This is a genomic window from Acinetobacter sp. BHS4 (genome assembly GCF_018454425.1).
GTDB lineage: Bacteria > Pseudomonadota > Gammaproteobacteria > Pseudomonadales > Moraxellaceae > Acinetobacter > Acinetobacter pittii.
Genome location: NZ_CP075323.1, coordinates 691,463 through 749,133, shown reverse-complemented (window position 1 = coordinate 749,133; position 57,671 = coordinate 691,463). Strand labels below are relative to the sequence as shown.

The following is a 57,671-nucleotide window of genomic DNA, read 5'->3' as shown; positions in this document are numbered from 1 at the left end:
CTCATCTTCCCCATTTTTTCCAACCATATTTTTAAATCAAAAATCAATTTATATCCTTGATTAATCAATGCGCAATTCTCTATCATTTTATTTAATCCTTATCTATTTTATATTTTACAACCATCTAAATTATTTATAATTTTTTAAAAAAATTATTGTACGACTCCTCTCTCCCATCATAGAAAAACAAGTCATCAATTTTTTCTAACAAGTAAAAATCACCTATTATTTCTTTAAGCCCATTAAAAACAAAACCTTTTAAATTAGATTTTAACCCTAATGATAATTTTTCAATTAATAAAGAGTGTTTTTCACAATATGAAAATATTTTAATTAAAGAATGAATTTCTTCCTTACAAGGTATATCTACAGTAAGAGTAAGCAAAAAAGCTTTCATATAAAATAAAGTGTTCTTTTCAATTTCAGGAAAGCTAACATATCCAGAAAAAACTCGCCTATTAACTCCACTTTGATTATAAATAATATCATTTTCATTACCATTAGCATGAAAAATAATATCTTTATTTAATTTAATATAACCCACGTAATTATAGGCTATAATATTAATTTCATCTTCATCCATATTAAACTCCTACAATCCATTAATATAAAATAATTTTAACCTCCATCCTTAATGTAAACTCTATTAAGTAATGGAGAGACACCCAACTTCTCCTCTACCACACAATTCCAAACATCATCTTCTTTTAATTTATCAAGAATATAAATGGATACTATCTCATTTCCAGCTTTGTAAAGCTCTTCACTAATAATTTTTTCTCTTTCATTAGTAAAAACTATATCTTGAAAAATTTCTTTATTAGTTCCATTTACTTTAATTTTAATCATTGTATTTCCCTCTATAAAAGAATTTTCTTCATTAATACCAACTATTACACCTTTCACACAATAAGTTTCTATATTGCCATTTTTGATATTTTCCCACCATTCAGCTGTTGCAAATAAACCATTGTCACCTTTAAGCCCCATAGTTGTTCCCTTATCCAACGTAGTTTGCTGTATATATTTGATGTAATTTTCATCCATCAATACTGAAGAAGATGACCTTAAATCAAAAACCATCTTATACCCTTGCTCAAGTAGATTTATATCTTCTATTTTTATCATTTTAATATTCTCCTATTCTTACTTATTATGCTGATTTTACATCACTTATCATTTTCAAATTTACACCTAACACATATTTATTATAAAAAAAATAGGACTTAATAAATATAAGTCCTATTTCTATAAAAACTGTTTACTTAATCCTTCACTTCAGCCAACAATGTTTCAGCTGCAAGTTTTCCTAAATTATTAGAAGCAAGCGGACTATCACCAGTTAGCAAGTTACGGTCTCTATGACATTGACCTGTAATGCCCTTATTTAAAATTTCCACACCAAGTTTTTCAAGGTTTTCACCCACTAGCCAAGGTAAAGCTCCAGGCATATAACCGATATCAATATTTGCTCCCTTATCTAATGAATCAGGGAATACACAAATTTGATAGCCTTTAAAAATATAGTTTTCTGGCTGTTCATCTACAGCCGCAGCAAGTAATGAAGCTGGACCATGACATAACGTAATAATAAATTTATCTTGGTCAACCGCCCATTTAAGAACTTTTTTCACCTCAAGGCTATGTGGAATTTTAGCTAATACGCCATGCCCACCCGGAATAAATACAGCCGCATATGGTGAGTTTTCACCGACTGCATTTTCTAAAATGTCAGCTAATTTTAGCGGATTTTTTAATTTATCTGCATATTTCTGAAAGGTGTCTAACACCACTTGTTCTTGCTTTGGCATCGCCCACATTTCAAGTTTGGCTGGATTTCCTGAAAGTGTCGCAATATCAATTTCGAAGCCAGCATTATCTAAATGAAACATCGGTAAAAGCATTTCTACAGGATGATTACCTGTTGAGAAGAACTTACCGTTTTGCATCTGGATATAACGCTCATCAGTTGCAATCATTAAAACTTTTTTATTGCCTGCATAGGGAGTTGAATAAGTCGTGCCATCATAATCTGTTTTAGGAGCAGTATATTGGCTTAGGGAATAAGGTGATGGAAAAAAGGCATTATCTTCAGCCAAATCTGGAGTAGGATTTTTATCATCAATATTTGCGGTATTCATTGTTACTATCCTTTTTCATCAGTATGGAAAGAAATAATAAGGTAAGAACCAATTGTTATTTCTTACTCAATTTATAGGTGAAGTTATAGAACTGGTGCAATCTGCCAATAGAATTTGGCAATTTTTATAGAGAAATAGGCAGAATCTAGAATTATAAAATTCAGTTTAGGCGAACCTGTCGTTCACCTAAACTTCAATGATTATAGCGTTACGCATTCATTTCTAAAACGATCTTTCCAATATGATCACCTTGCTCCATACATGCATGAGCACTTTGTACATCTGAAAAAGCATACGTTTTATAGATTTGCGGTAAACATTTACCTTGTGCCAATAATGGCCACACATGCTCATGCAAAGATTGGGCAATTTGTGCTTTTTCTTGGCTATTACGTGCTCGCATCGTTGAACCCGTAATTGTGGCACGTTTTAAAATCAGTTTTTGTAAATCAAATTCTTTTGCGATTCGTCCACCCATAAAACCAATAATGACCAATCGGCCATCACGTTTTAATAGATTTAGGTTTTTTGTGAAATAAGAACCACCTACAATATCTAAAATGACATCAACACCTTGATCTTGAGTGTGCTTCAAAACTTCCTGCTCAAAATCTTGGGTTTTATAGTTAATTGCTGTGGTGAAACTAGAGAGTGCTTCAACTTTATCTTCACTACCAACCGTAGCAAAAGTTTTAATCCCTAAAGCTTGGCAAATCGCTAAAGCTGTGGTTCCAATACCACTTGCCCCACCGTGAATCAATGCAGTTTCATGTTTCTTTAAACGGCCAATATCAAATAGGTTTGCCCAAACCGTAAAAAATGTTTCCGGAATCGCAGCAGCTTGTGTAAAAGATAAATTTTCAGGAATTGGTAATACTTGAGTGGCCGTTACCGCACAATATTCTGCATAACCGCCGCCATTTGTTAGCGCACAAACTTTATCACCAACCTTGAATTGATCCACTTGGTCACCTACAGCAACCACAACACCAGCGACTTCAAGTCCCGGTATTTGAGTAACACCTTTAGGCATTGGATATAATCCCATACGCTGCAAAACGTCAGGACGGTTAATTCCAGCAGCCTTTACCTCAATCAAGACTTCATCTGCCTGAGGTGCTGGAAGACTAGCATCTTGAACTTTTAGAACCTCAGGTCCACCAGGAGCCGTAATTTCAATAATTTTCATGGTTGTTGGAAGGGTCATAAAATGCTCCATGTTTGATTTATATTTCAAAATTACTAATCTACGTTAAATAATTGAGGACTTGGGTGGAACGCCAAACAGTCGTTTAAATTCTCGGCTAAATTGTGAAGCACTGACATAACCCACTTCATAGGCTGCTTCTGCGACTCCCATTTTATTGTTCATGATCAACTCACGTGCTTTATGTAACCGAGTAATTTTGATGTACTGTAAGGGAGAATAATTCGTCACCTTTTTAAAAGTCTGATGAAAAAGCGATATGCTCATGCCCGCTTGTTTCGCCAAATCTTGAACCGTTAAGTTATGATAATAATCACGCTGAATAATTTCACAAATGGTGTAAATCACACCATTGCGGCTTACCATAGCCGATAAACTCTCGACTAGATTGCCGCCTGAAGCCTGCACCACACGATAAACCAATTCTCTTTTAACTTGCTCACCCAATATAAATGTATCTTGTTTAGAACGAAGTAAATTGAGTAATCGTAGAGCAACCTCCGAAATAGTCACATTCATGTCAATCACTCTAAGCCCACAGCTTAATTTTAAATCTTCTGAATGAGCATCTTCAGTAACCACTTGTTGCTGTTTATCCATTTTAGTAATGAGATCAGCCATCATTTGTGGTTCAAATTTTATGGCTATCGCCAGCATGGGTTCATTATTTTCAACAACAGTATCGCAATCAAACGGTATAGCAATAGAAATAAATAAGCACTGCCCTTGTTTAAATGGGAAGATTTCTTTACCAATATACCCTCGCTTTAATCCCTGTATCACTAAAACAATTGAAGGCTCTTGCAGCACAGCAATAGGTGGTGTGGAATGATCTACACGCATTAAAGTGATATTAGAAATAAAAGTAGGATAGAGGCCTTCTGCTGGAGCCAAGTGCAAAAAAGCATCGACCAAATGTTCTGTAAGATGATTTTGCGGCATAGTTTTATTGTGAGAGGTAATCTAATAATCAATATAACAATGAACCCAAAATGAAAACATCTGTCTTACGTTTACTTTGTATAAATAGGCAATTCAAATCAATTTTTAGGCATAAAAAAACCTAGAGCATTCTAGGTTTTTTCACTTTATCAGGCTATTTAAGCCGATAAATTAAAGAACATGGCTGCAATTAAAATAATTACACCGAGGACAATTCGGTACCAAGCAAATACACGTAAAGTGTGACGTTCTACAAACAGTACCAATGCTTTTACAACAAACAGCGCAGCAATAAAAGCAGCAACGAAACCTACGCCAATATTAACCATATTGTCTGAGGTGAGTACGTCAGCATTTTTAATCAAGTCAAAAGTCGCAGCGCCCAACATGGTTGGCATAGCAAGGAAGAAAGAGAATTCTGTAGCAGCTTTACGTGATAAGCCCGCAAACATTCCACCTACGATTGTTGCGCCTGAACGTGAAGTTCCTGGAATCATCGCCACACACTGAGCAAGACCCACTAAAAGCGCTTGCTTAAAAGTAATTTTAGTTGCATCGAGTGTCTTATGTTCAAATTGTCTAGATTCAACCCAGAAAATGATCAGGGCACCGACAATTAAGGCAATCGCAACCACAATTGGGCTAAATAGAACACTTTTAATAAAGTCGACAGCTAGAACACCAATAATGACTGCTGGAAAGAATGCAATAAGCACACTAATCGCAAAATGACGTGACTCCACATCACCACTAAAGAATCCCTTAATCAAGTTAATTATTTTTTGTCGGTATAACCAGCACACTGCCAAAATAGCACCTAACTGGATTACGACCTCAAATACACGACCGCCGTCTGAGTGGAAATCGATAATATGACCAAATAAAATTAAATGACCTGTACTCGAGATTGGTAAAAATTCAGTTAAGCCTTCGACAAAGCCTAAAAACAGTGCTTTTATAACTTCAAAATTTTCCATAACTTGCTCAAAGAAAGTTAATCATTAGAACGACCTAAAATTTGTTTAATCGCAATTGGTAAGTCTCAAATTAGACTTATCACATGTCCAATATCAGATCATTTCTAACGTTTGTGGTTATTGCCCCTAGTTAAAGGCAGTTTATTTAAAGTGCGATAATGTATCACATCATGATGACAAACTTGGGTTAACTATCGTAAAAAGATAAAACTTGGTTAAGAACTGCCAAGGTTTTTCTTGTTATAGATAAAGCTTTTTACCTTTACTTACTCTACAAAATGATCTTAAAAAGTCCTTAAAAAAACATGATATTATTCTGAACAAATGCAGCTCATATCAAAAATTCTATCTGAATGAAAAATACCAAAATTAATGCACGCCATCTCATTATCGATTTATTTCTTTCCTCGGCCTACCCTCAACTCACCATTAAACAAATATTAATTGCCGCTAAACTTTTTAATATGAGTGACAATGGTATTCGTGTTGCGACAACTCGGCTATTAAATGAAGGCATGATAGAAAGCGTAGAACGCGGCATTTATCAACTTTCACCATCAACCAAAGAATGGGCAAAAGTCATTTTGAATCGTAAAAATGGCATTAAGCAGACTAAAGAATGGCAACATCAATATCTGGCAGTCTTCACTGGAACTTTAGGTCGTATTGATCGGACCGCTTTAAAAAAAAGAGAACGCACTTTAAGTCAATTTGGTTTTAGAGAACTCGAAACTGGCATTTATATACGTCCAGATAATTTAGCGTATAGCTTTGAAAAAACATGTGAAGAGCTTATTTTAGCGGGGCTTGAAAATGAAGCTAAAATTTCTATTATTCAAAAATTTGACTCAAAAACAGTTTCGTTAATTCCTTCTTTGTGGGATACCCAACAACTTGAAAAAAACTATGAGATGTATAGTCAAGATATTCAAGAATGGCTTTTGAATTATAAAAATTTATCCTTAAATGAGGCCGCTACCCAAGCTTTGTTATTAGGCCGTGAAACGATTACCTTACTCATGAATGATCCTCTACTACCCTCTCCATTTGTTAACGAGTATGCCCGCAATCAGTTTGCTCAAAATGTACAACAGCTCGATTCGATTGGACAAAAGCTATGGCAGAAACTTTATGAAAATGAATTAGCCCACTAACGGGCGATTTATTTTTTTACAAACAAATATTTCACTTTTTAAAATTTTATAATTATATTTGTAATATTTGACATGAATACCAAAAATCTGTTTTGGGAGAATAAAAATGAATGCACAAGTGAGTGTGACCGATCTATTTAGCAGAGAAGAAATACAGGAACTAACACAACCCTCAGATATATACGGTGCTTGGGCTGTTGCTAGTACGTGGGCCGTTATTGGCGGAACATTTGCTAGCTTAATCATGATGTGGGATTACTTACCTAACTGGGGAAAATTACTTGCTTGTATGCTAGCTTTGGCCATATTGGCGGGTCGCCAGTTATGCCTAGCAATTTTGATGCATGATGCATCTCATAAGAGCTTATTCAAAAATAAAAAAATAAATGACTTTGTAGGCGAATGGCTATGCGCCCGTCCAATCTGGAATGATCTACAAAAATATCGCGTACATCATGTTCGTCATCATGCAAAAACCTCTACTCCAGATGACCCAGATCTTTCTTTAGTTTCTGGTTTTCCTGTAAGCAAAAAATCGCTTACTCGTAAATTTTTACGCGACTTAACGGGTATGACGGGATTAAAGTTTAGCTTTGGCCGAGTATTAATGGATCTAGATCTAATGAAATGGACCGTTGCAAATGATCAAGTCTGGTTAGATCGAAGCAATAAAGATTTCGTTGACTATGCCAAAAGTCTTATAAAAAACAGTAGCGGCGCCATTGCTACCAATGTTGCTCTTTATTGTGTTTTAAAAGCTTTTGGTCAACAACGATTTTATTGGTTATGGCCCCTAGCTTATTTAACACCCTTTCCTTTATTTTTAAGAATTCGCTCAATGGCCGAACATGCAGGTATGCAAACGAGTAATACAGCTTTAACCAATACACGAACAACACGTGCAGGTTGGATTGCTAGAAGTTTTGTGGCGCCTATTCATGTCAATTACCATATGGAACATCATTTAATGGCATCGGTGCCCTACTTCAAATTGCCGCGTATGCATCGTTTATTGGGAGAGCGTGGCCATGTTCCGGCACCACCTAGCTATTTTAAAGTGATTGAATCACTCTCATCTAAGCCAGAACAATCTACTTAATTAATTCATATGATAAATGAAAGGCCATGAAGTTAAATTTCTGGTCCTTTAATTTGAATCCGCTATTTTATGCTGGGTTTGGAAATATTTAGGCGTCATCCCCATCCAGCGCTTAAACGCACGAGTGAAGTGAGAAGTCTCGGCATAACCTAGCATTAAAGCGACTTTTTCGATCGACATGTTATTTTGAGCTAAAAGTTTCAGGGCATGCTCTTTTTTTAGTGAGTCTACCAAGAGGGTAAAACTAGTATGATCAAGAGCTAAATAACGTTGCAAAGTTCGCTCCGACATACTCATGATATGAGCCACTTGCCCAACTTTTAATGCGTCAATATTCCCATTTAAAAGCAATTTTTCGGCAACTTGTTTGACTTGACCTTTCCAACCACTTTTTAAGTTTAATTTCTCTATATCCCGCTTACATTGCGCATTTAACAACGGCGCTAGCATTGGGTCTGCTGTTAATACAGGCTGTGCTAAATACTCTTTTGGGAATATCCAACGATTAAACTTTTGATTAAATAAACAAGTCACAGCCAGTTGATGACTGATTTGGTTAAAACCTATCGGCTCTGGCATTTGTAATTCAACTTTTCCCAAATGAGAAAGCCCTGTTAATTTTTTCGCAATTTGAACAAAACCGACTAACAAAAAAATGTTGGCATTTGAGCTCAGCTGAAATACATTGACGGGCTGATGAATGGACCAATATGCATCATTATTTTCTTGTTTTAATTCTGGTTTAAAAACCTTACAACGTGAACCAATGAATTGTTCAAGTATTTTCAGCGCTTCTCTTAAATTTGGAGAAACCATGGCAGCCATTCCGACTGAACCATAACATGAAGCTGTCATATTTAAAGCTAAATATCCTGCCAGTGCTGGCTCTTTGCATAACTCAATCGCCCGTTCAATAAGCTGATTTAAGGTGTTGAACTCAACATACCAGTAAGGCTTTTCTAATTGGTCTAAGGTTATTCCACTTCCATCTAAAAGCTGCTCACCAGAGACACCCCACTGCTTAATAGTCTCGACGATTAAATTAATATAAGTTCCGGGTAATTCTGGATTCATAAACAACCCAATGAGCAAAATAAAATGGCGCGAAATGGTAAAAACTGTCAGTTCATGAACTATGCCATGCTTTTAAATTGATGCATAGTTATTCAAAACAAAATCCGCTGAATTGCAAGACAGCACAATTTCTGAAAAGAATACAGGTCCTACCTTATGAACATTCTGATTGTCCATGCTCATCCAGAACCACAGTCTTTCACCACTGCTCTAAAAAATACAGCTAAGCAAACCTTAGAAAAATTGGGGCACAGTGTAGAAATTTCAGATTTATATGCGATGCAATTTAACCCTATTGCATCTAAAGAGGATTTCTTAGAGCTTAATCAGCCTGACTATTTTAACTATGCACTAGAACAAAGAAATGCCAGCAAAAATCAACTTCTAGCTCCAGATATTCAAGCAGAAATTGAAAAGGTAAAAAAAGCAGATCTAGTCATTTTAAATTTCCCACTTTATTGGACATCTGTGCCAGCAATTTTAAAAGGTTGGATTGATCGCGTATTTGTCTCAGGGCTTTTTTATGGAGGCAAGCGGTTTTACAACCACGGCGGCATGGTAGGTAAAAAAGCGATGTTGTGTTTAACACTCGGTGGTAGAACACACATGTTTGGAGAAAACTCTATTCATGGTCCAATTGAAAATTATTTATCCCCAATTCAACGTGGTACTTTGGCATATGCTGGTTTTGAAGTCTTACCTCCATTCATTGCTTACCATGTACCGTATATTAGCCAAGAAGCACGACAGAACCTTCTTGAAGACTATGTAATCTACCTTACTCCTCTTGACCAGCTAGATTCATTAAAATTTCCCAAACTTGAGCAATTTGATGAAAAACTCTATCCACTCTAATACTCTGTTTTAGCTCTTAAAATTGAATAACCGAATTTAGATCATTATTTTCGGTTTTTTATTACACATAACTTTCAAATATAGAATCCAAATTCGCTCAAAAAATAGATCAAATGGTAAAAAAATTAAGGTAAACTTTTTCATAAAATGAATAATATAAAATTGAATCAATAATATACAGATGTAGAGAAACTAGACTTATCAACTAAAAATGACAACCAATAGTCATTTCATAGTCACTTAATTCATATTTTTACAAAAAAATCTTTGACCATTTTTCTTGGATTTGTGACAAAAATGTCATAAAAACAAAGGCCACCACTAATAGATAAAAAATATAAATATCAATAAATTAAATTAATTTAACAATACAAATATTCCTTCATATTTCATCCATTATTGACACTATTTGTATAAAAAGTGAGTACTGTTCAGTTCATATAACAGATTTACTCTTATTGTAATTATGCTATTTTTGTTACATGGAGTTATCAAAGCTTCTATTACTTGTAATTAGGAGCTTTGAAGGCAACACAGTTTAAACGGTTTAACTCTGTTACTTTTAAAAAAATGTCTTGAAGTTCAAGGAAAGATTAAAATGAAATTAAAACATCTGAGCACTGCAATGATTTTAGCAACGCTGCCTGCAACTGGGGTTTTTGCAGCAGCATTGGATCGCTCTGGACAATCTATCTCTGCATTTTTGCAGCCTGGTAATTACTTTGAAGCTGGAATTTCTGTTTTAGACCCAGATGTAGCTGGTAAGGAAGCCGGTACAATCAAAACAGGTCGTAATATTGGTGATATGGGAGAAGATTATTACTTCCCAAGCGCAGCCTTAAAACTACAACTTACTGATAAATTCTCTTTTGGTTTACTATACGATCAACCATTTGGAGCCGATGCACAATATTCTGGTAATAATGCTTTTGTAGCAAGCCCATCAGATCCAATTCTTGGCACTTTACCAATTACAACAGGTGCTTTAGGCGGAACTCAAGGTGCTACTTCTGTTGAGGTTGACACCCAAAATATTTCGATGATCTTTGGATTCCAACCCACTGAAAATTTTAACTTTTATGGTGGCGGTGTATACCAAACGATTAAAGGAAATGTTCATTTAAGAGGTTCTGCATATAGCCTATATAATGGCTATGACGCTTCAATTCCTGAAGATGGAGCAGCTGGCTGGTTAGCTGGGGCCGCTTTCCAAATTCCAGAAATTGCACTTAAGGCATCGATTACATACCGCTCAGAAATTGACCATAAAATTAATGCAGATGAAACAATTGCACTTGCAGATTCAATTACAGCCAATGCTGGAGCACTTGGATCAACTATTGGACAATTAGTTGCAGCTGGTCAGTTAACTCCTGCCCAAGCTGGAGCGATTCAACAAACAATTGGCAAGGCTATTGCTGCTAACCAATTAGAAGGCAAGACTACAATTACTACACCTCAGTCTGTAAACCTTGATTTCCAGACAGGGATTATGGCAAACACAGTCGCATTTGCGAATGTACGCTGGGTAAATTGGAAAGATTTCGCAATTCGTCCATATAAATTTGGCAAAGTATCAGAAGCTGTAGGTCCAATAGCAACTCCTAGCCGACCAAATGGCTTTAATCTAGTTGAATATTCTGATGACCAGTGGTCTGTGAATGCCGGTGTAGGTCGTAAACTTAACGACAAGTGGGCGGGTAACGTTTCGGTAGGTTGGGACTCTGGCGCAGGTAATCCTGTAACAACTTTAGGTCCAACTGAAGGTTACTGGAACGTAGGCTTAGGTGTTCAATACAGCCCTACTCCACAAACGTTTATTGCTGGCGGTGTAAAATATTTCTGGTTGGGTGATGCAAAAGCTCAAACTGGTGCCCAAGCTGGTAGCGATGACTACTATGTTGCAGAATTCTCTGACAACAACGCTATCGCTTATGGTTTAAAACTTGGTTATAAATTCTAAGTTTAAAAAATTATGTATATAAAAAAGGCGCTTAAAGCGCCTTTTTTATTATTTATTTTTAAGCTGGGATTGTACGCTGTGAAACTGAACGGATTGCTTCTTTTAATGCATCATATCCGTGGATAGCTGGAAACTGAGGAAATTCGGCAATCACATTTGCAGGTGCATCAAATAAGAAACCGTGGTCAGCCTCTCCAAGCATCGTTGTATCGTTATAAGAATCACCTGCAGCGATTACACGGAAATTCAAGCCATGCAGTGCTTTAACAGACTCACGTTTTTGATCTGGTTGACGTAGTTTATAAGCGGTAATCATGCCTTCTTCATCTGTCTCTAACTTATGACAGAAAATTGTTGGCCAACCCAATTGTTTCATTAAAGGATGCGCAAATTCATAGAAGGTATCTGATAAGATCACGAGTTGGAAGTGCGTACTCACCCATTCAACAAACTCTTTTGCCCCCGGTAATGGCCCCATCTCAGCAATGACTTCTTGAATATCATTTAAGCCTAAACCGTGTTGTTTTAAAATATTAAGGCGCTGAGTCATTAAAACATCATAATCCGGAATATCACGAGTTGTTGCTTCGAGTTCTTTAATCCCTGTTTTTTTAGCGAAATTGATCCAGATTTCAGGAACTAAAACTCCTTCAAGATCTAGGCATACGATTTCCATGAATGCTTCCAACGTTGGTTAAAAATTGCTGTATCATACCATTAAGATTTTCAGTTTTGCGTTGTTATTGATCAAATCAATTTTATTCATAAGGATCGAAATTAAAGTGCTAAGCACTTTATTAACTATCCTTTAGAATATTTTTCATAACTCAATGCGCCCAAGCCTTTTGCCAGGAACACACATGACCGTTATTCCGACTATTGATATCGTAGATGCTCTTGCTGCTGAATATGCAACCAAAAGCCCTCGAGAAATTTTAGAACTTGCCTTAAGCCAACAAGGTGAAATTGCAATTTCGTTTTCGGGAGCAGAAGATGTTGTGTTAATTGATATTGCTTCACGCTTAGGCAAACCTTTCCGTGTATTTAGTCTCGACACAGGCCGCCTGCATGCCGAAACTTATCAATTTATTGAAACTGTCCGTAAACACTACAATATCAATATCGAAATTTGTTTCCCTGAATCTGAAGCTGTTCAAAACATGGTAAACGAAAAAGGTTTATTCAGCTTTTTTACAGATGGGCATCAAGAATGTTGCGGTATTCGAAAAGTTCAGCCTTTGCGTAAAAAACTTGCGACTTTAGATGGCTGGATTACGGGTCAACGTAAAGATCAAAGTCCTGGTACGCGTACAGAGATTCCTGTAGTACAAGCTGATGCAGGTTTCTCTGGCCCAGGTAAGCAACTCATTAAATATAATCCTCTAGCGAACTGGACAAGTGCTGAGGTATGGAGCTACATCCGTATGATGGAAATTCCATATAACCCTCTTCACGAGCGTGGTTTTGTTTCTATTGGATGTGAACCATGTACGCGACCTGTATTACCAAATCAACATGAGCGTGAAGGACGCTGGTGGTGGGAAGAAGCCACTCAAAAAGAGTGTGGCTTACATGCTGGTAATATGAAAAAGTAATTGGATATCAAAAAACCACTGGCAAATCAGTGGTTTTTTTTATGTCACGTTCCGTACACAAAGTCATATTTTCTCTACTCTAAACGCTATATACTTAATTTTACGGTTCTATAATTCTAATAAGAGCTCATATAAGGGCTTCTTAGAAAAATGCATGAGGCACAATGATTTATGCGTCCATTACACCCAATTGATTTCATTTTTCTGTCACTCGAAAAAAGACAGCAACCCATGCATGTCGGTGGATTATTTTTATTTGAAATTCCTGAAAATGCACCAGAAACCTTTGTACATGATTTAGTAGAAGATATTAAACGCTCAAAGAGCATTCCTATTCCGCCCTTCAATAACCGTTTAAGTGGTTTATTTTGGGATGAAGATGAAGAGTTCGATATCGATCATCACTTTCGCCACATTGCTTTGCCTCATCCTGGCCGTATTCGTGAACTTCTGGTGTATATTTCACAGCAGCATAGCTCACTAATTGATCGCGCAAAGCCACTTTGGACTTGTGACATTATTGAAGGAATCGAAGGCAATCGTTTTGCCATGTATTTTAAAATCCATCATGCCATGGTAGATGGTGTTGCGGGTATGCGTTTGATCGAGAAATCTCTATCAAAAACACCAGAAGAGAAACATGTTGTTCCTTTATGGTGTGTTGAGAGCAAAAGAGCTAAGCGTCTAAAAGTACCAACTCCAAGTACTAGTAAAATTAAGAGTATTTTAGGCGGTATTAAATCTCAACTCGACATAGCTCCAAAAGTTATGCACGAGCTATCTCAAACAATATTCAAGGAAATGGGTAAAAATCCTGATTATGTTTCTACTTTTCAGGCACCAGTTTCTATTTTGAACCAAAGAGTTAGTGCTTCACGTCGTTTTGCGGCCCAATCATTTGAATTAAGCCGCCTTAGAAAAATTTCAAAAGCATTAGGCGTAACGATTAATGATGTTGTGCTGGCTGTATGTTCAGGCGCTTTACGTGAATATTTGATTAGCCAAAACAGCTTACCAAAAAAGCCACTGATTGCCATGGTTCCAGCTTCATTACGTACAGATGATTCTGACATGAGTAACCGAATTACCATGATTTTGGCAAATTTAGGGACGCATAAAGATCAACCGTTAGAACGCCTAGAAATCATTCGTCGTAGCATGCAAAATTCAAAGCAACGCTTTAGCCGTATGACAGCGAATGAAATTTTAAACTATAGTGCGGTAGTTTATGGTCCGGCAGGATTAAACATCATGTCAGGAATGCTTCCTAAGCGTCAGGCGTTCAATTTAGTGATTTCCAATGTACCAGGACCACGTGAGCCACTTTATTGGAATGGCGCGAAATTAGATGCGCTCTACCCTGCTTCGATTGTCATGGATGGACAAGCTCTAAACATTACCATGACCAGTTATTTAGATAAGCTTGAAGTTGGCTTAACAGCTTGTCGAAATGCTTTGCCAAAAATGCAAAACCTTTTGACTCATTTAGAAGATGAGATTCAACGTTTTGAAGAAATTATTGCAGAGAAACAGCTGAAACATCATTCAGCAAGTTAGAAAATTAAGGGGCTTTGAATTGGCCCCTTATTTTTTGATTGTGCGGCACTGGTTAAGCAACTGATGACATACTGAACGAATCATTGCAGTTGTGATTGGTACTTCTTTACCTTGGTCATTCAACATATAGCAGCTATTTACTGGCGTGCTTTCTAAAACATGTTTAAGACCGTTGCTAATTAAGTTTTCACTTACATTCATGGGTTATACCTCTTATTGTTTGCTAAGACGTTTAATAGGGAGAACGTCTAGGGCTACTGTATGTAAGTAGTATTTAAAATTCATGAATGAAAGTAAAATTTCAGTTGTAACAAGGATTAAGCGATATCTTGTTACAACTTTAGCTTAAAATGATATCGTATTGCTCTTGCGTATATAAATTTTCGACCTGAAATTTAATAACACGGTTAATAAAATGCTCTAAATCGGCTACTGCTGGTGCTTCTGCTGTTAATAATCGGTCAATCACAGAAGGATGGGCAACAACAGTAAAGCCACTCGTTGACTCAAATGCGCGGGTATAACGTAATATCTCACGAAATATTTCGTAACACACTGTCTCCGCTGTTTTGACAAAACCACGCCCTTGGCATGTTGGACATGATTCACATAACAAGTGTTCTAATGATTCACGAGTTCGTTTACGCGTCATTTCGACCAGACCAAGTTCTGACACTTGAGTAATTTTGGTCTTCGCGTGATCTCGCTCAAGCATTTTCTCAAACTGACGCATCACCTCTTCACGGTGAGTTGCTTCTTGCATGTCAATAAAATCAATAATGAGAATACCCCCCAAATTACGCAGTCTAAGTTGACGCGCGATAACTTGAGTCGCCTCCATATTGGTTTTAAAAACCGTATCTTCAAGACTACGACCACCTACATATGAACCTGTATTAACGTCAATCGTTGTCATGGCTTCAGTCTGGTCGATCATCAGATAACCGCCCGACTTCAAAGCTACGCGAGTTTGTAAGGCTTTTTGAATGTCTTCTTCAACATTATAAAGATCAAATAGTGGTCGCTCACCAGGATAATGGATGAGACGGCTCTTCATATTCGGGACAAATTCATCTACAAACTCAAGCAGTTTTGCGTGAATCTCTCGCGAATCTACATAAATCTTTGCAGTTTCTTCGCTTGCTAAGTCGCGAATAATACGTTGAGGTAATGGAAGTTCTTCAAAAATTAAAGAAGGAACAGCAACGTCAGTCTGCTTACGCTGAATGTACTCCCACAATTTGCTCAGATAGCACATGTCCTGTGCAATTTCTGCCTCATCCACACCTTCTGCAGCCGTACGGACGATCACGCTACCAGGTAAATTATGCTCAGATTGAATACCTTCAATAATATTACGCAGACGATCTCGCTCTTCTTCAGACTCAATACGCTGCGAAACACCAATATGATTACCATACGGCATTAATACCAAATAGCGAGAAGGGATTGAAAGATCTGTACTTAGACGTGCACCTTTTGTGCCCAACATATCTTTCATTACTTGGACAGTAAGGGTTTGCCCAGGATGTAATAGCTCAAAGACATTCGGGGTAGGCTGCGAACGAGGCCAAACCATATCATTGATATGTAAAAAGGCTGTTCGAGACAAACCAATATCAACAAAGGCAGCTTGCATGCCCGGAAGCACTCGCACAACTTTACCCTTGTAGATATTGCCGACTAGACCGCGTTTAACTGTACGCTCGACATACAGTTCATTAACAGTTCCATTTTCGATTAATGCCACCCGACACTCCATAGGCGTGACATTAATAAGTAGTTCTTCTGACATACATAAACTCAAAGCATTATAAAATTTTTTATTAAAGAGTCAGAGAAGCTGTTAACTTTAACGTTGTCTAGTGTTCATCGACAATGCTATTCAATGAAGAATGATAACAACCCCTTATGTCTTTACTCTTTTGAATAACTGTGCAAATTCGTATAAAGGAAGTCCTACCACATTACTATAACTTCCTTGAATTTGGGGAATATATTGCGAGGCAATTCCTTGAATTGCATATCCACCCGCTTTTCCAACAGGCTCACCCGTGGTCCAATAATCTTCCATATCCTGTGTAGTCAGGTGCTGAAACTCAACTTGAGTTTGCACTACCTGACTTAACATTTGTTGTTGAGTCGCAACGCACAGTCCAGAAAACACATCATGCCAACGTCCAGATAATTGTTTCCAGATTTCAAAGGCATGATTTTTCGATTCAGGCTTACCAATAATTTGACCATCAAGTCCCAGACTTGTATCAGCAGCAATAACAATTGCTTCCGGAAAAAGCTTCAATACAGTTTGAGCTTTTTCTCTAGCCAATCGTTCAACATAATGATGAACCAGCTCATTTTCATGAACAGACTCATCAATGTCAGGACTATAGATTTCAAAATCTAAACCTAGCTGTTGTAAGAGCTCCTTCCGACGAGGAGAGCTAGATGCTAAAACTATATGCGCCATTTTGCCAAACAATAATAGACGACTGGCCACGTGATGATACTTGTCATCAAAGGTTGCCAATGTCTAGCAATCGAAAAATGAATTCCACCCATCGTCTGTGTTACCCACATAAATGCTAAATGGGCAATAATGACCAGCGTTGCTATCGTCCATAAATTAACAAAAGTTAAAATACGGCGTTCCCGAATTAAAAAACGGGTAAGAAAAGTCACAATTACAAAACTTAAGGCATTGAGCCCTAAAGGCGCATCAAGCAGTAAGTCTGTAAAAATCCCCATCCCAAATGCAAACCAGACCCCACACCATGTTGGCTGACATACTACCCAAAATAGCATGATCATCAACATGAATAGTGGCCGCCATCCTGAAATATCATAAGATAGCGGATAAACCATGAGTACAGAACCCACAATAACGGAGAGAATAATTCCCCATAATGGATCTTTACGCTTTTCTCCTTTAAGTTTAGCGATCGGCATACGGCTGCTCCTTCGCTAATGATTCAGAGAAAAGTACAACTACATGATGGCCTGTTGCTAATTGTGCTGATGGTGTTACATCAATTTCAGCAAACTCACCTGAATTATGGCGTTTTATTTTAGCAACTGTACCCACTGCGTAACCTGCTGGGAAATGTTCACCCAAGCCTGAGCTAAACACTTTATCACCCACCTGAATATTCGCACTGGTCGGGACATATTCCATTTTTAAACGGCCCAAATCACCTGTACCAGAAACAATCGCCCGCATTCCTGTACGCTCTAAACGAACAGAGAGTGAATGTTCTTTATCTGATAACAACATCACACGTGAGCTATGAGGATATACATTAATAATCTGCCCCATAATCCCCTTATCATCCAAAACTGTTTGACCGACCTTTAGATGGTCTGTAGAGCCTCGGTTAATAATGATGATATGACGTAATGGGTCTGCATCTGTCCCAATCACTTCGGCAATTTCCATACGACCATCAATAATTAATGGTGTATCAAGAAGTCCTCGTAAACGGGTATTTTCAGCTGACAGTTCAGAAAGTTTCTGTAAGCGGACTTGAGCTTGTAAAAGCTCAGCCTGCATCGCGGTATTTTCACGACGCAGTTGTGCTTCAGATTTTGTTTGTTGATTCAGCCATTCTCTCGACAGTACCGGATAACTAGCCAATGCATAAATTGGGTTATATGCAGCGTACAAGACATCCCTTGCTGGCTGAATTACATAAGGCATGCGCCAATCAAAGAACAGCACAACCAAACATGTAATGACCGCAATAATGAACGAGCGGAAAGATGGCGGCTGTCTTGAAAAAATATTCGGTTGCACCGCCTAATCCTTAAACTTAACCGACGAAAAGCATGTCGTGGTTCGGGTTGTCGAAGAATTCTAATACTTTACCACCACCACGGGTTACGCAAGTAAGAGGATCTTCAGCAACAACAACTGGTAAACCAGTTTCTTGAGCTAATAACTTGTCAAGGTTACGAAGTAGCGCACCACCACCTGTCAACACAATACCGCGCTCAGCAATATCAGAAGAAAGTTCAGGAGGAGTTTGCTCAAGAGCAGATTTCACAGCGCTTACAATGCTTTGTAACGGATCAGAAATGGCTTGAGTAATTTCGTCAGAAGTTACGGTAATTGCACGAGGCACACCTTCTGCAAGGTTACGGCCACGTACTTCGATTTCTAATGTTGTACCATCAGAAACAGCCATACCTACTTCTTTTTTAATAATTTCAGCAGTGGTTTCACCAATCACACAACCGTGAGCTTTACGAACATAATTGATGATTTGCTCATCAAAAACATCGCCGCCGATGCGTAAAGAGTCAGCATAGACGCAACCTTGCAATGAAATAATTGCAATTTCTGTTGTACCGCCACCAACATCCACAACCATAGAACCACATGCTTGTTCAACTGGCATACCTGCGCCAATTGCTGCTGCCATAGGCTCTTCAATCAAACGAACATCACGGGCACCAGCATTAAATACTGCTTCGCGAATCGCACGACGCTCGACCAAAGTTGATTTACATGGTACACATACAACTACACGAGGTGCAGGTGGGAACAAACGTTTTTCGTGAACTTTACCAATAAACTGATTCAACATGGTTTCAGTCACTTCAAAATCCGCAATTACACCGTCTTTCATTGGACGAATTGCAGAAATATTCGCAGGCGTACGGCCCAGCATTTGCTTAGCATCTAGACCTACAGCAGCAACAATTTTTTGTGAACCACTGTGACGAATTGCCACAACTGTTGGTTCATTTAATATAATGCCGCGGCCTGGTGCATAAATAAGTGTATTTGCTGTACCTAAATCAATGGCTAGATCCGGCGAAAACAAGCCAATTAGTCGTTTTAGAATCACGGTTCGTTCTCAGTTAAACTTTCATGTGGATGCAAGGTGGCAACTTTAAACTAAATGTGATGATTTGAACAAGTCAATCGCTTATTATAACGCACGATATTTTGAAAATTTTTAATACTGATTAGGTGATGTTATGTCTACATCGGATGCACAGCATTCAGCAGATTTAAATGCACAAACAGTTTCAGCAATCGCCAATCTTGCTCGATTGTCGCTCAATGATACGCAATCTGCTGAATATGCTCAAAGTCTAAATAAAATTTTAGGCATGATGGAAACCTTAAAAGGCATTGATACGGAAGGCGTAGAACCTTTGAAAAGTCCTTTTGACAATCCTCAACCTTTACGTGCTGATGTGGTAACTGAAAGCAATCATCGAGATGAATACCAAGCAGTTGCGCCTGCAACTCAAGATGGTTTGTATCTTGTTCCTCGCGTGATTGAATAACTTTTACTCAATTAACCCATCTTCCCTATTTTGAATGTAAAGAAATTTTACTCATGACTGATTTACATCGCTTATCAATTCGTGAACTTGCTGAGGGCTTAAGCCAAGCGAAGTTTTCATCTCGCGAACTGACTGAACACTATTTAAAACGTATTGCTAAAATTGACCCACTGGTAAAAAGCTACGTGACGGTTACGCCTGAACAAGCTCTTGCTGAAGCTGACGCTGCCGATGCAGCATTAAAAGCAGGTAATGCAACAGCTTTAACGGGTATTCCTCTTGCTCATAAAGATATCTTTTGTACCAAAGGCATTAAAACAACTGCCGGTTCAAAAATACTAGACAACTTCATCTCACCTTACGATGCAACTGTTGTTGAAAAAACTAAAGCAGCTGGTCTGGTCACTTTAGGTAAAGTGAACATGGATGAGTTTGCGATGGGCTCAACTTCTGAAAGCTCCTATGTTGGCGCAACAAGTAACCCATGGGCACTCGACCACGTTCCTGGTGGCTCATCAGGTGGTTCTGCTGCGGCTGTAGCGGCTGATTTAGCTCCTTTTGCTACAGGTACTGATACAGGCGGCTCAATTCGCCAACCTGCGTCATTCTGTGGCTTAACGGGCTTAAAACCAACCTATGGTCGTGTATCTCGTTTCGGGATCATTGCTTATGCATCCTCTTTAGACCAAGCGGGTCCAATGGCTCGTTCTGCCGAAGACTGTGCTTACCTCATGAATGTAATTGCAGGTCACGATGCAAAAGACTCAACTTCGGTTAAAAAGGAAGTTGATGACTACGTTGCAAATTTAAATGGCACACCTGTAAAAGGTTTACGCATTGGTATTCCTAAACAGTACTTTAACGTTGCAGGTTTAGATGCAGACGTAAAAGCACGTGTTGAAGAGTCTTTGAAAAAGCTTGAAGAAATGGGTGCAACACTTGTTGAGGTCGATCTCAACATGACTGAAGCCTATGTACCAACTTATTACCTCATTGCTCCAGCAGAAGCATCATCTAACTTGTCACGTTACGATGGTGTTCGTTACGGCTACCGCTGTGAAAACCCAGCCGATTTGATGGATCTTTATAAGCGCTCACGTTCAGAAGGTTTCGGTCCAGAAGTTCAACGCCGTATTCTCATTGGTACATACGCGCTTTCTGCGGGTTATTACGATGCTTACTATGTGAAAGCACAAAAAGTACGTCGTTTAATTCAACAAGACTTCTTAAAAGCATTTGAGAATGTGGATGTGATTGCGGCTCCTGCTGCACCAACAACTGCATATAAAATTGGTGCGAACTTAAGTCCAACTGAAATGTATTTAGGCGATATCTATACACTTGCAGTGAACTTGGCAGGCTTACCAGCGATTAATGCTCCTGTTGGTTTTGATAAAGATAGCTTGCCTGTTGGCTTACAGTTGATTGGTAACTATTGGTCAGAATCACAATTATTGTCGATTGTCCATCAATACCAACAAAACACCGATTTCCATACTCAACGTGCGGCAATTGCTGAGGAGAATGCATAATGGCTGAAGCTCAAAAGTTGAAATTGATTGACGGTTGGGAAGTCGTTATTGGTATCGAGATTCACACTCAGCTTGCAACCAATTCTAAAATTTTCTCTGGTTCATCAACTGAATTTGGTCAAGACCCAAACACACAAGCAAGCCTTGTCGACTTGGCTATGCCGGGTGTACTCCCTGTTTTGAATGAAAAAGTGGTTGATCTTGCTATCCGCTTTGGTTTGGGTATTGATGCATACATCGACCAAGCATCTGTGTTTGCACGTAAAAACTACTTCTACCCTGACTCGCCAAAAGGCTACCAAATTAGCCAAATGGATAACCCAATTGTTGGCTTAGGCCACATTGATATCCAGCTTGAAGATGGCACAACAAAACGCATTGGCGTAACTCGTGCTCACCTTGAAGAAGATGCGGGTAAGTCTGTGCACGACCAATTTGAAGGTATGTCTGGCATTGACTTAAACCGTGCTGGTACGCCTTTGCTTGAAATCGTTTCTGAACCAGACATGCGTTCGGTTGAAGAAGCAGTTGCCTACATCAAAGCAATTCACACACTAGTACGTTGGTTAGGTATTTCTGACGGTAACATGGCTGAAGGTTCATTCCGTGCGGACTGTAACGTATCTTTACGTCGTCCGGGACAGCCGTTTGGTACACGCTGTGAGCTTAAAAACCTCAACTCATTCCGTTTCATTGAGCAAGCGATCAATGTTGAAATTGAACGCCAAATGGAAATTTTGGAATACGGCGGAAGTATCGACCAAGAAACTCGTTTGTTCGATCCAAACAAAATGGAAACGCGCTCTATGCGTTCTAAAGAAGAAGCGAATGACTACCGCTACTTCCCCGATCCAGATTTGTTACCTGTGATTATTGCTGATGAGCAAATTGAAGCTGCTCGCGCTGCACTTCCAGAGCTCCCTGCTGCTCGCCGTGCACGCTTTATCGCAGACTTTGGTATAACTGAGTACGATGCTCACGTACTTACGCTCTCACGCGAAATGGCAGACTTCTATGAAGCTGTTGTGGCTGCTGCTGGCGGTGCGAAGCAAGGTAAAGTATCAGCAAACTGGGTAATGGGTGAATTCTCAGGTGCGTTAAACAAAGCTGGCCTAGACTTAGCAGACTCTCCTGTTTCTGCTGAACAACTTGGCGGCATGATTGCACGTATTGTGGACAACACGATTAATGGCAAAATCGCTAAGCAAGTGTTTGGCTTTATGTGGGAATCGGAAGGTAAATCAGCCGATGACATCATTAGCGAAAAAGGCTTAAAGCAAGAGACCGACACTGGTGCAATTGAAGCAATCATTAAAGAAGTGCTTGCTGCCAATGAAAAAATGGTTGAAGAGTACAAGTCTGGTAAAGAGAAAGCCTTTAATGGTCTTGTCGGTCAAGTCATGAAAGCAGCAAAAGGTAAAGCTAACCCTGCGCAAGTGAATGAGTTGATGAAGAAGTTGATTGGTTAACTTATTCATATTTAATTGATTGAATGATATAAAGACCTCACTTAATGTGGGGTTTTTTTATGCTTAAGCAAGACGAAATTGAAAAATATTTCAAGACACTTATCAAACAAATAAATAAAAATAATCATATTAATCAAACAAATATGGATACTTACAAAATATTTTTAGATAAAACTAATCCAGATTTAGTGATAAGATCCATCCAAAAAGTTGGTTTCTTTAGGCCATCAAAATATAATTTCGACATCAAAGTAATATCAATGTTCTTCCAAGAAACCATAAATCACACTAATTTTAAAAAATTTTCCCAATATTTAATAAGCATTCAAAATTTATTTCTGACCTCAAAAAAAGCAAAAAACTGTTTTAATCAAATAAAAGAGTTCATCCTATCTGAAAGAAATTTAATTAAATATTTTTTTGCAAAATCGGATGATATTTTTTACGAATATGAGAACAATAAAGAACCTGAATTAATTTTAGAATGTATTTCATTTTTAATTATAGAGATCAAGAACAATCAACATACCAATGGAATTAATGCGAGTTTAATGAATATTATTAATGACAAAGATTATACAACCTTAATCAGTCTTTCAAAAATTATAGTGAGCTTCAAAAAAATTGAAATAAAAATTGATTTTTTTGAATATTTTTTGGAAAAAGTAAATAATAAAAATTATAAATTAACAAATGAATCTTTTGAAAAAAATATATCAATGTCTTATATCCAATATGATCAACAACGCTATGCTATCCATCACGAAACAATAAAAATTAATCAAAAAAATGAGACATTTGAGGAAACAATTAACAAAATTTTAAATGAATCAAACATCAATTTATTTGCTGAAATTAGACTACTCCCTTTCCCTAGAGTTTGCCCTAAAATAATTACTACCCCTATTTTACTAAAACTATTTACAACGGATTTCATTTATCTTGAAGAAAAATCTCTACTAAACTTCTTCTTTATTGATAATTTTATTTCCGCAAATTACATAAATAAACCTATTTATAAAAATTTCACTATATTAGACATTATAAAAATACAAAGAATTTTTAAATTTATAAGCAAAATATATAGAATATATCTCAAAAAAAAATAAAATAAAATTCAATAAAAATAAAATAAAATTAGCATCAATAATACCTATTTCTAGCATAGCTTTCTTGGATGATTTACTACAAAAAACACTAAATAGTAATAATAAAAACTATTTAGAACTAGTTAAAGATATTATATCAACTGATTTCTATAAACTTAACGACCATTTTGACATTCAATACAATCCAATTCTGTCTTTAGGTAATGATTTCATTATATCGCCAACAATATTAGCAAAGTCCAATCTTATTAGAAGCATATTAATAAAAATAAACAACAACCTATCTATTAGTTCTAATGGAGACAAAATGATACAAAGCTTAGAAAAAAAATTAATAAATTTAGGATTTTCCATTGCTACTGAAGTTAAGTTAGGAGCTTATGAAATAGATATTATTGCAAAAAAAGGAAACAATGTTTTTATTTTTGAATGTAAAAATTCATATCACCCAGTTAATGAGTTTGAACTAAGAAATAGCTTTTCACACATACAAAAAGCTTCAAATCAGTTAAATAATTTAGAAAAAATGATAAAAAATAAATCTACTAGACAAAGTTTATCTAAAAAAATAGGATTCTCATTATATAAAGCAAATTTTCATTATGCAATTATCCTATCAAATAGAATGTTCAATGGATATATCTACAACAACTATAGATGTATAAACTCTTATATTTTAAACAACTTATTAGATAAAGGCCTAGTCACCATAAACTCAAACAAGTATAGTTTATGGAAAAATTCAAGTTTTCATGAAAATGATCTTATTGACTTTATAAATGGAAAATTTATATCTGATTATGAATTCTTAGCACATGAAAACTTTGTAAAATTAAAAGTCAAAGATATTACAATATCATGTCAACGATTCGGATTCTCACTAGAAGAAGTAGCAGAACATATAGAAAAAAATTATAATAAAATATAGTACTCATTTTAATAATTACACAATATAAATAGTTTTCTTTAATATACGAGCTCTATGTGTTTCACTATCTAATGGTGAAACATATTTTAAAATTAATTAAGATAGCTACCTATCTCTCACCACACCCAACTTATTCAAAATCTCAGGCGTCAAAAACAACATCACCAATTTATTTAAATCAATATAATGCAATGTACCTTGCAACGGTTGTTTAACTGCTGGGTCTTTAACAATACCTTCAACCATGCTTTGACCTTGCTAAAAAGCATCTCCAACCGTCTTAACTCCTACCTCTGAATCACGGTTTTGGACAAAATTAATTGATTAATTTCATTAGTCAACTCAAGAAAAAGCCTCGATTTATCGGGGCTTTTTTACATTCTTATGAAACACCCTTCGACTAAAGAATGTGCTTTTTTCTAAAGAATTACTCAGTGATTATGCTAATTTAAATTAAAAATTGAAATCACTTATATTTTAAAAAGAGAGATAAATCATGTCTAAAAAGATTTTAATGTTAGTCGGTGACTATGCCGAAGACTATGAAACTATGGTTCCTTTTCAGTTTTTAATTGGTTTAGGTTATACCGTGCATGCTGTTTGCCCAAATAAAAAGAATGGTGACCATATTGCGACAGCTATTCATGATTTTGAAGGCGAACAAACTTATAGCGAAAAACGTGGCCACAACTTTGCGATTAACTATGATTTTGATGCCGTTAATACCGAAGACTATGTAGGTTTAGTTATTCCGGGTGGTCGTGCACCAGAGTATTTGCGCATGAATGATCGTGTTATCGAAATTGTGCGTGAGTTTGATCGAGTGAAAAAACCAATAGCAGCCGTATGCCATGGCGCTCAATTACTCGCAGCGGCAGATATATTACAAGGCCGCCTCTGCTCAGCTTATCCAGCATGTGCTGCCGAAGTAAAATTGGCAGGTGGGCAATATGCAGACATTGCTGTGACTGAAGCAGTTACAGATGGTCATTTGGTGACTGCCCCAGCTTGGCCTGCACATCCAGCTTGGTTAGCTCAATTTGTGAAAGTTTTAGGGGCTACAATTACGATCTAAAGAGATCTCTTTATCCCAAATACAATAAAGCCTGCTCTTAGATAGCAGGCTTTATTACTAAAATAGAAAACTAGATTTTTATCTTGTAATCCCTAATTTATTCCAAATTTCTGGTGTTAAAAACGTCGTCACTAATTTATTTAAATCGATATAACGCAATGTACCTTGTAACTGCTGTTTAACAGCTGGGTCCTTAACAATATCTTCACCCGCACTTTGACCTAACTGTTGAAATGCCTCCCCAACAGCCTTCACACCTTCTGCTTGAATTACAGCTTTGGTCTGAGCAGAACATTGCTCCACAATCACACGTTGTAAAACCTGAGCCAGTTTTTGGTCTAGCTGATCTTTTTGCTCAGGCGTTACATTACTAAATGCTTTTAAATCGGGATGAGCCGCTAAAGCTGTAAATGTCCATTGAAGTACAGTAGTTTTGTCTGAAGCCGTTGTAGCCTTAACCAGACAGTCACTGAGCTGATCAACTGTTGGACCAGCCATCGTAATTTGAGTAGTCCCCAATACAGCACCAGCCACACATATTGAACGGCTCAGGTGTGAAAACTTACGGCGAACAATAGCGTAAAGATGATGTGACATAGGTCTGGCTCCAATAAACAATCTGTTCTTTTTATCACAGAGTCACTAAAGTTACCTGTTATGACTCTGTAACCGCAAAATACCTATTTCACCACAGACTCTATTCGATCAAGTTCCCACACCCCACCTGCTGCCAAGCCTTTACACATACCCGTCCACATATCCTTAGTATGTACAAAACTCTTACCATCCCACACCCATTCTTCACTTGCCCAGCAGTCTCCAATGCCTCTTCCCTTTTGAGCACTACTGATAATACCGCTATCAAAATCTGAAGCGGAATCAGACACAAATGTTGCCTTACCATTTAAAGACTCATCTAACACCCAAGCACCATATCCTTCGTTATAGGCACCTCTCCAGCACAACGTAGTCGCCAGAACTTTCTTATTGGTTAGTTTATATAGCTCAATTTTCTGTGGTTCAGCTCCATCGCTATTACCGCCATAAACGCCTTCACAAAAGCCATCTTCTTTCTGATTCGGTTTAGCAGCCATCAAACTACGATGTATGGCTTGGTACTTTTTATTTTTTGGCTGTAAAGTTAAATAAGGTTTGTTTGAAGTCTTAATACGTTTAACAAGTAGTTTTGGCTCAGGCATAAGCACTTTGGTTTCATTGGTGCTGCCCTTTTTAACCAAAGCACCAACAGTTCCGACACGCTTCTGAAAATCATCCATTTTTAATAACACAGCAGTCATTCCAGCATCGGAAATTTTCCATTCATGCTGTGTATTTTTAAAAACAATTTCGGTCTTCTGTTTGGATTGCTGTAGTACAGCATTGACTTGCGAGCTGTTCAGTTTACCCATAAGTGGTAACTCAGTACCATCTACAGTCACAGCGCCTAAGTTTTTGCCATTTATATAAAAATGAATATTCTTAAGCTGGTTTGCTGGCATGCTTTGTTCATAGTCTGACAAAGCAAATTCAATCTGCACAGGTTGTTTTGGGCCTGCTTTACGTGTTAATAAAATTGAAGCTGGATTGTCACCATTTTCTTCACTTTGATAGCCTGCGGCTTTACATGTACCCGTATTGCTACACGAGATTTCCCACTCTTGGTGTGAAAATGAAATACCTTTGATTTCTTGAGCAAAACCATAAGAACCAATGACTGATAAACAACAAATTGAAAGGACTTTCTTCATTTTTCATGTCTCTGCTGGTCTGTTTTATTATGAAGTTAACAATAGTGTTAAATTTTGGGTTACCGTCTAGTTTAAAAGAATATGCTAGATTTATATAAAATTTAAATTGATTACTTTCTAAAAATGAAAAAACTGAATTTTTTATTATTTACTGCATTTACCAGTCTAACTTCACTTGCTTATGCAGAAATAAAAAGCTTTACACCCCATTTCCCCAAATTTTATAGCTCTGCTGAGACCCGCAAAGCAGATAATCAGTTCTACACTCTAGGAGAGGCAAAGTTTTTAAACGGCGTTACCATTCCGTTTTATGGTGTTACTGCACAGAACCCAATGGAGAATGGTTTACTTAAAGACTTTGAAACCTGTACACCTAAAAGCTGCAATTTTAATTTTAAACTCGAGGCTCAACACGCCAAACAACTCAAGCTTCTTGCATTACCTGAAACAGGTTTAGTACTTGTTCCCAAAAATTGGCACGACGTGCAAGCAAATGCAGGTGCAAATGGAACTGGTTTTGCTCTAATAATGAGTCCAGATCACAAGCAAGCAATAGAACTCTATGATTCTTCATTTTGCGTCGGTTGCGGACTACCAAATGCAACACTTTATTTTCCCGAGCTATTAAAAGAAAGTCTGGAAAATGAATTTGGCGGATTTAAAGACCCTAAAAAACTCATCAATATTGTTCACCCTTCTAAGAAAGTGGCTTTTTTTAGTTATCAAATTCCACAAGTGAACAATAAAACGCATGGTATTGCTAAATATTATGATGAAGACACTTTTAACTATAAAGAAATTCAAATCACCTTAGATAAATCGCAGCAGTCTTTAGTTGGCCCTATCCTTAATTTTTATAATGCAATGCACTAATCCAATACTTAATAAGAAAACCCGCTTTCGCGGGTTTTTATTTTATTTGTGTAATATCGATTCAAAAGCTTTTAAACGCTTATAAATTGAAAGCAGTTCAATAATTGTTTTCCATGAACTAATTAAGTATTGGAAGGATTCCCGTACACGCCCAAATACATTTGCAATTTGTTGAATTAAACCTAATGTGAGTTTACCAGCAGCAATTGATGGGAAAAGAACAACCAAGTTATATAAAACATCAAGTTGGCCATACCAAATAGCTGTCATATTAAAATAGGCATAATGGAAATAAAGTCTGAAATAATTTTTACGTACATTACTAAATAACTCACGCAAGGTAGCAGGTTTTGCACGATCAGCATGGTCTTCACCATAAACTAATTCTTTACGATAAGCCGCTTCTACTTTCTGATTGTTAAATTGCAAACCTGGCAACTTAATCCCTACTACCATTAATAGAACTGTACCGAAAATTGACCACACTATTGCGGCCCATACTAAAGAGTGATTTAACTCACCAACAATTGGTAAAACGGGAACATGTTTAGACAGTTGAAATAGAATAGGTAAAAAGGCAATCAATGTAATAACCGCTTTTACTAACTCTACCCCTAAATCTTCCAAAATTGTTGCAAAGCGCATAGTGTCTTCTTGCACACGTTGCGAAGCACCTTCAACATGACGTAGTTTTTCCCAATGCTCTGTGTAGTATTCATTCATTGCTGTACGCCAGCGGAATACATAATGGCTTGTAAAAAAGGCATTAATCACAGCAAGAGTCACCGCAACCATAGCAATATAAAGAAAGACCATTGTCTCACTATATAGTGCTGAGAGATCTCCTCCTCCACTCGAAAGCATTTTTTGGATTAAATCCCAAAATGGTACATACCATGCATTAATCGCAACGCTAGCCTGAACAGCAAACCAAATATTGAACAAAATAAATGCAGAGCCCCAGACTGACCAACGCTGCCATGGATTATTAGAAATAATTTTCCAAAAGCCAGCAAAAAGCGCAGTAGAGATTAAAAACCAAAGATAGAACCATAAAAAAGCAGGCGACCAAAAACGGCTTACACCAATAGGCAATTCAGCCTCTGCATAACCCTGCGGAAAGCCTAAATACTCTCCCCAGTGATCTCCACCTGTATACCAGAGCACCATATTGAGCGCGATCCAAATGACCGCAGATATAAAGAAATACCTTGGTGATGGAAAAAATGATTTGAACATTGAGCGTGGATATCCCTATATTTCTTCAAATTTACAATGAAAGGAATACTAAAACCTAAACCTTAAAATTGTGAAGGGTAAAGTTTAGAGAATTGTCAGTTTTTCCTGTTCCATTGAAGGATTTGATCGTTTTTTTGTAAATTAATCCCTTTTTGGCAATTTAATCCATTTAAATTACCTTGTATATGACTCTTGATAGAGCCATATACAGCTTTTATAACACAGTGATATGAGAGATTAAATCTCTTCTTTACGAACAATATAGCCTTCCAATTGCATTGCTTGAATAAGCAAATCTAGGTCTGAGGCACTTTTTAATTCGACATCAACGCTCACAGCGCTTTCTTTGGCACGGCTTGTTGCCGCAAAGCGTTCATGACGTAACTCATAAATATTACCACCTTGCTCAGCAATAATGGCTGTTAAACGAGCTAAAGCACCTGGATTGTCCGGTAATTCAACACGAATACGAACCATACGGCCTGTACGGGTTAAATGGCGTTGTAATACAGAGACCATAACACGTGTATCAATATTGCCACCCGACAGCACCACACCTAATTTATGACCTAAAAACAGATCAGGACGCGACATAATTGCAGCAATACCTGTCGCACCTGCTCCTTCACATACTGTTTTTTCAATATTAAGTAATAGTGCAATCGCTTCTTCAATCATGTCTTCAGTGACAACGACAATGTCATCAACATATTCTTTAGCAACTTGGGTCGTAAGCTCACCTGGAGTTTTTACCGCAATGCCCTCAGCAACAGTAGAGCCCATTGAAACCGCATGTTGATAATTACAAAGTAGTTTTGCCATACTTGGGTATACAACTGATTGCACCCCAATAATTTTAATTTTTGGATTGATCGCTTTAGCAGCAATTGCAATACCAGAAATTAAACCACCACCACCAATTGGCACAACCAAAATATCCAGATCAGGCACAGCCGCAAGCATTTCAAGTGCAATGGTGCCTTGACCCGCAATAATTTCAGCATCATCAAATGGGTGGATAATCGTTAAAGATTCTTCTTGTGCAACACGATGCATTTCAGCAGCAGCTTCTGAAAAGTCCTGCCCATGCAAAATAACGCGCGCACCATACTCACGTACTCGTTGCACCTTAACATTTGGTGTAGATTTCGGCATTACAATAGTTGCAGTCACACCTGTCCGCTGAGCATGGTAGGCTACACCTTGTGCGTGATTGCCTGCCGAAGCTGCAATAACACCATGTTGCTTTTCTTGCTCAGATAAACACAACAGTTTATTCAGAGCACCCCGCTCTTTAAATGAAGCTGTAAATTGTAAGTTTTCAAATTTCAACCACATCTCAGCCCCTAAGGTTTTAGAAATGGTCTCTGAGAAAACAAAGGGAGTTTTTACAACTAAACCCTCCAAACGCTCTGCGGCAGCATGAACATCATCTAATGTTGGAAAGCCATTTTTAACCTGTTGCTGTATCATTTATCCAGTCAGCCTCAATACACTACAAATCAATTATTTTTAAAAAACGGCAACAATATTTCATATTAACCATTAGAGTTTTCAGCATATCCAACATGTCTCTAATATACAAAAAATTTTATTCCAAAAATTGAAGGTTTAGACTTCCATAAAAAAAGCCCTATGTGGGCTTTTTTTATAATTTTCAGAATATTAACGTTTATTTATTGGCTTTGAGCACTCAAGCCTTCCGTAGACATATTTTGTTCAGCTATTTTTTCATCAATAGCAAACTGAATATCAGAAAGCTTGGCATTAGCTGCATCTATACCAGATTTCATAGTAGCTTCACGGCCTTTGACATCAAAAATATGTGCTTTTTCTCTTAAATCTGGCTGAATAACAACATCTGCATATTGCAATTCTTCTGCTGCCAAACGCCCTTGCATGATATTAATATTCTGATTAAATAGTCCCCAGACATTCGAAGTTTCTGTGTAAATAGGTTGAGCTAGAATATCAACTGCAATAATGACATCAGCACCTAAATCACGAGCCACTTCAACTGGCACAGGACTCACCAACCCACCATCTACATATTCAGATTTACCAATTTTAGTCGGCACAAACATACTCGGAATCGAAGCAGAGGCTCTTACGGCTTGACCGGTATTGCCGTAGTTAAATACGGTCTTAGTGCCATGCTTTAGTTCAGTTGCCACCACATACATTGGAATCTTCATTTTTTCGAGTGGCATGTTATTTACTTGCTGGTTAACGTAGTTCTCTACTTTTTTACCATCAAAAAAACCTTTTAATCCGATACTAATATCACGGACGTCACCAGCTTTCATTTTTAAAGCAGTATCACGCAGCTCAGCAGGTGTTTTACCACTCGCATAAATTGCCCCAACAATACTACCGGCACTCGTACCTACAATAAAATCCGGGCGAATACCATGTTGTTCTAAAACTTCAATCACCCCAATATGAGCATAACCTCGTGCTCCACCGCTACCCAATACAAGCGCAACAACAGGACGTTTTTGCATTTTTTTAATTCTTGCAAAAGGTTGATCGACAGGACGAGCATAAGCTTCTGTCATTTGCGGTTTTAGAGCAGCAGACAAGTGTGTGGTGGTCTGACATCCCGCCAACACCATAGAGAGTCCGAGAACCCACAATTTAAGCTGTTTCATGGCCCATCTTCGTACTATGAGGTTTAAGTTCGGATTGCAATTTTAGTTGCTACTTTCGTGAAAAGCTGTAGTGAATTTATTTAATTTGTCATGTTTAAAATTTAGACTCAAGTATTTTATTTATCGCCTATATGAAAAAGGCCCCTTATGTATAAGAGGCCTTTTGAAACTTACCAGATATCTGAATCAACTTTTTTCTTCAATTCCGGATACTTGTCAATTTTAAACTCAGGCTCTTTAATGCCTCGTTTTAATTGCTCGCGGTAATCTTTTAACAAAGTACGTGCCATTGGCGTTAATAGTAAAATTGCAATCAAGTTAATGGTTGCCATGATACCCATAAACAAGTCAGCCATTGACCAAACGAGTGGAACACTACCGATTGCACCGAAGTACACCATCACCAATACGAAAATTCGGAAGATAAACATGACTTTCGGATTGTTATTAATAAACTGTACATTACCTTCTGCATAAGCATAGTTACCTAATACAGCTGAATAACAGAATAAGAATAATAGAACCGCTAGGAAATCAGATCCCCAATGCCCAACTTGAGTTTCTAAGGCACGTTGTGTTAATTCAACACCAACAAAACCTGCGTCTTGGTAAACGCCAGAAACTAAGATGATGATTGCGGTACTTGTACATACAATGAACGTATCTACGAATACACCAAGCATTTGTACTAAGCCTTGGTTTACAGGATGTTTTACATCAGATGCAGCAGCCGCGTTTGGCGCAGAACCCATACCTGCTTCGTTTGAGAACAAACCACGTTTAATACCTTGCATCATTGCCATTGACACTGCCGCACCGAAGAAACCACCTGCCGCAGCATTGAAGTGGAAAGCTTCAGTCACAATCAGCTTTAAAATATCAGGTAAAATTGCATAGTTACTAATTGCAATATAGAGAGCAACGGCTAGATAAAGACCCGCTTTTAAAGGTACAAACATCTCTGCAAATTTAGCGATACGTTTAATACCACCAAAAATTGCCAATGCAACCATCACGACAAGTGCAAGGCCAACCCATGAAATTTCTAGATCAACACCACCTAAATGAGCAATAAGATTAGCTTTGTCCCAACCCCAAGCATGTGAAGAAGCATTAGCAATCGCATTAATTTGGACTGAGTTGAATACGAAGCCGTAGGTAAAGATGAGTGCTAGTGCGAAAACCACACCAAAGGTTTTACTACGTAAACCTTGGGTAATATAGTAAGCTGGTCCACCGCGGAATTGTTTAGACTTGCTATCTCTAACTTTAAAAAGCTGAGCAAGTGTTGACTCAATAAAAGCAGAGCTCATACCAAGTACAGCAGTTACCCACATCCAGAACACAGCGCCAGGGCCACCAATTGCAATCGCAATTGCCACACCTGCAATGTTACCCACCCCAACACGGCTCGCAAGACCCGTTACAAAAGCTTGAAAAGGTGTAAGTCCATGCTCATCTTCGCCTTCTGTACGACTGCTTTTCATGACACGGATACTTTGCAAGAACATGCGGATCTGCACTGCCCCTGTTAAGACCGTATAAAAAATACCGACAGCCAGCAAGAAAATAACCAGAAAATCCCATAAAGGATCATTAAAAAATTGTACCCACGACATCAGTGTGGCATTGAGTTGTTCATTCATACTCGGTCCGCTTACGTTCTTGCTAATGTGCTAATAGCACAAGCCAAAATACTGCAATAAACAAAAAAGCCCCTCAAAATAGGGACTTCTTCAGTACATTTAAGGAAAAACTTTTAATGTCACTTGAATAGCAATTAACGTCACAAGTTTAAGCAACATAATGCCCAGCACTAAGCCTTTGAAGGTCGCATGAGAGAAAGCACCCTTCAGATAAAATGAATTCATCGCACCACTGAACATATTCCCATTTGGGTGAACAGAATGCATCGACTCGGCTACAAACTTGGAAACTAACAAATGACCACCGCTAAATCAGCTCGTTTAATGATTCCCATCAATTAATCGAGTTATAAAAATCTGGATTTAAGCCAATAAGCATATTTACATATACTTGAGAGCGAATGTCTAAAATGGATATGAATTTCAAAGACTGTAACGAGCCATCGCCATAACGCGGCTATCTGCGCCCTTTTCCCTCTGATTGGAGAAGAGTGCATTTAGATCTGTACCAAGCTGTTGTATTTCTTGTGGCTCAGTAGTTGCGTGAGTTACGTTCATTTTCATGGTTGCAATGGTAATCGCCAATCCTTGTTTCATGAACTGCTTGTTGATGAGCGGTAAACTCATGTAAAGCTCCTTATTCCTCGTGTATTTCTCCATTTCTACATCCAAATCCTTTTTGTAAAGGGATTTTGTATGCAGCCATTTCTTTCCTAACATGAGTATGGAGAAATCATACCTGCGTAAAAAAGTCGGTATTATGCAGAAATTTAAAATTTTGTGTATGTTTTTCATTAAAAATTTATGTTATTTCCGATTATTTTTTATCCAAAATCATCTGTTTTGTACTGTTTTTAAACATATTATACCTTTTTTTCAATTGAGTGATTTTTAATCCAACTGATGCTATAAATTTATTTTTATAGTCAAAAACATCATACTTTTTTGTCTATTTAGATCTAAAGTGGCATATTCACATTAGAGTTAATTAGACATTATATCCAAACTAAACACATCATCATATCTTTAAGGATATCCCTTTTCTAATATTTTTTGCTTATAAATGAAGTACTTTCAAAACATGAAATTAAACTTCAAAAAAGTATAAAGTATTTAAGAAAAGATATAGGAGTACGCATGAATCTGGAACAAGTTCGTCTCGTTGATGAAGCTATTACTTCTCGACATTCTGTCCGCGCTTTTTTAAATACTCCAATTGAGCCAGAAGTCATTAAAGATATATTACGAGTCGCAAGTCGAGCACCTTCTGGAACAAACACTCAACCATGGAAAGTCTATGTGGTCACAGGCAAAAAGCGTGATGAAATGGTTGAACGTGTCTGTGCTGCACAAATTGAAGTTTCAAAAAATCCTGAACTAGCAGAACAATATAAAGAAACTTTTGCCTATTACCCTGAAAAATGGATATCCCCTTTTATTGACCGCCGCCGCGAGAATGGTTGGGGACTCTACGGTTTACTCGAAATCAAAAAGGGCGAAAAAGAAAAAATGGCTGAACAGCAGCTACGTAATTTTAAATTGTTTGATGCACCAGTCGGCCTTTTCTTTACCGTAAATAAAACGATGGGAATCGGCTCTAAAATGGATATCGCAATGATGATCCAAAACGTGATGGTCGCTGCCAAGGCACGTGGTTTAGATACATGCCCACAAGCAGCTTGGAATCATTTTCACCCTATTGTTTTAGATATAGTAGGTGCATCAGATGACGAAGAACTGGTATGTGCAATTGCATTAGGTCATGCCGATCCTAACCACATTGTAAATACCTTTATTACACCTAGAGAACCTGTTGAAAATTTCACAGTTTTTCTAGACGAATAAGCTATAAGTGGCCATTCTCTAAAAGCTATGAGAATGGCTTGGTTTTGACCTGTTGTGTCGCTTTCAATACGACAATAAAACCACTTAGTGTAAATAACACCATCATTACGCCCATATTGAGCGATGCGGACCAAATCAGGAAGTTAAGAAGCACGCCACCTAAAAGGCCACAAGCGAATTGCATACTTCCCATAATTGCACTTGCTGTCCCAGCGCGAGCACCTTGTTTGGACATTGCTAACGCCATAGCATTTGGGCCTGTTAAACCAATACCCGAAATAGCTAAAAATAACCCTACCATAACAAGCCATAAAGGCGCTGCAGGGATTAAACCAGCAATAAATACAATGATGGCTCCAGTCACTTGCACAAGGGAACCCGATTTTAAGCGTTTGGTAATTTCAACACGTGTTGTTAAATGCTTGTTTAAAGAAGACATCAACATAATGCCAAAAGCATTTAGTCCAAACACGTAAGCAAACTCTTGCTGATTAAGTCCGTACTGATCCATAAACACGGCAGGTGCTGAGCTGATATAGCAAAATAATGCAGCCCCCGTTAAACAGCCTGCAAACATAGGTAAGCGGAAACTCGCATCTTTGAAAATAGCTCCATATAAAGTCACCACTTGATAGAGTGATAGCTTAAGCCTTTTATCATTTGCCAAAGTTTCCTTAAAAAAGAAATGTACGCACAGCCAACACAGCGCACCCACAATTGAAAGCGCAATAAAAATAGCCTGCCACGGAAACCAAATTAAAATCCATGCTCCGATCATAGGAGCCAAAATTGGTGCAAGTCCCATGACAATCATCATGCTTGAGAAAGCTTGTGCAGAACCTTGAACGTCCAATTTATCGCGTATTGCTGCACGAGCCATGACTACGCCAACACAACCACCTAAAGCTTGTAAAATACGGGCCGCAATCAAGCTCCATTCATTAGTAGCCATTACACAAAATAAGCTTGCGACTGCATAAAGCGCGAGACCAAAGTAAAGTGGTTTCTTTCTACCGATACGATCGCTTAAAGGACCATAAACCAACTGCCCAATGGCTAAACCAAAAAAATAAGCTGGTAGTGTATTTGCCACCATTTGCGTACTTACCCCAAAATCATGGGCCATTTGTGGTAACGCAGGTAAGTACATATCAATGGATAACGGCCCTAAAGCCGTAAGTAAAGCGAGCAACATAATCCAGCCAATAGAGTATTGACGCTGGGCTGTTTGTTCAGACATAACGATATTTCATTTTTCACTCATTTGCATACAGACAAGCTTACACTGTCTATCGTATGATTTGTGCAACATTGGTGTAGAAATACACAAATCCTTTATCACTCAGGTTGATCAGCAAGGACTTCATTTGAAATCTTGGTTTAAACGCCTAAAAAGAGCGACTTATAACACAACATTTATGTATAACGTGCGAATGCTGATAGCCTTTTCAGGAACTGCTTTCGTGCCTTATTTTTTAGGCTATCAATTAGCAACTATTCCACTCACTTTAGGTGTAGTCGCAGCAGGTTTGAGTGATATTGATGATCGCTTTTCCGTGCGAATCATGAACCTAATCTATACTTATATTGGGTTCTTCGTTACCGCAGCTTCTGTACAACTACTTTTCCCCTACCCAATGGCTTTTGCTTTAGGGTTGATTGCTTCATGTATTGGCTGGATTTTACTAGGTTCGTTAGGACGTCGTTACGCCACCATTTCTTATGGCTGTTTGGTTGTTTCGGTCTATACCATGTTGGGTGTTCACCTTTTCGATCACTGGTATATTCAACCGGCTCTTTTAGTTGCAGGTGCTGCTTGGTATGGCCTCATTGCTACTATTAGCTTTTTACTATTTCCGGTTCGCCAACTTCAAGATAAACTCGCAGCGTCTTATGCATCTCTAGGTGATTTTCTATTTGCAAAATCAAATTTATTTGATGTAGATATGACTCCTGCCAGCTATCAGCAAAGTATGATTGAGCTGTCATTAGAAAATGGTAAGTTAATTACGATTTTTAATGACTTAAAAACAGCTTTATTGACTCGTTTAAAAGGTGACCGTGGGCAAAAAGATACACGCCGAAGCTTACATTATTATTTTGTCGCTCAAGACATTCACGAGCGTGCTGACTCAGCCCATATCGACTATCAAAAGTTAGCCAAAATTTTTCAGCACAGTGATATTTTATTTAGATTTCAACGAATTTTGGCGGTTCAAGGCAAAGCTTGCCAAGAGTTAAACGAATGTATTTTACAACGTAAACCTTATAACCATAACAAACGTTTCAAGCAGAGTTTTGAGAACTTAAGACTATCTTTAGAGAAACTAAGACGTGATCAGCATTATGATCTGTTATGGGTAAATGCTCTCTTCGCTTTATACCAAAATTTAAAATCTATCGACTCTCAGTTACTTAACTTAGAAACGGAACAACACATTCAGTCTGATAAAGTTAAACAAGCAGAGAACCAGCTTAAAGATGATGATTTACAAGGATGGAACGATATTGTCATCCGAATAAAGCAAAATCTAACTCCTGAATCTGTACTTTTCCGCCATGCAATTCGCGTCTCAATTGTTCTTTTTATTGGGTATGTGCTGATTCAAATGACCAATATCGAGTACGGCTATTGGATTATGCTTACAGCCCTATTTGTAAGCCAACCTAACTTCAACGCAACCAAACGTCGCTTACGCTTACGAATTGTCGGAACATTAGTCGGAATTATTGTTGGTCTTACCATTGTATTTCTCGTGCCTTCCGTCGAAGGACAACTATTAATGTTGATCTTGAGCGGGGTACTGTTTTTTGAGTTACGCAGTAAGCAATATGCTCAAGCAACCGCATTTATTACAATTTTGGCATTAATTAACTTTAATCTAGATGGCTCGGCAATGGCTGCTGCTATTCCGCGATTTGTAGATACTTTAATTGGATGTGCCCTAGCTTGGTTTGGAGTGACATTTATTTGGCCTGACTGGAAATTCCGACGCTTACCTCGCAACATCAGACGTTCATTACAAGCTCAATGCAATTATTTAGCTGAAGTTGTTAAACAATATCATGAAGGTCGCAATCATGCGCTGAATTACCGTATTGTAAGACGCGCTGCACATAATACTGATGCCGAGGTTGCTTCACTTATTTCAACTTTAGCGACAGAGCCAGACTTTGACCCTACCCGTAAATCAGATATTTTTGAATTTCTATGTTTAAACCATACTTTTTTAAGTTATATCGCAGCACTAGGGGCACATCGAGAAAGCATTCAAGACCAAGCTGTTCTTAAACTTTTAGACCAAGCGCTGGACGACATTCAAGGTGCGTTATTGAGAGATGAGATGCCTGGTCTTACAGCACAAAATATGCTCCAAACGATACGTCAACGTTTGAGTCAAAATAATGAAGAGGACCAAAAATCACTCATTATCTTACAACAGCTATCACTCATGCTTAGTGTATTAAACCGTTTCAGTATGCTAAAACAACGCCTAAGTCATGATCTTGATAACGATGCCAGTGAGCTTGCATCGTTATAAATCTGAGTCGGAAATTAGTATGAAATTGGCATAATATCCTTTCCTGACTTATGCCAATTAATGCTAAACTTAAAACAGTTTACAATTTGTTATTTGCACTATGACCGCGAAAACTTTATACGCTTATACGCTTCAGCCTGTTCCCTATGACGTGTCAGAAGCTGAACAACGTCATGCACAGCTTCTTATCTGGCGCAGTACCAATAAAATCAGCACAAAAATCTGGGTAATTATGGGTGTGGTTTTAGCCCTAGCTATTTTAGGTCTTGTTTTTATCAAGAACTACTCTACTATTTTTTGCTGGGTTGCTATTGTCTGCGTAGTCCTTTACTACGTAGGACGTAAATACGGATTAGAATGGTACGTTAAACGCAAGATGAATGAATTTCCGGTACAGGAAATCAAAGGTATTCGTTTAGGTGTGCAACCTCATGGTATTGTGATGCGTCAACAAATGGGCTTACAAGAAGGCGTAGGTACTATTGGATGGAAAAATATCTACGAATGGTACAATACGCCTGATTTCATTTTGGTCAATTTCAAAGTAAAAGATCCAAAAGGCCAAGAACAACAAGGTGCTTATATTCTACCTAAACGCATGGACTCTAAGAACTTCTCGTTCAATACAATTCGTACGCACTTAAAAGAATCTGTTGGCGAGCCAAAAACCTTGTAATTCTATATTTAATAAAAAGCCTCCTCATGGAGGCTTTTTATTAAGCTAAAAATTAATGATAATGAAAATTAATATTATCTCCAAAATCCATATTATCTCCCCAATCTTCGGCTATACTTCGTTACAAGATCTCCATCATATTTACATTTTCTACCATGTTTAAAAAGATTTTATTTCAAATTCATTGGTTTCTGGGAATTACTGCTGGCCTCATCTTATCCATTATGGGTGTCACAGGTGCAATTTATTCTTATGATCAACAAATTTTAAAATGGGTGAATTCTGATAGTTATGTTGTTCAAGCTGAAAATACTCCTAAACTAACTCCTGCTCAGCTTTACCAGCATTTCAATACAACTCAGCCTGAAATCAAAATTAATAGCATTACGATTGCTAAGGACCCCACCTCTTCTTCTGTGGTAAACATTGAAAAAGAAGGTGAACGTCGTGGCTACAATATGATGGTTAACCCCTATAACGCTGAGGTTCTTCCAGATGTTAAAGGCCGAAAGTTATTGTTACTCATACAACAAATTCATCGTAATTTAACAGCCGGCGAAGTTGGTAAACAAATTACGGGTGCCTGCGCGCTCATGTTAATTTACTTTGTACTTAGCGGTTTGTATTTACGCTGGCCTAAGAAGCATTCTGCTCGTCAATGGCTTGCCGTAAAACCAAAACTCAAAGGCCGAAATTTTATTTGGGATCTACATGCGGTTGTTGGTACATGGGTCATTGTTTTTTACCTTCTTTTCGCATGTACAGGCCTATATTGGTCTTATGATTGGTGGCGTAGTGGCATGTTCAAAGTGATGGGAGTTGAACAGCCTAAACGACAAGATCATGGTGCCACTCCTCAAAATCAAAATCGAGGAATGCAGCAAGGCAAACAATCTGGCCGTAATAATGATAAAAAATCAGAGCCTCAATTAGATAATACACAGCTCATTACAGCACTTAATCAAACATGGAGCGGCTTCAATAGCCAAATCGGACGTGATTATTCGACACTAACATTAAGCTTACCGAAAAAAGATGATGGGAAAATTGAGTTAACCTTTGTCGATGCTATCCCACAACACGAACGTGCACGCAATCAAGCCATCTATAATTATCAAACTGGCAACATCGAAAAGATGGAGCTTTACGAAGACAAAAAGCTTAATCAAAAGATTATGAGCAGCATGTTACCAGTACACCGTGGTAGCTTCTTTGGACCAATTTATCAATTCGTTGCGATGCTTGCTTCTCTAGCAATGCCTTTGTTCTTGGTTACTGGGTGGATGCTTTACCTTAAACGCCGTAAACAGAAAAAATTAACACAGGCAGCTCGTCAGTCTTTAGCAGGACAATACATTGATCCAAATGCAAAGCCTTGGCTTATTACTTATGCAACTCAAACAGGCGTAGCTGAACAACTCGCTTGGAGCACGGCAACAAGTTTACAAGAGGCTCATCAACCTGTTCAGGTAAAATCTGTACAGCAGCTAACACAAACTGATTTAGAACAACATCAACAGGTTTTATTTGTAATTAGTACTTATGGTACTGGTGATGCTCCTGATCTCGCTACAAGCTTTGCTAAGAAACTTTTAAAATTGAATTTGGACCTTAAGCACATCAACTATGCTGTTCTAGCGCTAGGCTCTAAAGAATATCCAGACACTTATTGTAGTTTTGGCCATGCAGTGGATGCTTGGCTTAAAGCAAATGGTGCCCATACTCTCTTCAATACAATTGAAGTTGATAATGCAAACCCATCGGATATTCAAAATTGGAATCAATCTCTCGCGAAGGCAACTAAATTAGATTTGCATGCTGTAAATCTGGAAAAAGTATTTGATAGTTGGACATTACAGCAACGTGACTTGCTCAATCCAAATAGCTTAGGTCAGCCTGCATATAATATTGAACTTAAAGCAAATCATGAGGCGATATGGCAAGCGGGAGATATTGCTGAAATCCAACCTGGTAATAGTCCTGAACATATTCATGCTTTTTTGCAAAAGCATCATATTCTTAAAAATTCAAAAGTTGATTCATTGCAGATTTCAATCGAAAAAGCGCTTTGGAATAAAGATTTAACTGGTGAAATCGAACCATTTGCCAATCTGGATCACTTATTAGAGCAACTCCCTACTCTCCCAACGCGAGAGTATTCGATTGCGAGCATTCCGTCTCAGCAAGTCCTTCGTTTGGTTGTACGCCAACAATATGATGCGTCTGGCAATTTAGGTTTAGGTTCGGGTTGGCTGACTCAACATACACAAGTTAATAATGAAATTGCTTTGCGTATTCGTACCAATGAATCATTCCATCTTATTGATGATAATCGCCCTATTATTTGTATTGGTAACGGAACTGGCATTGCTGGCTTAATGAGCCTATTACACACCCGTACACGTCATGATTACACTGAAAACTGGTTAATCTTTGGTGAACGTCAAAGAGCATGTGATTTCTTCTATGAATCAACTATTGAAGCATGGAAAACCACAGGAATGTTAAAGCGCCTCGATTTAGCATTTTCGAGAGATCAAGAACAACGCATGTATGTTCAGGATGTAATCCGTCAAAATGCAGCAGAGTTAGTAAGCTGGATAGAACGCGGTGCTGTTCTGTATGTATGCGGTAGTATTGATGGTATGGCAAGCGGAGTTAATCAAGCACTTATCGAAATTCTAGGTGAAGAACAGGTAGATGATTTAAGACAACAAGGCCGTTACCGCCGTGATGTTTATTAAAGATCAATAAAAACAAAAAACCGAGTAATAGCTTAAATGCTTTACTCGGTTTTTTATTGCATTCAGAATGATTTTGCATACACTGTCTGCAATTTAAATTGCAACTCTAAGCACAATGCAAGTCAGTAAGTGGATCCGTATTTTCCTAGCAATCATTGGTTCGATTTTATTTCTAGATGGATTAGTTCTAATTTGTCTCAATAAAATTAATGTAGGCACCGTTATTCCTTTAATTTTAGGTGCTTTCTTCTGCCTATATTCCTTATTTTATTATCATTTAGAACGCTTTTTCTTCTATCACTATCGATTGCACACACTTTGGCGTTTTGGATGGTTATGCTTCTGGATATGGTTAATTGGCTTAGGCTATTTTTTTATTTTTATTAAAGAAAATAAAGACACTTCAAACAATATTCCTCCAGTAAAAGCAATTATTGTCTTAGGAAGCGGTGTTGAAAATGGTCAGCCCTCCACAATTCTTGCAAAACGTTTAGATACGGCCGCCCTTTTTGCCCTAAAACAGCAGCAGGCACAGATTGTTTTAACAGGTGGTCTTGATTTTTCAGAAAAAGAAAGCGAAGCATTGGTTATGTCTCGTTATCTTGAACAAAAGTATCATATCGCAAGAGATCAAATGATCCTTGAAGATAAAAGCACCAGTACAGAGCTTAACTTAAAAAATAGTAAACCCTTATTAGAACAGCGCCACATTACCTTAGACCAGCCAATCGCTATTGTCACAAGTGATTTTCATATTCCTCGAGCAGTAGCAATTGCAAAAAAACAGGACTATACCCAAGTTTATGGGGTAGCAGCCGAGACACCATTAGCTACTCGCTACAATGCATGGTTACGCGAATATTTCGCATATGCAAGTGGATGGATTTTAAACGAATATTAAAAAAAAATTTAATCGAAAAACTGCTATTCAAAAATAGCAGTTTTTTTATTTGTAAAAAATATTGGTGATCGGTACAGATATAAAGCTGATATTAGCTAAAACTAGTAAATTACAGACTAGATTCTTATCTTTGAGCACTAGTAACGCAATTTAATGAGAATGAGGAATCCCATTAAAAGCATGAAGAAACACTAATGTTAAAAACTAAAAAATAGCGATCACTAAAAAGAATAAATTAAAGATCTCAGGATTTTAATTTTAGAATAGAAAAGTTGTATCTACACTGAACCACATAGTAAATAAATTTACATGTAAGTATAGGATATTTATAGATTAATATAAATTTAGGGGATTTTAAATTTCTGATAGAAATTATGGTGGGCGCTGACGGGATCGAACCGCCGACATTCTGCTTGTAAGGCAGACGCTCTACCAACTGAGCTAAGCGCCCTTAATGAGAAAAGATAACGAATGTATCTTTATACTCTACATTCTCTAGACAAGGGAATCAAGAGAATGGCGCAGCGGACGGGGCTCGAACCCGCGACCCCCGGCGTGACAGGCCGGTATTCTAACCAACTGAACTACCGCTGCACTACAATACTTTAAAATAAAGTATGGTCACATATATGGTGGGCGCTGACGGGATCGAACCGCCGACATTCTGCTTGTAAGGCAGACGCTCTACCAACTGAGCTAAGCGCCCCAAGAAGAAAAAACTAATAAATTATTAATTTTTCGATTTAAAACTTTTATATTTTAAATCTTCTTCCAAACACAACCCGAACTGAAAAGTGGCGCAGCGGACGGGGCTCGAACCCGCGACCCCCGGCGTGACAGGCCGGTATTCTAACCAACTGAACTACCGCTGCACTTTCACAATATCGCAATTGTGGGGTAAACGATGTTAAGTCTTAAGTGGCGCAGCGGACGGGGCTCGAACCCGCGACCCCCGGCGTGACAGGCCGGTATTCTAACCAACTGAACTACCGCTGCACTTGAGAGCTTAACGTAAAGGCTTGGTGGGCGCTGACGGGATCGAACCGCCGACATTCTGCTTGTAAGGCAGACGCTCTACCAACTGAGCTAAGCGCCCTTAACGTCTTCATCGTTTGTGAGGTGCATTATAGAGAATCTTTAACAGGTGTCAAACGCTTTTCGACAACTTTTCAAAAAAATGCGAATGAATGATTAAAAATAAGTCATTATTAAGTAAAAAACAATTTTTTGTATTTTATTTAAGCACTTATTTTAATATTTTGATCATTCAGCTAATTAAATAAGAATTTTTAAAATCTTATTTTAGGTTAAAGATTGTTCAGACAAATAAACCAATGCATCTTCAGAGACTAAATCAAACAGTTCAATGATTTCTTCATTACGCATTCGAATACACCCATGAGACATTGGAACTCCCATCGGTTCTTTATCAGGTGTCCCATGAATATAGATATAACGTTGCATGGTATCGTGGCCATCGCCTTTATTGAAGCCTTCTTCTAAGCCATCTAACCAAAGAATGCGTGACAATATCCAATCTCGCTCAGGGAATTGTGCTGCAAGTTCATTACTATAGACCTCTCCTGTTGGCTTACGTGCAATAAAAACTGCATTTTGAGGAGATTGTGCGCCAATTTTTTTTGCAACCCTATGCCAGCCACGCGGAGTTTTTCCAGTATTTTCTTGTTCACCAATTCCATTCTTACCTGTAGAGACCACATAAAACTTATTTTGTTTAGGTAGGCTTAAAGTTTGATTTTCTAAATCAATGAGAATATCGGCATCTTCAAGTTTAAATTGGGACATGGAATTTCTTCTCTTAATTATATGAACTCAACTCTCTTTTGAGTTTTAATGAAAATTTATGGGAAAACTTGTATTGGACCAAAAATAAGAGATTATCAATCTTCTTTACTCTACGCGCAGTTTCACTGCTTGTCTTGCGCCAAAAATAAAAGATTATCAATCTTTTATTTTTGGCTCAGGACGTAACCATAACCAAACTGCAACGATGAACATGGTAGTATCAGTGAAAACTTTTACCCAAAACGGCGCTGAGGTAAATAGCATTAAAATACCACTTGCAGCCATCATAATGCTTGCAATCCACTTTGCCTTACGTGGTACTGTACCATTTGCTCGCCAGTCACGTAGGGTTGGCCCATATTTCGGATGATTTAACAACCATGCATCCATCTGAGGCCATCCCTTTGATGCGGCCCAAGCAGCCAGAATAAGAAACACTGTTGTAGGCATGCCTGGTAAAATTGCTCCGATAATACCAAGCGTGATAAAAATCACGACCAGCGTTCGCCAAAACAATGTTTGCATATAGAAACCTTAAGCTATTGTTGGTCATAGTATAAAGTGTTTTTCTGGTATTGTTTTGTTGATCAACCATGAAATTAGGATGAATTATTGCGAGTATTAAACGTATGAATATTGCCTCAGTTCAAACATCCTATTTTGAGCCATGGTTGCAATTTAACCATCCAATGGTCAGACAATTAGCGTTTACGATTGCTAGTCCAAATCTACTTTCTCACCTTCCCCAAACTCTATCTATTCAACATAGTTTCCAATTACATACTGATCAGATTTGGGAACAACATTTTTACAACTATCTACCACGTTTAAAACAGCTCGATGAAGCACCTCAACCTTTACTTCAGTTTATGTCTCAACTTAAAAGCACACGTTTAGGTTTACGTTTTGAGAATTTACTTTGGTTTTGGTTACAAGAAGATAGTTATCATCCTTACCAATTATTGGGTCATAGTATTCAAAAAATTGATGGGGCAAGAACTTTAGGTGAGTTAGATTTTTTAATTTTAAATAAAGAAACTCAACAAATTGAACATTGGGAGGTCGCATTAAAATACTATCTAGGTGAAGCAAATTTAGATTTAGAACAATGGATTGGATTGAATCGTCAGGATACTTTAAGCAAAAAACTTTATCATTTTACTAACAAACAATTTCAGTTCCCTGAAGCATTAAATTTTAAGATTCAACAACGTTTTGCTGTTTTAAAAGGACAGCTCTATCTTCCTTTACAATTAAATTTGCAACAATCATTACCAGACTGGATAAATTTAAAGCGTCGATTGGGATATTGGGGCACTAGCATTCCACACTCTTCTTTTTATCGATTGGAAAGACACGAATGGTTGTGTCCAAATAAACAACCTAGTTCGAATTCAGCACATTGGTGGACAGACGGTTTATATTGTAAAAATAGTGAAGAGGTTTTGTTTTATATGTTTAGACATCCTTCGTACTTAAACATCAAGCCTCACCTGCAAAAATTAAGCTAATTAACAATAAGTTTTAAGCTTCTAGAAACATTTTATAACGTTTTTACTATTAAACAGTCATGTTTCTTTTTCCGTTTGTTTTTTAATCTAAATTTACTTCATTATTAAATTTAAACGGAGAAAATGATGAAAAAAGTTTTAGCTGCGTCTGTAATGGTTGCTGTGATTTTAACAGGGTGTAATACGTTTAAAGGTTTTGGGCAAGATGTTTCTAAAGCAGGTGATGCTGTAACAAATACTGCTGAAAAAACACAAGATAAAATGTAAGTTAGAGTTATTACGTCAAAAACCTTATCGTTCCGATAAGGTTTTTTTATTTTTACGTACCCATCCCATAGAGATTCGCCTATTATATCGAGCTATATTTCACCTGATCAGCACGCAATTTTCGGTATGAACCATTCAGATACTCTCTCGCTTAGCTTAGAACTGTTACAACAACCTTCTGTTACTCCTATTGATCATACATGCCAAACCATCATGGCAGACCGTTTAGCCAAAATTGGTTTTCATATTGAACCAATGCGTTTTGGTGAAGTTGACAATCTTTGGGCACGTCGTGGAACTGAAGAACCTGTATTTTGTTTTGCCGGTCATACTGACGTAGTTCCGACAGGTAAGTTAGAAGCATGGAATTCAGATCCGTTTGCACCTGAAATTCGTGATGGAAAATTATATGGTCGTGGTTCGGCCGATATGAAAACAGCACTTGCCGCTATGGTCGTTGCATCTGAGCGTTTTGTCGCAAAACATCCTGATCATAAAGGTTCAATTGCTTTTTTAATTACTTCTGATGAAGAAGGCCCTGCTATTAACGGTACGGTTAAAGTGATTGAGACTCTTGAAAAACGTAAAGAAAAGATGACATGGTGTTTGGTAGGCGAACCTTCAAGTACTCATAAATTGGGTGACATTGTTAAAAATGGTCGTCGTGGTTCACTCAATGCCGTATTAAAAGTTCAAGGTAAGCAAGGTCATGTGGCTTACCCACACTTAGCGCGTAATCCGATTCATGAAGCATCGCCAGCTTTAGCAGAACTATGCCAAACTGTTTGGGATAATGGAAATGAATATTTCCCAGCAACATCATTTCAGATTTCAAATATTCATGCTGGCACTGGCGCAACAAATGTCATTCCTGGCGCACTAGAAGTTACTTTTAACTTCCGTTATTCAACAGAAGTGACAGCAGAACAACTTAAACAACGTGTGCATGAGACTTTAGATAAACACGGTTTACAGTATGAAATCATCTGGAATCTTTCTGGTTTACCATTCCTAACACCCGTGGGTGAACTCGTTAATGCAGCACAAACTGCTATTTTGAACGTCACGGGTACTGAAACTGAGCTTTCAACAAGTGGCGGTACTTCTGATGGCCGTTTTATTGCTCCAACAGGCGCACAGGTATTAGAGTTAGGTGTTCTAAACGCAACAATTCATCAAATTAACGAACACGTTGATGTACAAGACCTTGATCCACTAACTGATATTTATGAGCAAATTTTAGAAAATTTGTTAGCTAAGTAAAAGTTAAAATCTAATGAATTGAAAAAGCGCCCTTTTTGGGGCGCTTTTTTGTCTTTAAGTTATCAGTACATTCTTTAAAAGCTTCAATGTGAATCAAATTCAAGCACCCAGATAATTATATTTAATATCAATAATTTATATATCTTCTTTCGAATTTTTATCTATCCATTGCAATATAGTTGGCCAGACTTCTTTTGCAGCATTTTGGCTAAGTACAATTCGACTATGAGAATAATTTTCTAAGTTATTATTGGAATGACCAAATTCACGAAAAATATTATTTTCATTTTCAAAAGTTTGCAAATATTTATAGCATCCTTTAGTAGGGGCAATAAATTTATCGCCAGCCCCACAAATAGAATATATTGGAACTCTAATAGAACTCATAAATTTTTTATAATCTATGTCCTTAAATTCACTTATAAAATTTTCCTTTAAATTCCAATTAAACCATGGCCGCATCGTGTAATAGGTTTCATTTATTCGCCCCAACTTAAATTTATTAGCAGGAATCTCACCTAGACCTTTAACAACTAATTTTGCAGAAAACAATTTAATAAAATCAAAGGAATTATTTACTGCTCCAAATGCTTGGCAAGCAATAAAAGTAATACTTTGAATATTTTTTAAATATTCAGGATAATTAATTAAGAACATGGTTAAGCATAAACCTCCACCACTATGGGTTACACAGTGTAAAGTGGTTATATTAAAGTGATGGTGAATATAGTGAAATGCAGTTTTATATTCATATAATGCAATAGTTTCAAAATTAAATGGTATATCTGTTTTTGGGCTAGTACCATGCCCTCGCCACTCTAAAATAAAACAAATATAACCATGATTTGCCAAATAATCTGCAATGCCTATACAAACATCTTTATCCGAAAATGCACCATGAGATAAGAAAATTGCTTCTTTTTTTATTAGAGAATTATTTCTTTTAGAAATTTCCCATAAAGCAAATTCACCATGATCATCTGTTTTTAAAATATGTAGCTCTTTATGAATTGACATTTATTTTCTGCTATAAAGATTTTATTCTAGGTTATTTCGCTATGATTAATATAATAAAATTAGGCTCATCCTTTAACTATAACTTCAATTTATCTCCTTTTAAAATTTAGTATGAGACTTTATTAAAAGTAAATATTGGTAATTTCTTATATTCTAGCATTTGAAATACATATAAAATATAAATTTGCGATATAAATAAAGCAAGCACTTCAAGGATTTTTTAAACAAAAAAATTTATATTCTATAAAAGAATTTCACCTATTTTTGATAAAAAAGGAACTCAAAATGAGTTCCTTTTTTAGATATTTTATAGATGAAGTGAATTTTGAATATATTGCAAATTAGGAACATGGTAGCGTTGATTGTCCATACGAACATATTTAAATACAGTTGAGTGCTGTAAAGACTCTTGTATATCTTCATTTTCATCTACGACTTCAGAAATACGCAGACGAACTGAAACTGGCATCGATTTACACACAAGTGCAAAACGTTGACTAATATCTTCGCTTTCAATGACTAAAGCTACTGCTCGAGAATCTATTTCGTTGTGAACCGAATAAACAGGGAGTTTTACATCATGCCATTCAATATGCTTGATACCGTTTTTAACATCCATAGCAGATAACACTATATTTTGCGGCAACAACATAGGTACCTCATCATTACATTCAATGATATAGGCATCAATAAAACCAGTTGAAACCGTAATAAGATGCTGTAGCTCTTGTTGGTCCATATTACCGATCAAAGATGTATTTACACTACCTTTCATGATTTGACCTCACTTTCAAACGCCACAAGTAAAGCATCGATATTCTCTAATAATTCTTCCTCTTGGAAAGGTTTACCCATATATTGACTTACACCTAATGAGAATGCTCGTTCACGATGTTTTTCACCTGTTCGGGATGTAATCATAATAATTGGCATGTATTGATGCATATCATGATGTCGTACAAGATTAAGAACTTCAAAACCATCCATGCGTGGCATTTCAATATCAAGCAGCATCAGATCTGGCTTAATGTTTTCTAGCTGCTCTATAGCATCCACACCATCTTTAGCGGTCACAACATCATAGCCTTGGCGCTCGAGTAAACGAGAGGTTACTTTACGCACAGTTACTGAGTCATCCACAATCATGATGAGACGTCGCTCATCAGACTCTCGTTGTCTATAAACCGCTTCATTAACCAGCTTAAGTCGACGAGTAGACTGAATTTGGCGAGCAATATTTTGACCATCTAAAATTAAGCAAACTTGACCATCACCTAAAATAGTTGCTCCTGCAATCGCACCGATACTAGAGAACTGCTGCCCAATTGGTTTGACTACAATCTGTGCACGTGATCCAATCAGTTGGTCAACTAATAATGCGACAGTTTGGCCATTATTTGCCTTAATCATTAATACTGGTAATGAATACATCATTCCACTTAAACGCGGAATTGGTTGACTACCAACAAATTCAGATAAATAGCGCAATGGATAGCGTTTATTTTCAAATTCAAAGAATTCTTGTACGCTTCCAAAATATTGTTCTAATGATGCAGGTGAAACTCGTACAATTCGATCAATTTGGGCCAGAGGGATTGCAAATTGCTGATCAGCAACTTTAACCATTAAGGCATCACTAACCGCTACTGTAGTTGGAACACGTATTGTAAAGACCGTTCCCTGCCCATACACAGACTCTACGCTCACATGGCCACCTAGAGCCTTAATATCACTTTGTACTACATCCAGTCCTACACCACGACCTGAAATTTGAGTAACTTGATCAGCTGTACTTAAACCCGGATGGAAAATCAACTGTAAAATATCTTGATGTTCCAATACTTGTTCAGGATTAATTAAACCAAACATCAATGCCTTTTGACGAACCTTTTCGATATCAATACCTCTTCCATCATCCTTAAATGTCACAACAACATCTGTACCTTGACGATGGATATTAAGTTCAATACGTCCAGTTTCTGGTTTTTGTGTTTGTTGACGTTGCACGCGATCTTCTAGACCATGGTCAATTGCATTTCTGAGCATATGCTCAAGCGGGGTCACTAACCGTTCTAAAATATTGCGATCTAACTCACCTTCGGTATTATTTACAAAAAGCTCTGCAGGTCTGTTCAAAGCTGTAGATGTCTGACGGACAATTCGCTGTAAACGCGGCAGTAATCGAGAGAAAGGTACTAATCGCGTTCGCATCAAACCTTCTTGAATTTCTGCTTGAATCCGTGACTGTTGTAAAAGTAAGCTTTCTGTATCTCTGATTTTGTCAGATAATGTATTTTTAAAGTCGACCAAATCCGATGCAGATTCAGCAAGAGATTTTGATAATTGATTTAAAGACGAATATCGATCCATCTCTAACGGATCAAACTCCGTATATCGAGAGTGCTCAATACCGTGTTTTGCAATAATTTGGGTTTCCAATTCACCTTCCATTCGACGCAACTGATCTGCAAGTCGCTGAATGGCCAATTCCATTTCCGCTAGCGTATGTCCAAATTGGCTTAAATCCATTTCAATTCGCGAACGGTTAATCGAATTTTCACCCGACAGATCAATCATTTTTTCAATTAAATCTGCCGAAACTCGGATCATCTCATTATTTTGATCGAGCCGTTGAGTTTGTTCCCATGCTCCCATCATTGGCGGTGGTTCTGTACCATCACCTTGTATAAAGGTCATCACGGGTTCTGAGCTAAACAAATCAGCTTTACTTAACTTAGCTGGAATTTGGATATTCGTTTCAAAGAATTGAATATTTTCCAGACTTTGTTGTAGTCCATCGAAATGCTGGTAGTTGTACTTGAAAATTGCGTCTTTTAGCCATGCAATTGCACTTTCGAGCAAATGGTCATAAATATTCGAGTTGAAGTGATGTAGTGCAAATTGTTCAAAAGCATTCTCAAGTTGATAGGCAATCGCATACACGGCTTCTAAATCAACCATTCGTGCACCACCCTTCAAGCTGTGCACGGCCCTTTGTAATTGAAGCAAGATACTACGATTCGTACGCTGATCAAACCATTGTTTCAATAGCATATCAGCCATTTCTAACAATTCAGCAGCTTCTTCAAGGAATGTCTGCTCAACAACAGCAGTAATGTCCTCTTCATCAACCAGAGCGTCATTCTCGTGCGACGATACAACTGATGTTATTGCTTCAACTGGCGCAGCCAATTCAGTAACAACTGTATCAAATACTTGATCATGATGAGCTTCTAATTCTTCAATAACAGCTTCAATTTCTGCCGGTACTTCATCTATTAATACTTCAGATATCACCTCTTGTTCAGAGAATATCTCACGTTCAATATCAGATACTTCAATCTCAGGTGCAGATTGGAAGTTAGAGTTTTGACATGCTCTTTTCAATGCGTTAATTGTGTAATAAGCTTCATAATCTAGCTGTTTTTCACGCATGATTTGTAGACGGTCAGCCAAGTCATCTTGAACCAGACGTATAAAATCAATGAGAGCAGATGAAGCAATTAGCTGTCTTTGAATTAATCGCTCATAAATACTTTCCAATTCATGTGCAATTAAGCCAATATAAATTGCTTGGATCATATTTGCTCCACCTTTTAAGGTGTGCAAATAACGCATCAAATTATTGAGAGCCGCAAAGTTCTCTTGATCATTAATCCAAATATTAAGATCTGTATCCATTCCTTCAAGCAACTCATCAGCTTCTTCGAGGAAAATATCTAATAGATCTGGATCAAAGTTTTGATTTACCTGTGTAGAGGAAATATATTGACGATCTTGCTGTACACTTTGGCTTAATAGGGTCCAGTCAGCAGAGTCTGATAAATTCTCTACTCTAATAACTTCTGGAACTTCAGACTCTAGTTCAATATTGAATAGTGACTCATCAAAAGTAAAATTCTGCTGAGATAAATCATTTTGAATACTAGGTGTATGTAGCGTATAAAGTTTTAATTCTTCTAGAATACTTTGATGTTGCTTAACAATACCGACTCGCTGACCAGCAGCTAAAGCATCGAACAATTGAATAAGTTGTTGATGCGCTTTTTGATAAATTTCAAAAATATAGTCCGATTGCAATAACACAGGTTTATCAAGCAATACATTATAGCTGTCTTTCAATTGGCTCGTATATTCATGTAAACCTAGCATTGCTTGAGAGTGGGTATGCTGTAGCAACAAATCAGCCTGTTCACTTAGACGTTCAAGATAACCAGGAAACTCGTTACGAATTCCTTTCTCAAAATCTAATTCTGCATCGAGTAGCTCAGAAACATCTAACAGTAATAATTGCGATACCAAACCATGTGAAGGCATTAATGGATCTGTTCGATCACTATGCTCCTCAACGTAGACATCCCATGATTGATTAAACTGCTCTAATCTCACTTCAAGCTGTTCACTTGAACTATTGCTAGATAGCAGCTCTAAGCTCTCTCCAATAAAATCGCGATATTCTTGTAATAATAAAATCTCATCTGAATTAGAAGAAAGTTCTTCTTGTAATAAGATTTTAAATAACTGCTCAACTTTGGTACTGGCTTCAAAAATTGTTTCGACCTGCGCCATTGCAGAACTGCCACGCAAAGTATGTAGAGCACGTATTAAAGCATTGTAACTATCATACTGATGTAGCTCTTGATTTAAGAACTGATTAATTGTCGATAAATGCTCCTCCGCTTCTTCCATAAATAAGGCTAAGGTTTCATTTAGATTTATTTCAATTTCAGTATGTACATCTTCAACAATTGACTCAGCCAATGAATCTTGCTCAAGATAGTCTAGCTCAAGTCCAGTTATTGTTTCGGCAGTAAGCGTATTTGAAAGTTGTAAAAGCTCTTCTAAAGCAGGTTCTAAACTTTGCTGTTGTTGTAATTGTTGTCCCAATAAAATAAGCGGTCTAAAATCTACTGCATGTGCTCTTTTTTGCTTAAAGTTATCTACTAATTTAAGGAAATAGAACTTAAACACTAACTGAACATAACTCTGGATAGCTGGAGTCAACTTAAGGCTTTGATTGATTACTCGATTGAGCGTGTCTTCAACTGTCCAAGCAAGCTCAGCTGAAGATTTAGCACCAATCATTCTCCCAGAACCTTTTAAGGTATGGAAATGGCGGCGAATTTCAGTGAGCGTAGCAGTATTCTCAGACCGCATCCATTCATTTAGCAATGGTTGCAAATCAACAAAAATTTCTTCAATTTCTTCGACGAAAATCTCAAGAAACTCAGCATCTTGTTCAGAATAGCTATCTTCAGGTAGCATCATTGCTTCAGTTAAAGTTTTTAATATTTCTTTCATAGCAAAGGCTTCTTTTGCTTACCCCCTGAGTGGGGAAAACTACAGAGTCAACACCAAAAAAATAAATATTTCCCCAATATTTGTTTGGCGCTGCTCATACTTTTAAAAGAATAGCTATTATTAGAATAGCTATTCTCATCCCCCAATTTAGTCAGGTAATTTAAAGTCCGTTACTGACTCACGTAATGACTCCGACATATTCGCTAATTCAGATACAGAACGAGCAGTATCGAAAGTTGCCGTTGTTGTTTGTGAAGTAATTTCTTGTACGACTGTCATGGTTGCAGCAATATGACTTGCAGATGCTGATTGAAGTTTTGCAGCATCAGAAATGCTCGCAATTAAGTTTGCCAAGTCACCCGATACTTTTTGAATTTCATCGAGTGCAATACCCGCATCTTTCGCCAAGTTAGCGCCACGTACAACCTCAGTTGTCGTTTGTTCCATCGAGATAACGGCTTCGTTAGTATCCGTTTGAATCGTTTTAACAAGCGTTTCAATCTGTTTAGTCGCCGAAGCAGAACGTTCCGCAAGACGCTGGACTTCGTCGGCAACCACGGCGAAACCACGGCCTGCTTCACCGGCCATAGATGCTTGAATTGCTGCATTTAATGCAAGGATGTTTGTTTGGTCTGCAATATCGTTAATGAGCGATACGATGTTACCAATTTCTTGTGAAGACTCACCCAAACGTTTAATACGTTTTGAAGTTTCCTGAATCTGTTCACGAATCGTATCCATACCCTCAATAGAACGGTTTACGACTTGTGCACCATTAGAGGCAATATATACCGAACGTTGTGCTACGCTAGCAGATTCGGATGCATTAGACGATACTTGGTCAATAGACAATGCCATTTCATTCATTGCTGTTGATGCACCTGCAATTTCTTGTGCCTGGTGCTCAGATGCTTCTGCTAACTGGTTAGTAATATTCTGTGTATTATGTGTATAACGAGCAACTTCTTGCGAAGTTTCATGAATTCGAGATACGAGGTCTCGTAATTGGTCAATCGCAAAGTTAATCGAGTCGGCAATCGCACCAGTAAAGTCTTCAGATACAGTTGCATATGAGCGCAAGTCACCATCTGCAAGATCGGCAATTTCGTCAAGTAAACGTAAAATAGCATTCTGGTTACGATCATACTCTTCTTGTAATGTAGCTACACGTTGTTTATCTGCTTTACTACGAAGGGATAAAAGCTTTAAGACAGAACCAATCAAACCAAGAAGTGATAATGTGAGTAATGCAACTAATGCAAAAGCCTTCCAACCATATTGTGTTTGCTCTGAAAGATCACCTAATGCAGTTAACATTGTATCAGACTGTGAGAAGATCTCACTAGATGATTGACGTACGTTTACAATCTGGTTTGTATTTTTAAGAACTGACGTCGCCGCAGATTTTAAAACTTTATCATACTCACTTTTAATACCTTCCAAGGATTCACGAATTTCAGGAGAATCAACTTTAGCTACGCCTAATTCAGCATTTCCGTTTAGCTGCGCCTCTAAGTACACGCCGAAAGTCTCGATATCGATACTAAAGTCATGTGCTGAGTTCTCAGAGTTCTCTGTACTAACGAAAACGGAGTTAATAGATCGTAAAATACGTTCCGCAATAAATACCTGGTTTTTAGCAATCACAACCTGATTACTTGATACTTTTTCGCGAACCATCTTATCAACCATCAAGTTATATTCAGCTTGAATCTCAGGAATAGAATCACTAATAGAGATATTCATATTATATAACTGGTTAATTACGTTCTGTTGTGATGAGATCAAGTCAACGTCATAAGACAAAGATTTCCACAGACTGGCTACTTTTTTGTATTCTTTTGAAGATGTGCCATAAATGTTTTCGACATTTTTAATATTTTTGGCAAAAAGTTGGCGTGATTCAATTAACTCTTTCATCGCTTCAGGCGATCCAGAAGCCGTTGCTTCCGTAGCCTGTCTAGAAATTGTTTGTGATAGTAAGCGCAACTCACCCATACTACGTGTTAATTGGTTATGACGAGGTACACTATAAAATAAATAAGTGAGCGAAGTTGAAGCTAATACTAAACATACAGAAGCTACATAAAGGATAGGCTTGGACTTTTTACTTTCCCCAAATAAACTGGCATATTGCTCAATTTCTGACTGGATTTTCGCAATAAAGTTGACATTCGATTTTTCGTTTAGACTACGATTGCCACTTTTCTTTTTAAGTTTAAAGCCCATACAGCTTCTCCCCAGAAAAATATACTGTTTATTAACAGCATAAAAATTAGTTTATAAATTTTGTCGATGCATTCATATAATGTGGGTTTTGCAATAATCGACTAAATAAAAAGACATGCCAGTGCTGATTGTGCTGGTGAAAATACCCTTGGCAATATTCTTTTAGATTTTCCTCCAAGTTTAAACTTTGAGAAAAAAAGCTTTTTTTATTAAAGTGTTGAATCCCCAAGACTTGATCAACAACCAACCCCACATACTGGTCGTGATGGCTAATACATAATACTTTTTGGGCAGACGAAAATGAACTTCGTTGCCCTGAAATAAAATGCGCCAAATCAGAAACTGAAAGCAATCTTCCCCTGATATTTGCCAATCCCTTTACCCAACTTTGGGTATTTGGAACAGATGTATATTTTGGTGGATAGATAACTTCTGAG

At 37.5% G+C, this 57,671-nt stretch carries 51 protein-coding genes, 6 tRNA genes and 2 pseudogenes (2 of these 59 running past the window's edge); 21 read left to right on the top strand and 38 right to left on the bottom strand.

Going from position 1 to position 57,671, the window contains the following annotated elements:
* The 7 genes and pseudogenes from KIP84_RS03690 to KIP84_RS03660 form a co-directional block, all read right to left on the bottom strand.
* A pseudogene (locus KIP84_RS03690) lies at positions 1-86 on the bottom strand (hypothetical protein) (it extends 426 nt beyond the left edge of the window).
* Positions 87-133: 47 nt separating this feature from the next.
* Positions 134-583 carry a hypothetical protein gene (locus KIP84_RS03685; RefSeq protein ID WP_213689349.1) on the bottom strand — a complete coding sequence of 150 codons (450 nt, stop codon included), beginning with the start codon at positions 581-583 and terminating at the stop codon, positions 134-136.
* A 35-nt stretch (positions 584-618) separates the two neighbouring features.
* Entirely contained in the window at positions 619-1,128 is a 510-nt protein-coding gene (locus KIP84_RS03680; protein WP_213689348.1) for a hypothetical protein, read from the bottom strand.
* Positions 1,129-1,265: 137 nt separating this feature from the next.
* On the bottom strand, positions 1,266-2,141 hold the full coding sequence (gene hchA, locus KIP84_RS03675) for a glyoxalase III HchA (RefSeq protein ID WP_213689347.1): 876 nt from the start codon (positions 2,139-2,141) through the stop codon (positions 1,266-1,268).
* A 208-nt stretch (positions 2,142-2,349) separates the two neighbouring features.
* Positions 2,350-3,360, bottom strand: coding sequence for an NAD(P)H-quinone oxidoreductase (locus KIP84_RS03670; RefSeq protein ID WP_081320279.1), 1,011 nt, complete (start codon positions 3,358-3,360; stop codon positions 2,350-2,352).
* 33 nt (positions 3,361-3,393) lie between these two features.
* On the bottom strand, positions 3,394-4,290 hold the full coding sequence (locus KIP84_RS03665) for an AraC family transcriptional regulator (protein WP_086265293.1): 897 nt from the start codon (positions 4,288-4,290) through the stop codon (positions 3,394-3,396).
* A 158-nt stretch (positions 4,291-4,448) separates the two neighbouring features.
* Positions 4,449-5,267: an undecaprenyl-diphosphate phosphatase gene (locus tag KIP84_RS03660; protein WP_002116515.1), complete on the bottom strand. Its 819-nt coding sequence runs from the start codon at positions 5,265-5,267 to the stop codon at positions 4,449-4,451.
* Between the two features lie 353 nt (positions 5,268-5,620).
* Between KIP84_RS03660 and KIP84_RS03655 the strand changes: the two genes are divergently transcribed.
* Both KIP84_RS03655 and KIP84_RS03650 read left to right on the top strand, forming a co-directional pair.
* Entirely contained in the window at positions 5,621-6,421 is an 801-nt protein-coding gene (locus tag KIP84_RS03655; RefSeq protein WP_086265292.1) for a PaaX family transcriptional regulator C-terminal domain-containing protein, read from the top strand.
* Positions 6,422-6,527: 106 nt separating this feature from the next.
* The gene (locus KIP84_RS03650) at positions 6,528-7,520 is read left to right on the top strand and encodes a fatty acid desaturase family protein (RefSeq protein WP_213689346.1); all 993 of its coding nucleotides are present in this window, start codon (positions 6,528-6,530) and stop codon (positions 7,518-7,520) included.
* A 48-nt stretch (positions 7,521-7,568) separates the two neighbouring features.
* Here KIP84_RS03650 and KIP84_RS03645 read toward each other — a convergent pair whose 3' ends face one another.
* Positions 7,569-8,594, bottom strand: a complete 1,026-nt coding sequence (locus KIP84_RS03645) for an AraC family transcriptional regulator (RefSeq protein ID WP_213689345.1) — start codon at positions 8,592-8,594, stop codon at positions 7,569-7,571.
* Between the two features lie 156 nt (positions 8,595-8,750).
* On the opposite strand from KIP84_RS03645, the gene KIP84_RS03640 reads away from it, so the two are divergent.
* Complete coding sequence (locus KIP84_RS03640; protein WP_213689344.1) at positions 8,751-9,449, top strand: NAD(P)H-dependent oxidoreductase; 699 nt, start codon at positions 8,751-8,753, stop codon at positions 9,447-9,449.
* A gap of 598 nt (positions 9,450-10,047) precedes the next feature.
* The gene (locus KIP84_RS03635) at positions 10,048-11,412 is read left to right on the top strand and encodes an outer membrane protein transport protein (RefSeq protein WP_069123977.1); all 1,365 of its coding nucleotides are present in this window, start codon (positions 10,048-10,050) and stop codon (positions 11,410-11,412) included.
* 58 nt (positions 11,413-11,470) lie between these two features.
* Here KIP84_RS03635 and thrH read toward each other — a convergent pair whose 3' ends face one another.
* The gene (thrH, locus tag KIP84_RS03630) at positions 11,471-12,088 is read right to left on the bottom strand and encodes a bifunctional phosphoserine phosphatase/homoserine phosphotransferase ThrH (protein ID WP_002116438.1); all 618 of its coding nucleotides are present in this window, start codon (positions 12,086-12,088) and stop codon (positions 11,471-11,473) included.
* Between the two features lie 184 nt (positions 12,089-12,272).
* Here thrH and KIP84_RS03625 point away from each other — a divergent pair, with 184 nt between their 5' ends.
* Together KIP84_RS03625 and KIP84_RS03620 are read left to right on the top strand one after the other, a co-directional pair.
* Positions 12,273-13,007: a phosphoadenylyl-sulfate reductase gene (locus KIP84_RS03625; RefSeq protein ID WP_005064416.1), complete on the top strand. Its 735-nt coding sequence runs from the start codon at positions 12,273-12,275 to the stop codon at positions 13,005-13,007.
* 171 nt (positions 13,008-13,178) lie between these two features.
* Positions 13,179-14,564 carry a wax ester/triacylglycerol synthase family O-acyltransferase gene (locus KIP84_RS03620; protein ID WP_005064414.1) on the top strand — a complete coding sequence of 462 codons (1,386 nt, stop codon included), beginning with the start codon at positions 13,179-13,181 and terminating at the stop codon, positions 14,562-14,564.
* A gap of 27 nt (positions 14,565-14,591) precedes the next feature.
* Here KIP84_RS03620 and KIP84_RS03615 read toward each other — a convergent pair whose 3' ends face one another.
* The 6 genes from KIP84_RS03615 to KIP84_RS03590 all read right to left on the bottom strand — a co-directional run bounded on the left by KIP84_RS03615 (position 14,592) and on the right by KIP84_RS03590 (position 19,414).
* Positions 14,592-14,765, bottom strand: coding sequence for a PA1571 family protein (locus tag KIP84_RS03615; RefSeq protein WP_002116397.1), 174 nt, complete (start codon positions 14,763-14,765; stop codon positions 14,592-14,594).
* A 139-nt stretch (positions 14,766-14,904) separates the two neighbouring features.
* A complete protein-coding gene (gene rng / locus KIP84_RS03610; RefSeq protein WP_005064412.1) occupies positions 14,905-16,359 on the bottom strand; it encodes a ribonuclease G in 1,455 nt (484 codons plus the stop codon).
* Between the two features lie 114 nt (positions 16,360-16,473).
* Entirely contained in the window at positions 16,474-17,034 is a 561-nt protein-coding gene (locus KIP84_RS03605) for a Maf-like protein (RefSeq protein ID WP_005064410.1), read from the bottom strand.
* Positions 17,022-17,513 carry a rod shape-determining protein MreD gene (gene mreD, locus KIP84_RS03600; protein WP_199113928.1) on the bottom strand — a complete coding sequence of 164 codons (492 nt, stop codon included), beginning with the start codon at positions 17,511-17,513 and terminating at the stop codon, positions 17,022-17,024. The genes KIP84_RS03605 and mreD overlap by 13 nt, the downstream gene beginning before the upstream one ends.
* Positions 17,500-18,357, bottom strand: coding sequence for a rod shape-determining protein MreC (gene mreC / locus KIP84_RS03595; RefSeq protein WP_002116449.1), 858 nt, complete (start codon positions 18,355-18,357; stop codon positions 17,500-17,502). Before mreC ends, mreD begins: the two co-directional genes overlap by 14 nt.
* Before the next feature lie 16 nt (positions 18,358-18,373).
* Entirely contained in the window at positions 18,374-19,414 is a 1,041-nt protein-coding gene (locus tag KIP84_RS03590) for a rod shape-determining protein (RefSeq protein WP_000601379.1), read from the bottom strand.
* A gap of 133 nt (positions 19,415-19,547) precedes the next feature.
* Here KIP84_RS03590 and gatC point away from each other — a divergent pair, with 133 nt between their 5' ends.
* The 5 genes from gatC to KIP84_RS03565 all read left to right on the top strand — a co-directional run bounded on the left by gatC (position 19,548) and on the right by KIP84_RS03565 (position 24,900).
* Positions 19,548-19,862, top strand: a complete 315-nt coding sequence (gene gatC, locus KIP84_RS03585) for an Asp-tRNA(Asn)/Glu-tRNA(Gln) amidotransferase subunit GatC (protein ID WP_000107699.1) — start codon at positions 19,548-19,550, stop codon at positions 19,860-19,862.
* 53 nt (positions 19,863-19,915) lie between these two features.
* The gene (gene gatA, locus KIP84_RS03580) at positions 19,916-21,394 is read left to right on the top strand and encodes an Asp-tRNA(Asn)/Glu-tRNA(Gln) amidotransferase subunit GatA (RefSeq protein WP_199113927.1); all 1,479 of its coding nucleotides are present in this window, start codon (positions 19,916-19,918) and stop codon (positions 21,392-21,394) included.
* Positions 21,394-22,863, top strand: a complete 1,470-nt coding sequence (gatB, locus tag KIP84_RS03575; protein ID WP_199113925.1) for an Asp-tRNA(Asn)/Glu-tRNA(Gln) amidotransferase subunit GatB — start codon at positions 21,394-21,396, stop codon at positions 22,861-22,863. Before gatA ends, gatB begins: the two co-directional genes overlap by 1 nt.
* Positions 22,864-22,922: 59 nt before the next feature.
* The gene (locus tag KIP84_RS03570) at positions 22,923-23,972 is read left to right on the top strand and encodes a hypothetical protein (protein WP_213689343.1); all 1,050 of its coding nucleotides are present in this window, start codon (positions 22,923-22,925) and stop codon (positions 23,970-23,972) included.
* A gap of 64 nt (positions 23,973-24,036) precedes the next feature.
* Positions 24,037-24,900, top strand: a complete 864-nt coding sequence (locus KIP84_RS03565; RefSeq protein ID WP_213689342.1) for a hypothetical protein — start codon at positions 24,037-24,039, stop codon at positions 24,898-24,900.
* A 105-nt stretch (positions 24,901-25,005) separates the two neighbouring features.
* On the opposite strand, the pseudogene KIP84_RS03560 reads toward KIP84_RS03565, so the two are convergent.
* Positions 25,006-25,211 (bottom strand): annotated as a pseudogene (locus KIP84_RS03560) (hypothetical protein); the annotation flags it as partial.
* A 185-nt stretch (positions 25,212-25,396) separates the two neighbouring features.
* Between KIP84_RS03560 and KIP84_RS03555 the strand changes: the two are divergent.
* Positions 25,397-25,975 (top strand): DJ-1/PfpI family protein, encoded by a 579-nt coding sequence (locus KIP84_RS03555; protein WP_199113921.1) that lies wholly within the window; start codon positions 25,397-25,399, stop codon positions 25,973-25,975.
* A 78-nt stretch (positions 25,976-26,053) separates the two neighbouring features.
* On the opposite strand, the gene KIP84_RS03550 is transcribed toward KIP84_RS03555, so the two are convergent.
* Together KIP84_RS03550 and KIP84_RS03545 are read right to left on the bottom strand one after the other, a co-directional pair.
* A complete protein-coding gene (locus KIP84_RS03550; protein ID WP_213689341.1) occupies positions 26,054-26,572 on the bottom strand; it encodes a hypothetical protein in 519 nt (172 codons plus the stop codon).
* 83 nt (positions 26,573-26,655) lie between these two features.
* Complete coding sequence (locus KIP84_RS03545) at positions 26,656-27,723, bottom strand: DUF1176 domain-containing protein (protein WP_151282729.1); 1,068 nt, start codon at positions 27,721-27,723, stop codon at positions 26,656-26,658.
* Between the two features lie 123 nt (positions 27,724-27,846).
* On the opposite strand from KIP84_RS03545, the gene KIP84_RS03540 reads away from it, so the two are divergent.
* Complete coding sequence (locus KIP84_RS03540; RefSeq protein WP_151282728.1) at positions 27,847-28,596, top strand: DUF4850 domain-containing protein; 750 nt, start codon at positions 27,847-27,849, stop codon at positions 28,594-28,596.
* 42 nt (positions 28,597-28,638) lie between these two features.
* Here KIP84_RS03540 and sbmA read toward each other — a convergent pair whose 3' ends face one another.
* From sbmA to KIP84_RS03510, 6 genes are all read right to left on the bottom strand, one after another.
* Entirely contained in the window at positions 28,639-29,835 is a 1,197-nt protein-coding gene (gene sbmA / locus KIP84_RS03535; protein WP_063099543.1) for a peptide antibiotic transporter SbmA, read from the bottom strand.
* A 237-nt stretch (positions 29,836-30,072) separates the two neighbouring features.
* Entirely contained in the window at positions 30,073-31,308 is a 1,236-nt protein-coding gene (locus tag KIP84_RS03530; protein WP_005064397.1) for a threonine ammonia-lyase, read from the bottom strand.
* A 203-nt stretch (positions 31,309-31,511) separates the two neighbouring features.
* A complete protein-coding gene (locus tag KIP84_RS03525) occupies positions 31,512-32,486 on the bottom strand; it encodes a patatin-like phospholipase family protein (RefSeq protein WP_032056665.1) in 975 nt (324 codons plus the stop codon).
* 170 nt (positions 32,487-32,656) lie between these two features.
* Positions 32,657-34,132, bottom strand: a complete 1,476-nt coding sequence (locus KIP84_RS03520; protein WP_032062924.1) for an alanine/glycine:cation symporter family protein — start codon at positions 34,130-34,132, stop codon at positions 32,657-32,659.
* Between the two features lie 99 nt (positions 34,133-34,231).
* Complete coding sequence (locus KIP84_RS03515) at positions 34,232-34,372, bottom strand: hypothetical protein (protein ID WP_014207545.1); 141 nt, start codon at positions 34,370-34,372, stop codon at positions 34,232-34,234.
* Between the two features lie 183 nt (positions 34,373-34,555).
* Complete coding sequence (locus KIP84_RS03510) at positions 34,556-34,759, bottom strand: hypothetical protein (RefSeq protein WP_005064392.1); 204 nt, start codon at positions 34,757-34,759, stop codon at positions 34,556-34,558.
* A gap of 510 nt (positions 34,760-35,269) precedes the next feature.
* Between KIP84_RS03510 and KIP84_RS03505 the strand changes: the two genes are divergently transcribed.
* Positions 35,270-35,977 (top strand): nitroreductase, encoded by a 708-nt coding sequence (locus KIP84_RS03505; protein ID WP_002116417.1) that lies wholly within the window; start codon positions 35,270-35,272, stop codon positions 35,975-35,977.
* A 25-nt stretch (positions 35,978-36,002) separates the two neighbouring features.
* Here the strand turns inward: KIP84_RS03505 and KIP84_RS03500 are convergent, their stop codons facing one another.
* On the bottom strand, positions 36,003-37,217 hold the full coding sequence (locus KIP84_RS03500; RefSeq protein ID WP_014207547.1) for a multidrug effflux MFS transporter: 1,215 nt from the start codon (positions 37,215-37,217) through the stop codon (positions 36,003-36,005).
* A gap of 127 nt (positions 37,218-37,344) precedes the next feature.
* Between KIP84_RS03500 and yccS the strand changes: the two genes are divergently transcribed.
* From yccS to KIP84_RS03480, 4 genes are all read left to right on the top strand, one after another.
* Positions 37,345-39,519 (top strand): YccS family putative transporter, encoded by a 2,175-nt coding sequence (yccS, locus tag KIP84_RS03495; protein ID WP_213689340.1) that lies wholly within the window; start codon positions 37,345-37,347, stop codon positions 39,517-39,519.
* Positions 39,520-39,619: 100 nt separating this feature from the next.
* Positions 39,620-40,195 (top strand): SdpI family protein, encoded by a 576-nt coding sequence (locus KIP84_RS03490; RefSeq protein ID WP_086265167.1) that lies wholly within the window; start codon positions 39,620-39,622, stop codon positions 40,193-40,195.
* Positions 40,196-40,350: 155 nt separating this feature from the next.
* Positions 40,351-42,939, top strand: a complete 2,589-nt coding sequence (locus KIP84_RS03485) for a sulfite reductase flavoprotein subunit alpha (RefSeq protein WP_213689339.1) — start codon at positions 40,351-40,353, stop codon at positions 42,937-42,939.
* Between the two features lie 115 nt (positions 42,940-43,054).
* Complete coding sequence (locus KIP84_RS03480; protein ID WP_213689338.1) at positions 43,055-43,840, top strand: YdcF family protein; 786 nt, start codon at positions 43,055-43,057, stop codon at positions 43,838-43,840.
* 375 nt (positions 43,841-44,215) lie between these two features.
* Here the strand turns inward: KIP84_RS03480 and KIP84_RS03475 are convergent.
* The 8 genes from KIP84_RS03475 to KIP84_RS03440 form a co-directional block, all read right to left on the bottom strand.
* A tRNA-Val gene (locus KIP84_RS03475) sits at positions 44,216-44,291 on the bottom strand.
* Between the two features lie 66 nt (positions 44,292-44,357).
* A tRNA-Asp gene (locus tag KIP84_RS03470) sits at positions 44,358-44,434 on the bottom strand.
* 36 nt (positions 44,435-44,470) lie between these two features.
* A tRNA-Val gene (locus KIP84_RS03465) sits at positions 44,471-44,546 on the bottom strand.
* Positions 44,547-44,635: 89 nt separating this feature from the next.
* Positions 44,636-44,712: transfer RNA gene (locus KIP84_RS03460), tRNA-Asp, on the bottom strand.
* A gap of 47 nt (positions 44,713-44,759) precedes the next feature.
* Positions 44,760-44,836: transfer RNA gene (locus KIP84_RS03455), tRNA-Asp, on the bottom strand.
* 24 nt (positions 44,837-44,860) lie between these two features.
* A tRNA-Val gene (locus tag KIP84_RS03450) sits at positions 44,861-44,936 on the bottom strand.
* A 206-nt stretch (positions 44,937-45,142) separates the two neighbouring features.
* A complete protein-coding gene (elsL, locus tag KIP84_RS03445) occupies positions 45,143-45,646 on the bottom strand; it encodes a cell wall-recycling L,D-carboxypeptidase ElsL (RefSeq protein ID WP_086265170.1) in 504 nt (167 codons plus the stop codon).
* Between the two features lie 156 nt (positions 45,647-45,802).
* Positions 45,803-46,171: a YbaN family protein gene (locus KIP84_RS03440; RefSeq protein ID WP_086265171.1), complete on the bottom strand. Its 369-nt coding sequence runs from the start codon at positions 46,169-46,171 to the stop codon at positions 45,803-45,805.
* Between the two features lie 104 nt (positions 46,172-46,275).
* On the opposite strand from KIP84_RS03440, the gene KIP84_RS03435 reads away from it, so the two are divergent.
* From KIP84_RS03435 to dapE, 3 genes are all read left to right on the top strand, one after another.
* A complete protein-coding gene (locus tag KIP84_RS03435) occupies positions 46,276-47,157 on the top strand; it encodes a DUF1853 family protein (protein ID WP_086265172.1) in 882 nt (293 codons plus the stop codon).
* Positions 47,158-47,280: 123 nt separating this feature from the next.
* Positions 47,281-47,424: an entericidin A/B family lipoprotein gene (locus tag KIP84_RS03430; RefSeq protein ID WP_014207555.1), complete on the top strand. Its 144-nt coding sequence runs from the start codon at positions 47,281-47,283 to the stop codon at positions 47,422-47,424.
* 126 nt (positions 47,425-47,550) lie between these two features.
* Positions 47,551-48,687: a succinyl-diaminopimelate desuccinylase gene (dapE, locus tag KIP84_RS03425; protein ID WP_213689337.1), complete on the top strand. Its 1,137-nt coding sequence runs from the start codon at positions 47,551-47,553 to the stop codon at positions 48,685-48,687.
* 135 nt (positions 48,688-48,822) lie between these two features.
* On the opposite strand, the gene KIP84_RS03420 is transcribed toward dapE, so the two are convergent.
* The 5 genes from KIP84_RS03420 to KIP84_RS03400 form a co-directional block, all read right to left on the bottom strand.
* The gene (locus KIP84_RS03420) at positions 48,823-49,704 is read right to left on the bottom strand and encodes an alpha/beta fold hydrolase (RefSeq protein WP_213689336.1); all 882 of its coding nucleotides are present in this window, start codon (positions 49,702-49,704) and stop codon (positions 48,823-48,825) included.
* 307 nt (positions 49,705-50,011) lie between these two features.
* Positions 50,012-50,479, bottom strand: a complete 468-nt coding sequence (locus tag KIP84_RS03415) for a hypothetical protein (protein ID WP_199113899.1) — start codon at positions 50,477-50,479, stop codon at positions 50,012-50,014.
* The gene (locus KIP84_RS03410) at positions 50,476-55,005 is read right to left on the bottom strand and encodes an Hpt domain-containing protein (protein WP_213689335.1); all 4,530 of its coding nucleotides are present in this window, start codon (positions 55,003-55,005) and stop codon (positions 50,476-50,478) included. The genes KIP84_RS03415 and KIP84_RS03410 overlap by 4 nt, the downstream gene beginning before the upstream one ends.
* Positions 55,006-55,152: 147 nt before the next feature.
* A complete protein-coding gene (locus KIP84_RS03405) occupies positions 55,153-57,234 on the bottom strand; it encodes a methyl-accepting chemotaxis protein (RefSeq protein ID WP_068565018.1) in 2,082 nt (693 codons plus the stop codon).
* Positions 57,235-57,280: 46 nt separating this feature from the next.
* On the bottom strand, positions 57,281-57,671 hold the 3' portion of the coding sequence (locus tag KIP84_RS03400) for a chemotaxis protein CheW (RefSeq protein ID WP_069124013.1). 146 nt of this gene lie beyond the right edge of the window; 391 of the gene's 537 nt are visible here — the last part of the coding sequence; its start codon lies beyond the right edge, outside the window; its stop codon occupies positions 57,281-57,283.

Bases quoted from the DNA above. Each gene is read 5' to 3' on its own strand.
- KIP84_RS03685 (WP_213689349.1), bottom strand. From the start codon at position 583: ATGGATGAAGATGAAATTAATATTATAGCCTATAATTACGTGGGTTAT.
- KIP84_RS03680 (WP_213689348.1), bottom strand. From the start codon at position 1,128: ATGATAAAAATAGAAGATATAAATCTACTTGAGCAAGGGTATAAGATG.
- hchA (WP_213689347.1), bottom strand. From the start codon at position 2,141: ATGAATACCGCAAATATTGATGATAAAAATCCTACTCCAGATTTGGCT.
- KIP84_RS03670 (WP_081320279.1), bottom strand. From the start codon at position 3,360: ATGGAGCATTTTATGACCCTTCCAACAACCATGAAAATTATTGAAATT.
- KIP84_RS03665 (WP_086265293.1), bottom strand. From the start codon at position 4,290: ATGCCGCAAAATCATCTTACAGAACATTTGGTCGATGCTTTTTTGCAC.
- KIP84_RS03660 (WP_002116515.1), bottom strand. From the start codon at position 5,267: ATGGAAAATTTTGAAGTTATAAAAGCACTGTTTTTAGGCTTTGTCGAA.
- KIP84_RS03655 (WP_086265292.1), top strand. From the start codon at position 5,621: ATGAAAAATACCAAAATTAATGCACGCCATCTCATTATCGATTTATTT.
- KIP84_RS03650 (WP_213689346.1), top strand. From the start codon at position 6,528: ATGAATGCACAAGTGAGTGTGACCGATCTATTTAGCAGAGAAGAAATA.
- KIP84_RS03645 (WP_213689345.1), bottom strand. From the start codon at position 8,594: ATGAATCCAGAATTACCCGGAACTTATATTAATTTAATCGTCGAGACT.
- KIP84_RS03640 (WP_213689344.1), top strand. From the start codon at position 8,751: ATGAACATTCTGATTGTCCATGCTCATCCAGAACCACAGTCTTTCACC.
- KIP84_RS03635 (WP_069123977.1), top strand. From the start codon at position 10,048: ATGAAATTAAAACATCTGAGCACTGCAATGATTTTAGCAACGCTGCCT.
- thrH (WP_002116438.1), bottom strand. From the start codon at position 12,088: ATGGAAATCGTATGCCTAGATCTTGAAGGAGTTTTAGTTCCTGAAATC.
- KIP84_RS03625 (WP_005064416.1), top strand. From the start codon at position 12,273: ATGACCGTTATTCCGACTATTGATATCGTAGATGCTCTTGCTGCTGAA.
- KIP84_RS03620 (WP_005064414.1), top strand. From the start codon at position 13,179: ATGCGTCCATTACACCCAATTGATTTCATTTTTCTGTCACTCGAAAAA.
- KIP84_RS03615 (WP_002116397.1), bottom strand. From the start codon at position 14,765: ATGAATGTAAGTGAAAACTTAATTAGCAACGGTCTTAAACATGTTTTA.
- rng (WP_005064412.1), bottom strand. From the start codon at position 16,359: ATGTCAGAAGAACTACTTATTAATGTCACGCCTATGGAGTGTCGGGTG.
- KIP84_RS03605 (WP_005064410.1), bottom strand. From the start codon at position 17,034: ATGGCGCATATAGTTTTAGCATCTAGCTCTCCTCGTCGGAAGGAGCTC.
- mreD (WP_199113928.1), bottom strand. From the start codon at position 17,513: ATGCCGATCGCTAAACTTAAAGGAGAAAAGCGTAAAGATCCATTATGG.
- gatC (WP_000107699.1), top strand. From the start codon at position 19,548: ATGTCTACATCGGATGCACAGCATTCAGCAGATTTAAATGCACAAACA.
- gatA (WP_199113927.1), top strand. From the start codon at position 19,916: ATGACTGATTTACATCGCTTATCAATTCGTGAACTTGCTGAGGGCTTA.
- gatB (WP_199113925.1), top strand. From the start codon at position 21,394: ATGGCTGAAGCTCAAAAGTTGAAATTGATTGACGGTTGGGAAGTCGTT.
- KIP84_RS03570 (WP_213689343.1), top strand. From the start codon at position 22,923: ATGCTTAAGCAAGACGAAATTGAAAAATATTTCAAGACACTTATCAAA.
- KIP84_RS03555 (WP_199113921.1), top strand. From the start codon at position 25,397: ATGTCTAAAAAGATTTTAATGTTAGTCGGTGACTATGCCGAAGACTAT.
- KIP84_RS03550 (WP_213689341.1), bottom strand. From the start codon at position 26,572: ATGTCACATCATCTTTACGCTATTGTTCGCCGTAAGTTTTCACACCTG.
- KIP84_RS03545 (WP_151282729.1), bottom strand. From the start codon at position 27,723: ATGAAGAAAGTCCTTTCAATTTGTTGTTTATCAGTCATTGGTTCTTAT.
- KIP84_RS03540 (WP_151282728.1), top strand. From the start codon at position 27,847: ATGAAAAAACTGAATTTTTTATTATTTACTGCATTTACCAGTCTAACT.
- sbmA (WP_063099543.1), bottom strand. From the start codon at position 29,835: ATGTTCAAATCATTTTTTCCATCACCAAGGTATTTCTTTATATCTGCG.
- KIP84_RS03530 (WP_005064397.1), bottom strand. From the start codon at position 31,308: ATGATACAGCAACAGGTTAAAAATGGCTTTCCAACATTAGATGATGTT.
- KIP84_RS03525 (WP_032056665.1), bottom strand. From the start codon at position 32,486: ATGAAACAGCTTAAATTGTGGGTTCTCGGACTCTCTATGGTGTTGGCG.
- KIP84_RS03520 (WP_032062924.1), bottom strand. From the start codon at position 34,132: ATGAATGAACAACTCAATGCCACACTGATGTCGTGGGTACAATTTTTT.
- KIP84_RS03515 (WP_014207545.1), bottom strand. From the start codon at position 34,372: ATGTTCAGTGGTGCGATGAATTCATTTTATCTGAAGGGTGCTTTCTCT.
- KIP84_RS03510 (WP_005064392.1), bottom strand. From the start codon at position 34,759: ATGAGTTTACCGCTCATCAACAAGCAGTTCATGAAACAAGGATTGGCG.
- KIP84_RS03505 (WP_002116417.1), top strand. From the start codon at position 35,270: ATGAATCTGGAACAAGTTCGTCTCGTTGATGAAGCTATTACTTCTCGA.
- KIP84_RS03500 (WP_014207547.1), bottom strand. From the start codon at position 37,217: ATGTCTGAACAAACAGCCCAGCGTCAATACTCTATTGGCTGGATTATG.
- KIP84_RS03490 (WP_086265167.1), top strand. From the start codon at position 39,620: ATGACCGCGAAAACTTTATACGCTTATACGCTTCAGCCTGTTCCCTAT.
- KIP84_RS03485 (WP_213689339.1), top strand. From the start codon at position 40,351: ATGTTTAAAAAGATTTTATTTCAAATTCATTGGTTTCTGGGAATTACT.
- KIP84_RS03480 (WP_213689338.1), top strand. From the start codon at position 43,055: ATGCAAGTCAGTAAGTGGATCCGTATTTTCCTAGCAATCATTGGTTCG.
- elsL (WP_086265170.1), bottom strand. From the start codon at position 45,646: ATGTCCCAATTTAAACTTGAAGATGCCGATATTCTCATTGATTTAGAA.
- KIP84_RS03440 (WP_086265171.1), bottom strand. From the start codon at position 46,171: ATGCAAACATTGTTTTGGCGAACGCTGGTCGTGATTTTTATCACGCTT.
- KIP84_RS03435 (WP_086265172.1), top strand. From the start codon at position 46,276: ATGAATATTGCCTCAGTTCAAACATCCTATTTTGAGCCATGGTTGCAA.
- KIP84_RS03430 (WP_014207555.1), top strand. From the start codon at position 47,281: ATGATGAAAAAAGTTTTAGCTGCGTCTGTAATGGTTGCTGTGATTTTA.
- dapE (WP_213689337.1), top strand. From the start codon at position 47,551: ATGAACCATTCAGATACTCTCTCGCTTAGCTTAGAACTGTTACAACAA.
- KIP84_RS03420 (WP_213689336.1), bottom strand. From the start codon at position 49,704: ATGTCAATTCATAAAGAGCTACATATTTTAAAAACAGATGATCATGGT.
- KIP84_RS03415 (WP_199113899.1), bottom strand. From the start codon at position 50,479: ATGAAAGGTAGTGTAAATACATCTTTGATCGGTAATATGGACCAACAA.
- KIP84_RS03410 (WP_213689335.1), bottom strand. From the start codon at position 55,005: ATGAAAGAAATATTAAAAACTTTAACTGAAGCAATGATGCTACCTGAA.
- KIP84_RS03405 (WP_068565018.1), bottom strand. From the start codon at position 57,234: ATGGGCTTTAAACTTAAAAAGAAAAGTGGCAATCGTAGTCTAAACGAA.